52 protein-coding genes and 1 pseudogene (1 of these 53 only partly in view) are annotated in these 56595 nt (G+C 73.1%); 39 read left to right on the top strand and 14 right to left on the bottom strand.

Features of this window, described 5'->3' with window-relative positions; all coding sequences use genetic code 11:
* Positions 1-388 (top strand): annotated as a pseudogene (locus tag AB0H64_RS32210) (hypothetical protein); its annotated part reaches 104 nt to the left of the window's first position; the annotation flags it as partial.
* A 225-nt stretch (positions 389-613) separates the two neighbouring features.
* Positions 614-907 (top strand): chorismate mutase, encoded by a 294-nt coding sequence (locus AB0H64_RS32205; RefSeq protein ID WP_357632217.1) that lies wholly within the window; start codon positions 614-616, stop codon positions 905-907.
* A gap of 47 nt (positions 908-954) precedes the next feature.
* On the opposite strand, the gene AB0H64_RS32200 is transcribed toward AB0H64_RS32205, so the two are convergent.
* Positions 955-2100 (bottom strand): SGNH/GDSL hydrolase family protein, encoded by a 1146-nt coding sequence (locus AB0H64_RS32200; RefSeq protein WP_357632167.1) that lies wholly within the window; start codon positions 2098-2100, stop codon positions 955-957.
* A gap of 159 nt (positions 2101-2259) precedes the next feature.
* Here AB0H64_RS32200 and dnaE point away from each other — a divergent pair, with 159 nt between their 5' ends.
* Positions 2260-5784 (top strand): DNA polymerase III subunit alpha, encoded by a 3525-nt coding sequence (gene dnaE / locus AB0H64_RS32195; protein ID WP_357632165.1) that lies wholly within the window; start codon positions 2260-2262, stop codon positions 5782-5784.
* A 114-nt stretch (positions 5785-5898) separates the two neighbouring features.
* A complete protein-coding gene (locus AB0H64_RS32190; protein WP_357632163.1) occupies positions 5899-7269 on the top strand; it encodes an amidase in 1371 nt (456 codons plus the stop codon).
* 18 nt (positions 7270-7287) lie between these two features.
* On the opposite strand, the gene AB0H64_RS32185 is transcribed toward AB0H64_RS32190, so the two are convergent.
* The gene (locus tag AB0H64_RS32185; protein WP_357632162.1) at positions 7288-7800 is read right to left on the bottom strand and encodes a hypothetical protein; all 513 of its coding nucleotides are present in this window, start codon (positions 7798-7800) and stop codon (positions 7288-7290) included.
* A gap of 74 nt (positions 7801-7874) precedes the next feature.
* Between AB0H64_RS32185 and murA the strand changes: the two genes are divergently transcribed.
* Both murA and AB0H64_RS32175 read left to right on the top strand, forming a co-directional pair.
* Positions 7875-9185, top strand: a complete 1311-nt coding sequence (murA, locus tag AB0H64_RS32180) for a UDP-N-acetylglucosamine 1-carboxyvinyltransferase (protein WP_357632160.1) — start codon at positions 7875-7877, stop codon at positions 9183-9185.
* A 70-nt stretch (positions 9186-9255) separates the two neighbouring features.
* Positions 9256-11592: a transglycosylase domain-containing protein gene (locus tag AB0H64_RS32175; RefSeq protein WP_357632158.1), complete on the top strand. Its 2337-nt coding sequence runs from the start codon at positions 9256-9258 to the stop codon at positions 11590-11592.
* Positions 11593-11598: 6 nt separating this feature from the next.
* On the opposite strand, the gene ybaK is transcribed toward AB0H64_RS32175, so the two are convergent.
* Together ybaK and AB0H64_RS32165 are read right to left on the bottom strand one after the other, a co-directional pair.
* Positions 11599-12090, bottom strand: coding sequence for a Cys-tRNA(Pro) deacylase (ybaK, locus tag AB0H64_RS32170; RefSeq protein ID WP_357632156.1), 492 nt, complete (start codon positions 12088-12090; stop codon positions 11599-11601).
* Between the two features lie 36 nt (positions 12091-12126).
* Complete coding sequence (locus AB0H64_RS32165) at positions 12127-12606, bottom strand: nucleoside deaminase (protein ID WP_357632154.1); 480 nt, start codon at positions 12604-12606, stop codon at positions 12127-12129.
* A 155-nt stretch (positions 12607-12761) separates the two neighbouring features.
* On the opposite strand from AB0H64_RS32165, the gene hisD reads away from it, so the two are divergent.
* From hisD to hisF, 9 genes are all read left to right on the top strand, one after another.
* Positions 12762-14069 (top strand): histidinol dehydrogenase, encoded by a 1308-nt coding sequence (gene hisD, locus AB0H64_RS32160; RefSeq protein WP_357632152.1) that lies wholly within the window; start codon positions 12762-12764, stop codon positions 14067-14069.
* 56 nt (positions 14070-14125) lie between these two features.
* Complete coding sequence (locus AB0H64_RS32155) at positions 14126-15196, top strand: histidinol-phosphate transaminase (protein WP_357632215.1); 1071 nt, start codon at positions 14126-14128, stop codon at positions 15194-15196.
* On the top strand, positions 15193-15786 hold the full coding sequence (gene hisB, locus AB0H64_RS32150; RefSeq protein ID WP_310709297.1) for an imidazoleglycerol-phosphate dehydratase HisB: 594 nt from the start codon (positions 15193-15195) through the stop codon (positions 15784-15786). The genes AB0H64_RS32155 and hisB overlap by 4 nt, the downstream gene beginning before the upstream one ends.
* The gene (locus tag AB0H64_RS32145; RefSeq protein WP_357632150.1) at positions 15783-15938 is read left to right on the top strand and encodes a hypothetical protein; all 156 of its coding nucleotides are present in this window, start codon (positions 15783-15785) and stop codon (positions 15936-15938) included. Before hisB ends, AB0H64_RS32145 begins: the two co-directional genes overlap by 4 nt.
* Positions 15932-16564: an imidazole glycerol phosphate synthase subunit HisH gene (gene hisH, locus AB0H64_RS32140; RefSeq protein ID WP_310709295.1), complete on the top strand. Its 633-nt coding sequence runs from the start codon at positions 15932-15934 to the stop codon at positions 16562-16564. The genes AB0H64_RS32145 and hisH overlap by 7 nt, the downstream gene beginning before the upstream one ends.
* A 112-nt stretch (positions 16565-16676) precedes the next feature.
* The gene (locus tag AB0H64_RS32135; RefSeq protein ID WP_357632147.1) at positions 16677-17006 is read left to right on the top strand and encodes a hypothetical protein; all 330 of its coding nucleotides are present in this window, start codon (positions 16677-16679) and stop codon (positions 17004-17006) included.
* Positions 17006-17728, top strand: a complete 723-nt coding sequence (gene priA / locus AB0H64_RS32130) for a bifunctional 1-(5-phosphoribosyl)-5-((5-phosphoribosylamino)methylideneamino)imidazole-4-carboxamide isomerase/phosphoribosylanthranilate isomerase PriA (RefSeq protein ID WP_357632145.1) — start codon at positions 17006-17008, stop codon at positions 17726-17728. Before AB0H64_RS32135 ends, priA begins: the two co-directional genes overlap by 1 nt.
* Positions 17729-17755: 27 nt before the next feature.
* Complete coding sequence (locus AB0H64_RS32125; RefSeq protein WP_357632213.1) at positions 17756-18151, top strand: Rid family hydrolase; 396 nt, start codon at positions 17756-17758, stop codon at positions 18149-18151.
* Complete coding sequence (gene hisF / locus AB0H64_RS32120) at positions 18148-18909, top strand: imidazole glycerol phosphate synthase subunit HisF (RefSeq protein ID WP_357632143.1); 762 nt, start codon at positions 18148-18150, stop codon at positions 18907-18909. Before AB0H64_RS32125 ends, hisF begins: the two co-directional genes overlap by 4 nt.
* Positions 18910-19078: 169 nt before the next feature.
* Here hisF and AB0H64_RS32115 read toward each other — a convergent pair whose 3' ends face one another.
* The 4 genes from AB0H64_RS32115 to AB0H64_RS32100 all read right to left on the bottom strand — a co-directional run bounded on the left by AB0H64_RS32115 (position 19079) and on the right by AB0H64_RS32100 (position 22172).
* Positions 19079-20440 (bottom strand): glutamine synthetase family protein, encoded by a 1362-nt coding sequence (locus tag AB0H64_RS32115; RefSeq protein WP_357632141.1) that lies wholly within the window; start codon positions 20438-20440, stop codon positions 19079-19081.
* A gap of 61 nt (positions 20441-20501) precedes the next feature.
* Complete coding sequence (locus tag AB0H64_RS32110) at positions 20502-20663, bottom strand: hypothetical protein (RefSeq protein ID WP_175588658.1); 162 nt, start codon at positions 20661-20663, stop codon at positions 20502-20504.
* 103 nt (positions 20664-20766) lie between these two features.
* Positions 20767-21234 (bottom strand): ABA4-like family protein, encoded by a 468-nt coding sequence (locus tag AB0H64_RS32105; protein ID WP_357632139.1) that lies wholly within the window; start codon positions 21232-21234, stop codon positions 20767-20769.
* Positions 21231-22172 carry a hypothetical protein gene (locus AB0H64_RS32100; protein ID WP_357632138.1) on the bottom strand — a complete coding sequence of 314 codons (942 nt, stop codon included), beginning with the start codon at positions 22170-22172 and terminating at the stop codon, positions 21231-21233. Before AB0H64_RS32100 ends, AB0H64_RS32105 begins: the two co-directional genes overlap by 4 nt.
* A gap of 93 nt (positions 22173-22265) precedes the next feature.
* Here AB0H64_RS32100 and AB0H64_RS32095 point away from each other — a divergent pair, with 93 nt between their 5' ends.
* The gene (locus AB0H64_RS32095; RefSeq protein WP_357632211.1) at positions 22266-22889 is read left to right on the top strand and encodes a MerR family transcriptional regulator; all 624 of its coding nucleotides are present in this window, start codon (positions 22266-22268) and stop codon (positions 22887-22889) included.
* A 10-nt stretch (positions 22890-22899) separates the two neighbouring features.
* Here AB0H64_RS32095 and AB0H64_RS32090 read toward each other — a convergent pair whose 3' ends face one another.
* The gene (locus AB0H64_RS32090) at positions 22900-23529 is read right to left on the bottom strand and encodes a TIGR03085 family metal-binding protein (protein WP_357632136.1); all 630 of its coding nucleotides are present in this window, start codon (positions 23527-23529) and stop codon (positions 22900-22902) included.
* A gap of 117 nt (positions 23530-23646) precedes the next feature.
* On the opposite strand from AB0H64_RS32090, the gene AB0H64_RS32085 reads away from it, so the two are divergent.
* From AB0H64_RS32085 to AB0H64_RS32005, 17 genes are all read left to right on the top strand, one after another.
* Positions 23647-25503, top strand: coding sequence for an ABC transporter ATP-binding protein (locus AB0H64_RS32085; protein WP_357632209.1), 1857 nt, complete (start codon positions 23647-23649; stop codon positions 25501-25503).
* Positions 25500-27287, top strand: a complete 1788-nt coding sequence (locus AB0H64_RS32080) for an ABC transporter ATP-binding protein (protein ID WP_357632134.1) — start codon at positions 25500-25502, stop codon at positions 27285-27287. The genes AB0H64_RS32085 and AB0H64_RS32080 overlap by 4 nt, the downstream gene beginning before the upstream one ends.
* Before the next feature lie 75 nt (positions 27288-27362).
* Positions 27363-27713: a phosphoribosyl-AMP cyclohydrolase gene (hisI, locus tag AB0H64_RS32075; protein ID WP_310709286.1), complete on the top strand. Its 351-nt coding sequence runs from the start codon at positions 27363-27365 to the stop codon at positions 27711-27713.
* Entirely contained in the window at positions 27710-28492 is a 783-nt protein-coding gene (locus tag AB0H64_RS32070; RefSeq protein ID WP_357632131.1) for a Trp biosynthesis-associated membrane protein, read from the top strand. Before hisI ends, AB0H64_RS32070 begins: the two co-directional genes overlap by 4 nt.
* A 181-nt stretch (positions 28493-28673) precedes the next feature.
* Positions 28674-29399, top strand: a complete 726-nt coding sequence (locus AB0H64_RS32065) for a DUF4190 domain-containing protein (protein ID WP_357632130.1) — start codon at positions 28674-28676, stop codon at positions 29397-29399.
* Between the two features lie 159 nt (positions 29400-29558).
* Positions 29559-30083 (top strand): CD225/dispanin family protein, encoded by a 525-nt coding sequence (locus AB0H64_RS32060; protein WP_357632128.1) that lies wholly within the window; start codon positions 29559-29561, stop codon positions 30081-30083.
* Positions 30084-30088: 5 nt separating this feature from the next.
* Entirely contained in the window at positions 30089-30514 is a 426-nt protein-coding gene (locus tag AB0H64_RS32055; RefSeq protein WP_357632126.1) for a DUF2752 domain-containing protein, read from the top strand.
* Between the two features lie 119 nt (positions 30515-30633).
* Positions 30634-31479: an indole-3-glycerol phosphate synthase TrpC gene (gene trpC, locus AB0H64_RS32050; RefSeq protein ID WP_357632124.1), complete on the top strand. Its 846-nt coding sequence runs from the start codon at positions 30634-30636 to the stop codon at positions 31477-31479.
* A 32-nt stretch (positions 31480-31511) separates the two neighbouring features.
* A complete protein-coding gene (gene trpB / locus AB0H64_RS32045; protein WP_357632207.1) occupies positions 31512-32717 on the top strand; it encodes a tryptophan synthase subunit beta in 1206 nt (401 codons plus the stop codon).
* Positions 32718-32908: 191 nt separating this feature from the next.
* On the top strand, positions 32909-33709 hold the full coding sequence (gene trpA, locus AB0H64_RS32040; RefSeq protein ID WP_357632122.1) for a tryptophan synthase subunit alpha: 801 nt from the start codon (positions 32909-32911) through the stop codon (positions 33707-33709).
* A gap of 154 nt (positions 33710-33863) precedes the next feature.
* Entirely contained in the window at positions 33864-37082 is a 3219-nt protein-coding gene (locus AB0H64_RS32035) for an endo-alpha-N-acetylgalactosaminidase family protein (RefSeq protein WP_357632120.1), read from the top strand.
* A 299-nt stretch (positions 37083-37381) separates the two neighbouring features.
* On the top strand, positions 37382-37876 hold the full coding sequence (locus tag AB0H64_RS32030; RefSeq protein ID WP_357632118.1) for a MauE/DoxX family redox-associated membrane protein: 495 nt from the start codon (positions 37382-37384) through the stop codon (positions 37874-37876).
* Complete coding sequence (locus AB0H64_RS32025; protein WP_357632116.1) at positions 37873-38631, top strand: thioredoxin domain-containing protein; 759 nt, start codon at positions 37873-37875, stop codon at positions 38629-38631. Before AB0H64_RS32030 ends, AB0H64_RS32025 begins: the two co-directional genes overlap by 4 nt.
* 25 nt (positions 38632-38656) lie before the next feature.
* Complete coding sequence (gene lgt / locus AB0H64_RS32020) at positions 38657-39802, top strand: prolipoprotein diacylglyceryl transferase (protein ID WP_357632114.1); 1146 nt, start codon at positions 38657-38659, stop codon at positions 39800-39802.
* Positions 39799-40503 carry a VIT1/CCC1 transporter family protein gene (locus AB0H64_RS32015; protein WP_357632112.1) on the top strand — a complete coding sequence of 235 codons (705 nt, stop codon included), beginning with the start codon at positions 39799-39801 and terminating at the stop codon, positions 40501-40503. The genes lgt and AB0H64_RS32015 overlap by 4 nt, the downstream gene beginning before the upstream one ends.
* A complete protein-coding gene (locus tag AB0H64_RS32010) occupies positions 40500-41318 on the top strand; it encodes a hypothetical protein (RefSeq protein ID WP_357632110.1) in 819 nt (272 codons plus the stop codon). The genes AB0H64_RS32015 and AB0H64_RS32010 overlap by 4 nt, the downstream gene beginning before the upstream one ends.
* Positions 41318-41917 (top strand): hypothetical protein, encoded by a 600-nt coding sequence (locus AB0H64_RS32005; RefSeq protein WP_357632108.1) that lies wholly within the window; start codon positions 41318-41320, stop codon positions 41915-41917. Before AB0H64_RS32010 ends, AB0H64_RS32005 begins: the two co-directional genes overlap by 1 nt.
* Before the next feature lie 31 nt (positions 41918-41948).
* Here AB0H64_RS32005 and AB0H64_RS32000 read toward each other — a convergent pair whose 3' ends face one another.
* Complete coding sequence (locus tag AB0H64_RS32000; RefSeq protein ID WP_357632106.1) at positions 41949-42782, bottom strand: MurR/RpiR family transcriptional regulator; 834 nt, start codon at positions 42780-42782, stop codon at positions 41949-41951.
* Between the two features lie 65 nt (positions 42783-42847).
* Between AB0H64_RS32000 and thrC the strand changes: the two genes are divergently transcribed.
* The gene (gene thrC, locus AB0H64_RS31995; RefSeq protein WP_357632104.1) at positions 42848-43912 is read left to right on the top strand and encodes a threonine synthase; all 1065 of its coding nucleotides are present in this window, start codon (positions 42848-42850) and stop codon (positions 43910-43912) included.
* A gap of 118 nt (positions 43913-44030) precedes the next feature.
* Here the strand turns inward: thrC and AB0H64_RS31990 are convergent, their stop codons facing one another.
* Complete coding sequence (locus AB0H64_RS31990) at positions 44031-44723, bottom strand: MBL fold metallo-hydrolase (protein WP_357632102.1); 693 nt, start codon at positions 44721-44723, stop codon at positions 44031-44033.
* Between the two features lie 112 nt (positions 44724-44835).
* Between AB0H64_RS31990 and AB0H64_RS31985 the strand changes: the two genes are divergently transcribed.
* Positions 44836-45783, top strand: coding sequence for a LysR family transcriptional regulator (locus tag AB0H64_RS31985; protein WP_357632100.1), 948 nt, complete (start codon positions 44836-44838; stop codon positions 45781-45783).
* Between the two features lie 47 nt (positions 45784-45830).
* Here AB0H64_RS31985 and AB0H64_RS31980 read toward each other — a convergent pair whose 3' ends face one another.
* Positions 45831-46448 carry a TetR family transcriptional regulator gene (locus AB0H64_RS31980; RefSeq protein WP_357632099.1) on the bottom strand — a complete coding sequence of 206 codons (618 nt, stop codon included), beginning with the start codon at positions 46446-46448 and terminating at the stop codon, positions 45831-45833.
* 90 nt (positions 46449-46538) lie between these two features.
* Here AB0H64_RS31980 and AB0H64_RS31975 point away from each other — a divergent pair, with 90 nt between their 5' ends.
* A complete protein-coding gene (locus tag AB0H64_RS31975; RefSeq protein ID WP_357632098.1) occupies positions 46539-47411 on the top strand; it encodes an SDR family oxidoreductase in 873 nt (290 codons plus the stop codon).
* A 22-nt stretch (positions 47412-47433) separates the two neighbouring features.
* Here AB0H64_RS31975 and AB0H64_RS31970 read toward each other — a convergent pair whose 3' ends face one another.
* Positions 47434-47919, bottom strand: a complete 486-nt coding sequence (locus AB0H64_RS31970) for an inorganic diphosphatase (protein WP_357632096.1) — start codon at positions 47917-47919, stop codon at positions 47434-47436.
* Positions 47920-48008: 89 nt separating this feature from the next.
* Between AB0H64_RS31970 and AB0H64_RS31965 the strand changes: the two genes are divergently transcribed.
* Positions 48009-48677, top strand: coding sequence for a DUF1045 domain-containing protein (locus tag AB0H64_RS31965; RefSeq protein WP_357632094.1), 669 nt, complete (start codon positions 48009-48011; stop codon positions 48675-48677).
* A gap of 62 nt (positions 48678-48739) precedes the next feature.
* On the opposite strand, the gene AB0H64_RS31960 is transcribed toward AB0H64_RS31965, so the two are convergent.
* Complete coding sequence (locus AB0H64_RS31960; protein ID WP_357632092.1) at positions 48740-50290, bottom strand: bis-aminopropyl spermidine synthase family protein; 1551 nt, start codon at positions 50288-50290, stop codon at positions 48740-48742.
* 224 nt (positions 50291-50514) lie between these two features.
* On the opposite strand from AB0H64_RS31960, the gene gltB reads away from it, so the two are divergent.
* Both gltB and AB0H64_RS31950 read left to right on the top strand, forming a co-directional pair.
* Positions 50515-55023, top strand: coding sequence for a glutamate synthase large subunit (gene gltB, locus AB0H64_RS31955; RefSeq protein WP_357632090.1), 4509 nt, complete (start codon positions 50515-50517; stop codon positions 55021-55023).
* A 14-nt stretch (positions 55024-55037) separates the two neighbouring features.
* Entirely contained in the window at positions 55038-56516 is a 1479-nt protein-coding gene (locus AB0H64_RS31950; RefSeq protein ID WP_357632088.1) for a glutamate synthase subunit beta, read from the top strand.
* Positions 56517-56595 lie beyond the last annotated feature (79 nt).

Here is a 56595-nt window from a genome sequence, read left to right as displayed (position 1 = left end):
CGCCGCCTCCGGCGGCCCGGCGTCGTCCTCCCAGGAGGCGGTCGCGGCGGCCCGGTGGCGGGGCGGACCGCAGGGTGAGCGGCGGGGCGACCATAGGGGTGACCAGTGGGGTGAACGGCCGGGGAGCCGTGGGGGAGAGGCGCCGCCGGGGCGGGAGGCGCGGGTTCCCCTGGTCGAGCCGGCGGACGCCGGCGACCTGCCGGCCATCGCGGAGCGCGCGGACGGCGTGGTGGTCGGCGCCTCCTGGACCCGCGACATCCCCCTCGTGCGCGCGGCGGCGGCCCTCGGCATGCCCGTCGTGGTGGAGCGGCGGCCCTCGGCGTCGCTGGAGGAGTGGCTCGGGCTGGCCGACTACTGCGCCCTGGAGGGCAGCGGCGAGGTGATCCTCTGCGAGGGGGGCCGGCTGGACCTGGGGCTGCTGCGGGCGGCCAAGGAGGCGTCGGGGCGTCCGGTGCTGGCCGACGTGACGGGCGCGCCGGGCCTGTCGGCGGCGGCGGTCGCGGCAGGGGCGGACGGGCTCGTGCTGGGCGGTCTCCCCGCGGCGCCGGACCCGTCCGCGCCGGGTGTCGTGGACGCGGAGGAGTTGCGGGCCGCGCGGGAGGCGGTGACGCTCGTGGGGGCGCTCCTGCGGCCCGAGGCGCCCGCCACGCTGCCGGAGTGCCGGGAGGCGATCGACCGGGTGGACGCGGCCCTGGCGACGCTCCTGGAGCGGCGTGCCGCGCTGGCCGGCGTCGTGCAGACGCTCAAGCCGGTCGGCGGCTTCGCGGGTCGCGACCCGGAGCGCGAGCGGTCGCTGGTCGCGCGGATGGCCCGCCGCGCCCCCCGGCTGGGCGAGGAGCGGCTGGCCGCCGTGATGAACGCGGTCATCGAGGCGGGCCTCCACCTGGCCGAGGAACGCCGTCCCTGACGGCCCGCCCCTGACGGCCCGCCCGCGAGGAGGCCGGGGCGGCGGGGTCAGGGGTGGGTGAGGACGAGGTTGTTCATCGGGCGGCCCGGGCCCGTGACGATCTGGCGGTCGACCAGCTCGGCGAGGCGCCGGTAGCCCTCGCTCGTCGGGTGGAAGCTGCGGCTGTCCACCCGCAGCTCCTTCACGTGCACGATGAGCCGGTTGAGGTACGGCCGGGCGGTGCCCGCCTCGTGGCCGTCGAACGCGTCGTAGGCGTCCACGAACTCCACGCTCCCCGGCCCGCCGAACGCGGCGACGGCCCGGTCGAGACCCACCGCAGTCTCCCGCATGACGTCGTTCAGGCGGCGGGTGACGCCGTTGAGCCAGAGCTGGTCCCCGGGGCTGAGGTTGTCCACCCGGTCGGCCGGGCGGGCCGGGAACGGCCTCGGGTAGCCGACCACGACGATCCGGGCCCGCGGCGCCCTGACGCGCAGCTCCCGCAGCACCCCGAGCAGGCTCTCCCGCAGCCCGCCGACCCGCCGGGCCACCTCGCCGTCCTGGTCCACGCACGCCGACGACCAGGGCAGCTTGACGATGCACGCGGTCAGCACGCGGGCGAACCCGGCGTCGTTGCCGCCGATGGTCACCGTCACCAGGCTGGTCGAGGGGTCCACCCGGGCGACCTGGGGGCGCTGCCCGTACTGGCCTCGGAGGAGCTGGCCGGTGGTGGCGCCGCTGCACGCCCAGAACCCCGCGCCGCCGCCGAAGCGGTGGGCGCCCGCGACCAGCGGCACGTACGATCCCTGCGCGCGGTGGCAGCGGGCCGCGCCTTCCCCGGCCGGCCGCCCGCCCGGGTCCCCGGCGCTCCCGCCGGGCCCGGCCGGGGCGTACACGCCCTCGCCGGAGGAGTACGAGTCGCCCAGGCCCGCGTAGGAGCCGCTCAGCGCCACCTGCACGGCCGTCAGCCGGGTCGCCCGCGGCAGGCTGCCCGCCGGTGGCGCCGTGGCGGGACAGCCCGCCTGGAGCGCCGCGCAGGCGAGCCGCTCGTACACCCCGAGCGGCAGCCCCGCGACGGCCAGCAGCGCGCCGAGAACGGCGGCCGTGACCATGAGGACGACGGGAACAGCGGGGACCATGCGAACGGTGCGGACGTTCCTGCGCCTCTCCAGCCCTGCCTCCCCGAACGCGACGACCCCACGCCGGTCCGGACGCATCGGTCGGAACACCCCGTTTCGCCGGCCCGCACGAGCAGCGTAACCGGCGCCGGGCGCCGCGGCACGCCCGCGAACGGAAGCCTGACGCAGGGGTAGGCGGACTGTCGGTGGGGAGCACTAAAGTCGGGGCGCGGAACATCAGACGGGAGGCGCCGCTCCATGTCGTCCAGCGACTCGTTCGTCCATCTGCACGTGCACACCGAGTACTCCATGCTCGACGGGGCCGCGCGGCTGAAGCAGATGTTCAAGCAGGTCGGCGAGCTGGGCATGCCCGCGATCGCGATCACCGACCACGGCAACATGCACGGCGCCCACGACTTCTACAGGCAGGCGACCGCGGCGGGCGTCAAGCCGGTCATCGGCATCGAGGCCTACGTCGCGCCGGAGCTGCGCCACAACAAGAAGCCGGTCCTGTGGGGCGAGCCGCACCAGAAGAAGGACGACGTCTCCGCGGGCGGCTACTACACCCACATGACGATCTGGGCGCGCGACAAGACCGGCCTGCACAACCTCATGAAGCTCAGCTCGCGCGCCTACACCGAGGGCTTCGTCCGCAAGTGGCCGCGGATGGACGCGGAGATCCTCGCCGAGCACGCCGAGGGTCTGATGGCCACCACCGGCTGCCCGTCGGGCGAGGTCCAGACGCGGCTGCGGCTCGGCCAGTACGACGAGGCGCTGAAGGCGGCGGCGAGATACCAGGAGATCTTCGGCAAGGACGACTACTTCCTGGAGATCATGGACCACGGCCTCGAGATCGAGCGCCGGGTCCGCGACGGGCTGATCCGCATCAGCCGCGACCTGGGCATCCCGCCGCTGGTCACCAACGACTCCCACTACACCTACGAGTCCGACGCCGCGTCCCACGACGCGCTCCTGTGCGTCCAGACGGGCAAGCGCCTGTCCGACCCCGACCGGTTCCGCTTCGACGGCAGCGGCTACTCCATCAAGTCCGCCGACGAGATGCGCGCCGTCGACTCCTCCGACCTGTGGGCCGAGGGCTGCCGCAACACGCTGCTGGTGGCCGAGAAGGTCGATCCGACCGGGTTCTTCGCGTTCAAGAACCTGATGCCGACCTTCCCCGTCCCCGACGGGATGACGGAGGAGGCGTACTTCCGGCAGGAGGTCTGGAAGGGCCTGGAGCGCCGCTTCCCCGGCGGCGTGGACGAGGAGCACCGCGCCCGGGCGGAGAAGGAGCTCGGCGTCATCCTCCAGATGGGCTTCCCGAGCTACTTCCTCGTGGTCGCCGACTTCGTCATGTGGGCCAAGAACAACGGCATCCGCGTCGGCCCCGGCCGAGGCTCGGCGGCCGGCTCGCTGGTGGCCTACGCGCTGGGCATCACCGACCTCGACCCCATCCCGCACGGCCTGATCTTCGAGCGCTTCCTCAACCCCGAGCGCGTCTCCATGCCCGACGTCGACATCGACTTCGACGAGCGCCGGCGGGCCGACGTGATCCGCTACGTGACCGAGAAGTGGGGCGCCGACAAGGTCGCCATGATCGCCACGTTCGGCACCATCAAGGCGAAGGCCGCCGTCAAGGACGCCGGTCGGGTCCTCGGCCACCCCTACGCGCTCGGCGACCGCGTGTCCAAGGCGTTCCCGCCGGCGGTGATGGGCAAGGACATCCCGCTGTCGGGCATCTTCGACAAGGACCACCCGCGTCACGCCGAGGCCGGCGAGCTGCGCAGGCTCTACGAGGAGGACCCCGACGTCAGGGCGACGATCGACCTCGGCAGGGGCCTCGAAGGCCTGATCCGGCAGACCGGTGTGCACGCCGCCGGCGTCATCATGTCGGCCGAGACGCTGACCGACCACATCCCGATCATGCGCCGCGACTCCGACGGCGCGATCATCACGCAGTTCGACTATCCGACCTGCGAGGCGCTCGGCCTGCTGAAGATGGACTTCCTGGGCCTGCGCAACCTCACGATCATCGACGACTGCCTCAAGGCCGTCCAGGCCACCACCGGGGAGCGGATCGAGCTGCTCGACCTGCCGCTCGACGACGCGAAGACGTACGAGCTGCTGGCGCGCGGCGACACGCTCGGCATCTTCCAGCTCGACGGCGGCGGCATGCGCTCGCTCATGCGGATGATGCGCCCCGACGACTTCGAGGACATCTCCGCCGCCCTCGCGCTCTACCGCCCCGGCCCGATGGGCGCCGACTCGCACACCAACTACGCGCTGCGCAAGAACGGCCTGCAGGAGATCGCCCCGATCCACCCGGAGCTGGAGGAGCCGCTCAGGGACATCCTCGACACGACCTACGGCCTGATCGTCTATCAGGAGCAGGTCATGGCCATCGCCCAGAAGGTCGCCGGCTACTCACTCGGCGGCGCCGACCTGCTGCGCCGCGCCATGGGCAAGAAGAAGAAGTCGGAGCTGGACCAGCAGTACGAGTTCTTCGAGAAGGGCATGCGGGACAACGGCTTCTCGGCCGCCGCCGTCAAGGCCCTGTGGGACATCCTGCTGCCGTTCTCCGACTACGCCTTCAACAAGGCGCACACCGCCGGCTACGGCCTCGTCGCCTACTGGACCGCCTACCTGAAGGCCAACCACCCGGCCGCGTACATGGCGGCGCTGCTGACCAGCGTCAAGGACGACAAGGACAAGTCGGCCCTCTACCTCAACGAGTGCCGCCGCATGGGCATCAAGGTGTTCCCGCCGGACGTCAACGACTCCGACTTCGACTTCACCCCGCGCGGCGCCGACATCCGCTTCGGCCTGTCGGCGGTGCGCAACGTCGGCGGCAACGTCGTGGACGGCATCATCGCGGCGCGCAAGGAGAAGGGTCGCTTCACCGGCTTCAAGGACTTCCTGCGCAAGGTGCCCGCGATCGTCTGCAACAAGCGGGTGATCGAGTCGCTGATCAAGGCGGGCGCGTTCGACTCGCTCGGGCATGTGCGCAAGGGCCTGGTCATGGTGCACGAGCAGGCCGTCGACGCGATCATCGACATCAAGCGGAACGAGGCCGTAGGGCAGGACTCCCTGTTCGGCGCGGTCGACGGCGAGGACCAGGCCTTCGACGTGCAGATCCCGGTGGGCGAGTGGGACAAGAGCACGCTCCTGCAGTTCGAGCGGGAGATGCTCGGCCTGTACGTGTCGGACCACCCGCTGTTCGGCGTGGAGCACGTCCTGGCCTCCGGCGCCGACTGCACGATAGCCGCCCTGCAGGACGAGAGCCGCCCCGACGGGCAGATCGTCACCGTGGGCGGCATCCTCAGCGGCGTCCAGCGGAAGATCGCCAAGAAGGGCGACACCTGGGTGCTGACCCAGTTGGAGGACCTCGAAGGCTCGATCGAGGTCATGATCTTCCCGTCGGCCTACCAGCTCTGCTCGACGATCCTGGCCGAGGACGCGATCGTCTTCGTCAAGGGCCGCATCGACAGACGCGAGGACGTCGCCAAGCTCATCGCCATGGAGGTGACGGCGCCCGACCTCACCCTGGAGGCGGGCGGCCCGCTGCTGGTCAGCCTGCCGCTCAACCGGTGCACGCCGCCGGTCGTGGGCCGGTTGAAGGAGATCCTCGCCACCCACCCCGGCACCTCCGAGGTGCACCTCCAGGTGCACGACGGTCCGAGGACGACGGTCATGCGGGTGGAGGACCGGCTGCGGGTGACGCGGTCGCCGGCCCTGATGGGCGACCTCAAGGAGCTGCTGGGCCCGGCCTGCCTCGGCGGCTGACCGCCTGCGCCCCGAGCCGAGGGCCGCACGAGGGCAGGAGCTGACGGAACGGCGGCGGCGAGTCGGTGAGGCTCGCCGTGGTCCGCCGGCGGCGGGGTGGGGCAGGATCGGAGGGTGACCGAGCTGCACTACCTCACCGCCGCCGAGATGGCCCGGCTGGTCCGCGCCCGGCAGGTGAGCGCCGTCGAGCTGCTCCAGGCGTGCCTCGACCGGATCGCGCAGGTCAACCCCCGGGTGAACGCCGTCGTCACCCTGGCCGCCGAGCAGGCCATGGACGCCGCCAAGGCGGCCGACGCGGCCGAGCCCGAGGGTCCGCTGCACGGCGTCCCGGTGGCGCACAAGGACCTGGTCGACACGGCCGGCATCCGCACCACGTACGGCTCGCCCCAGTACGCCGGCCACGTGCCCGGCGCCGACGACCTGATCGTGCGCCGGCTCCGGCACGCCGGCGCGATCACCGTGGGCAAGACCAACACCCCCGAGTTCGGCACCGGCTCCCACACGGTCAACGAGGTGTTCGGCGCCACCCGCAACCCGTACGACCTGTCCCGGTCGGCGGGTGGCAGCAGCGGCGGCGCGGCGGCGGCGCTGGCCGCCGGGATGGTGCCGCTCGCCGACGGCTCCGACATGGGTGGCTCTCTCCGCAACCCGGCCTCGTTCTGCAACGTCGTGGGGCTGCGGCCCACCCCCGGCCGGGTGCCCGACCCCTCCGACGTGGCGGCCTGGTACACCCTGGCGGTCCAGGGACCGATGGCGCGCACGGTCGGCGACGTGACGCTGATGATGTCGGCCATCGCCGGGTTCGACCCGCGCTCGCCGTTCTCGATCATGGAGAGGTTCGCCCCGGACCCGGAGGAGGGCGTCGCCGGGCTGCGGGTGGCCTGGAGCCCTGACCTGGGGGGCCTGCCGGTGGACCCGGCGACGGCGGCGGTCACGGCGACCGCGCCTGCCGTGTTCGAGCGGCTGGGGGCGCGGGTGGAGCGGGTGGAGCTGGACCTGTCCGACGCCGAGGACGCCTTCCGCGTGTACCGGGCCTGGTACTACGCCCTGGCGTTCGGCGACCTGACCGGGCTCGGCCCGAACACGAGCTGGAACGTCGAGCGGGGACGGCAGGTCACCGGCGCCGACCTGGCCCGCGCCGAGCGGCTGCGCAGCGGCCTCTACCAGCGCATGGCGGGCTTCTTCGACACCTACGACGTGCTCATCGCGCCGGTCAGCCAGGTGCCGCCGTTCCCGGTCGAGGAGCCGTATGTCAGGCGGATCGACGGCGTGGAGATGCCCGACTACCTGGCCTGGATGCGCTCGGCGTACTGGATCAGCGTGCTGCACGCGCCGGCCGCGTCGGTCCCGGCGGGGTTCACCGAGGACGGGCTGCCGGTGGGTGTGCAGATCGTCGGGCGGCCGTTCGCCGACGCCAAGGTGCTGCGCGTGGCCGCCGCGTTCGAGCGGGCGACCGGGCACGGCCTGCGCCGCCCGCCGCTGTGAACGCCGCCGGCGGCCACCTCAGTTGCCGAGCCCGTACGGGGTGCGCAGGGGAGACTCGCGGTAGCCGTGCATGCCCTCCATCAGGCCGAAGATCGCCACCGCGCACAGCGGCCAGGCCACCAGCACGCCCCTGGCGGTCAGCCGGAGCGACCCCGCGACCACCTGCGCCCCCGGCACGGCGGCGGCCTCCACGGTCACCGCTCCGAGCGTGAAGGTCGAGCCCACCCACAACGTCACGAACGCCGCCAGGACCCCGCCGGCGCACAGCGCGAGCAGCACGGGAAGCTGGACGCGGCGGCTGAGGAACCAGCCGGCCGCGCCGCACACCACTCCCAGCCCGCCCGTGATGACCGCGAACCAGCCGTCGGCGGCGATCAGCGCCTGCGTGGTCGGGTCGGCCAGGATCGGCCCCTGCCCCGTCACCTCGTACGGGGCGCGCGGGGAGAGCGCGGACCACAGCAGCCCGGCGAGCACGGCGAGCCCGGCCAGGGCGAGGACGGTGACCGCGAAAGCCCGCACTTGCCTCGCCACGCGTCCCCCTCGAATGTGCCACTGAACCGGATCACCGGAACAGGTTGATGGTATCTCCCGGTTAGGCTCGCTTCGTGAATCATGACGAGGTCTGGCTGATCGACCCTTCCGGCCCGCTGCGCGGGGACGTGGAGGTGCGCGGCTCCAAGAACGCGGTCTCCAAGCACATGGTCGCCGCCATGCTGGGCGACGGTGAGAGCACGATCCAGAACGCCCCGGAGGTGGGCGAGGTCGGCATCACCGCGGCCATGCTGGAGTCCCTCGGCATCCATGTGGAGATCACCGAGAAGGAGATCCGCGTCGCGCCGGGCGCCGAGATCCGGCCGCGCGTGCCGGACGCGTTCACCGGGCTGAACCGCATCCCGATCCTCATGCTCGGCCCGCTGCTGCACCTGGCCGGCGAGGCGTTCGTGCCGCTGGTCGGCGGCGACCCCATCGGGCGGCGGCCGGTCAACTTCCACGTCGAGGCGCTGCGCGCGATGGGCGCCGAGGTCGAGGTGGGCGACGGCGGCATCTTCGCCAAGGCCAAGCGGCTGCGCGGCGCCCGCCTGGAGCTGCCGTACCCGAGCGTGGGCGCCACCGAGACGATCCTCATGTCGGCCGTGCTGGCCGAGGGCAAGACCGTGGTGAAGAACGCCGCCATGGAGCCCGAGGTCGTGGAGCTGGCCCTGTTCCTGCAGCGGATGGGCGCCCGGATCGAGCTCTCGCCGGACCGCCGGATCGTCATCGAGGGCGTCGAGCGGCTGCGCGGCGCGTCGATCTGGCTGGCCGGCGACCGCATCGAGGCGTTCTCGTACCTGGCGGCGGGGCTGATCACCGGGGGAGAGGTGCGGGTGCACGGCTGCCCGCAGGACCGGCTGGTCACGGCCATCACCACGCTCGCCCGGATGGGCGCCCGCTTCGACATCAACGACGAGTACCTGTGCGCCACCGCGCCGCCCGAGGGGCTGCGCTCGGCGGCCGTGCAGACCGACACCCATCCGGGTTTCATGACCGACTGGCAGACGCCGCTCATGGTGCTGTTCACGCAGAGTCAGGGCATGTCGGTGCTGCACGAGACGGTCTTCGAGAACCGCCTGGTGTACGTGCCCGCCCTGCAGCGGATGGGCTGCGAGATCGAGGTGTTCGACCAGTGCCTCGGCGGCCCCGCCTGCCGCTACCACGACACCAACGCCCGGCACTCGGCGGTCGTGCGCGGCGTGTCCAAGCTCACGGGCGCCGACGTGACGCTGCCCGACATCCGGGCGGGCTTCTCCGCGGTGCTGGCCGCGGCCGTGGCCGACGGGACGTCCACGTTGCGCGGCGTGCACCACATCGTGCGCGGTTACCACAAGCCGTTCGAGCAGTTCGTGTCGCTGGGTCTGAACATCCGCCGCGAACAGTAAAGGTGTCGGCTCCCCGGGTTTGCCGAGGGGCCGGTCGCCGCAGATCGTGTGCGTGAGAGTGTTGCGATGCGTGAGCGCGCTGGGGCTCGTGGGAGCGCTGTGCGGGGTGCTGGCCGCCTCCATGGTCGCCCCCGCCGTCAGCGGCGCGGGGCTCGCCGCCAAGAGCGTCGCGCACACGTTCGTGGACCTGCCGCCGGCGCCGCGCGAGGAGCCGCTGTCGCAGGTGACCCGGCTGCTGGACCGCAACGGCAAGCCGTTCGCGCAGTTCTACCAGGCCAACCGGCGGGCGGTGCCGCTCGCCCGGGTGGCCCCCGTGATGCGCCAGGCCATCGTCGCGATCGAGGACTCCCGCTTCTACGAGCACGGCGGCCTGGACGTGCGCGGCACGCTCCGGGCGCTGCTCACCAACACCCAGGCGGGCGGCATCCGGCAGGGCGGCTCGTCGCTCACCCAGCAGCTCGTGAAGAACATCCTGGTCGAGAGCGCCAGGACGGACGACGAGCGCGACCGGGCGCGGGCCCCCAACCTCAGCCGCAAGATCACCGAGCTGCGCCTGGCGCTGGCGATGGAGCAGAAGTACAGCAAGGACCAGATCCTGGAGAGGTACCTCAACATCGCCTACTTCGGCGCCGGCGCGCACGGCGTGGAGGCGGCGGCCAGGCGGTTCTTCTCCACCACGGCCGCGGACCTCACCCTGACGCAGGCGGCCACGCTGGCCGGCGCGGTCCGCATGCCGTACTCCACGGACCCGTCGATCGGCGCGGCGCAGCGGGCGCGGCTGAAGGAGCGGCGCAACCTCGTGCTCGACCGGATGGCCGAGCTGCGCATGGTCGACGCGCGGGCGGCCGCCGCCGCCAAGGCATCCCCGCTCGACATCCAGCTACGGCCCGAGCCCGGCGGCTGCGCGCAGAGCGCGTACCCGTTCTACTGCCTGTACGTCCAGCGGGAGCTGCTCACCAACGTGGCCTTCGGCGCCACCGCGGGGGAGCGGCGCTCCCGGCTCGCCACCGGCGGGCTGGTGATCAGGACGGCCCTGGACCCGGTGGCGCAGAAGGCGGCCGAGCGGGCGATCCGCGCGCGGGTGAGCCCGAGGGACACCGAGGTGGCCGCCGAGGCCATGGTCGAGCCGGGCACGGGGCGGATCCGGGCGATGGCGGCCAGCAAGGACTTCGGCCGCAACCCCGGTGACCACAAGAACGGGTCCCGGACGACGTTCAACCTGGTGGCCGACATGGCGCACGGCGGGGGAATGGGGCTCCAGGCCGGCTCCACGTTCAAGGCCTTCACGCTGGCGACCGCGCTCCAGCAGGGATGGCGCTTCGACCAGGGCTACGAGACGCCGGGCGTGCTCGTGCCCTCGCAGGGCTACCGCGACTGCCGCGGCCGGCCGGTGAACGCGCCCGGCGTGCGGGTGCACAACGCCAGCGGGGAGGGCGAGGGCGGCCCGTACAGCCTGTCCACCGGCACGTGGAAGTCGGTCAACATCTTCTACATGATGCTGGAGCGCAAGGTCGGCCTGTGCAACGTGGTGCGGACCGCCAAGGCCCTCGGCATCACCCGGGCCGACGGCCGGCCGCTGCGCGAGGTGCCGACGTTCACGCTCGGCGTCAACGAGATGGACCCCGTGACGGTGGCAACGGCGTTCGCGGCGTTCGGGGCGCGCGGCAGGTACTGCCGGCCGCAGGCCATCGTGGAGATCGCCGGCCGTGACGGGCGGACCACCCGCGTGCGGCCCACCTGCGAGCAGGCGCTGGACCGCAAGGTCGCCGACGCCGTCAACCACGTGCTCCAGGGCGTGTTCGACAAGGGCACGATGACCGGGCAGGGCATCGGCCGCCCGGCCGCCGGCAAGACGGGCACGAACAACGGCTACACCTCGGCCTGGTTCGCCGGCTACACCCCGGACCTGGCGGCGGCGGTCAGCGTGGGGGACATCCGGGGCTCCTACCGGTTCCCGCTGCAGAACGTGGAGATCGGCGGCCAGTACTACGGGTCGGTCCAGGGGGCGTCGCTGCCGGGGCCGATCTGGGTGGACTCGATGGAGTCGGCCCTGCGCGACACTCCCTCCGGCGACTTCCACGGTCCTGACATGTCACGCTTCGGCGGTGGTTTCACGCCGGGGCTGAAGGAGGCCGAGGAGGCGGAGCAGATGCGGGCCATGGTCCGCAGGCAGCGCCAGTGGCTGCGGTGGGCGCGCCGCAACGGCCACCTGCTGTGGCCGCCCGGCACGAACATGCTCGGCGAGCAGCGGCCGGACGGCCGCCCGCGCCGGCCGGGCCGGACGGGAACCGTCCCCGTGCGTCCGGGTCGGACGGGAATCGTGCCCGTCAGGCCGGGGGCCGCCGTTCCGGGGGCGCCGGTGCCCGCGCCCGCCCCCGGCTCCGGGGCGGGGACCGTACAGAGGTAGGCGGGGTCAGCGCTTGGCGATCGGGGAGGTCACGGCGCGGGTGAGCGCGATGAGGTTGGCCGGGGCGGTCTCGATCTGCAGCCCCCGCCTGCCCGCCGAGAAGTAGATCGTCCCGAAGTCCAGCGCGGAGGAGTCCACCACCGTCGGCAGCTGCTTGCGCTGCCCGAGCGGGCTGATGCCGCCCACGACGTAGCCGGTCACCCGCTCCACCTTCGCCGCGTCGGCCATGGCGGCGCGCTTGCCGCCGAGGGCGGAGGCCAGCGCCTTGAGGTCGAGCCTGCCCGCGACCGGTACCACCGCCACCGCGAGGCCGCTCTCCACCTCGGCCACCAGCGTCTTGAAGATCCGCTCGTACGGCATGCCGAGCGCGTCGGCGGCCTCCTCGCCGTACGCCTGGGCGGCGGGGTCGTGGTCGTACGGATGGAGGCTGAAGTCGGCCTTGGCCTTGGTCAGCGCCACCGTGGCCGGGGTTCCCCCCGGCGCCTTCGCCTTGCCCACGTCTTCCCCTTCTCGCGATCTACTTTGTAAAGGCGCTCAGCCGGCGCGGTGGAACCTGCGGTGCAACTCGCGTACCTCCTCGTCGAGCCCGGGGACCGGCCCCTCGACCACGACCCGCGGCGCGACCTCGGACACCGGCAGGGGACGCACCGGAGGCTCCGGCACGCCCAGCTCGGTCAGCCAGCCCACGAGCTGCGCCGACGAGGCGACGTACACGATGCGGCCGAGCCCGACCCAGCCGTGCGCGGCGGCGCACATGGGGCAGTGCTCGCCGGAGGTGTAGACGGTCGCGGCGGCCCGCTCCTCCGGCGTCAGGTGGGCGGCCGACCAGCGCGCCAGCTCGAACTCCGGATGCCTCGTGTGGTCGCCCCCGGCCACCCGGTTGTGGTCCTCGGCGAGCACCTCGCCGTCGCCGGACACGAGCACGGAGCCGAACGGCTCGTCGCCCACGGCCAGGGCCTCGGCGGCCAGCTCCACACAGCGGCGCAGGTGCCGCAGCTCGTTCTCCATCACCATGACGGCTCCATCACCATGACGGTCACCCTTACCGGTGTCGCGGGTCTGCGAAATCCGGGGCCATGGTATCGGCCGGTCCGAGGCTTGACGGGATCCGGATGTCCGGATGGTGGACGGAAGAGGATCCACGGGTGGGACTCCGTAGACTGGGGTGCGTGATTTCCCGTATCGACTTGCGCGGTTCCCTGCCGGGGGACCTGCGCGACGTGCTGCCCCGCGCCGAGCTCGACGTCGAGGCCGCCCTGGACAAGGTGCGGCCCATCTGCGACGAGGTCCGCCATCGCGGGGCCGCGGCCGTGCGGGAGCTGACCGCCAGGTTCGACGGCGTGGAGATCGAGCACGCGCGGGTTCCGCGTGCGGCGCTGCGTGAGGCGCTCGCCGGGCTGCGGCCCGAGGTGCGGGCGGCGCTGGAGGAGTCGATCCGCCGCGCCCGGCTGGTCCACCGCGACCAGCGCCGCGCCGACGTGACGACGCAGGTGGTGCCGGGCGGCACGGTCACCGAGCGGTGGGTGCCGGTCGAGCGCGTGGGCCTGTACGTGCCGGGCGGCCGGGCGGTCTACCCGTCCAGCGTGGTGATGAACGTCGTGCCCGCGCAGGAGGCCGGGGTGCCGTCGCTGGCGGTGACGAGCCCGGCGCAGAAGGACTTCGGCGGGCTGCCGCACCCGACGATCCTGGCGGCGTGCGAGCTGCTGGGCGTGGACGAGGTGTACGCGGTGGGCGGCGCCCAGGCGGTGGCCATGTTCGCCTACGGCACGGAGGAGTGCCCGGCGGCCACCCTGGTGACCGGGCCGGGCAACATCTGGGTGGCGGCGGCCAAGCGGCTGCTCAAGGGCCGCATCGGCATCGACTCCGAGGCCGGGCCGACGGAGATCGCGATCCTGGCCGACGAGACGGCCGATCCGGTGCACGTGGCGGCCGACCTGATCAGCCAGGCCGAGCACGACGTGATCGCGGCCGCGGTGCTGGTGACCGACAGCGTGGAGCTGGCCGAGGCGGTCGAGAGGGAGCTGCCGGGCCAGGTGGAGGCGACCAAGCACTCCGAGCGGATCGCCGAGGCGCTGCGCGGCCGGCAGTCCGGGATCGTGCTGGTGGACGGCCTCGACGAGGGCGTGGAGGTGGTCAACGCCTACGCGGCCGAGCACCTGGAGATCCACACGGCCGACGCGGCGGCGGTCGCGGCCCGCATCCGCAACGCCGGCGCGATCTTCGTGGGCACGTACGCGCCGGTGTCGCTGGGCGACTACCTGGCGGGGTCCAACCACGTGCTGCCGACCGGCGGCTGCGCCTGTCACTCCAGCGGGCTGTCGGTGCAGACGTTCCTGCGCGGCATCCACGTGGTCGACTACACCCGCGAGGCGCTGGCCGGCGCGGCCGCGCACGTGTCGGTGCTGGCCGACGCCGAGGACCTGCCGGCGCACGGCGCGGCCGTGCGGGCGCGCTTCGATTGGCGGATCCCCTCATGACGCCGGACGACCCGACCCCGAACGCCATGACCTCGAACGACATGACCCCGAACGACATGACCTTGAACGACCTGCCGATCAGGGACGACCTGCGGGGCAGGACGCCGTACGGCGCGCCCCAGATCGACGTGCCGGTGCGGCTCAACACCAACGAGAATCCCTATCCCCCCTCCCCGGAGCTGGTCGAGGATCTGGCGGGGGAGGTGCGCGGCGGTGCGGGCGCGCTCAACCGCTACCCCGACCGTGACGCGCTGGAGCTGCGCGCCGACCTGGCGGGCTATCTGGGGCACGGGCTCGACGCGAGCCGGGTGTGGGCGGCCAACGGCTCCAACGAGGTGCTCCAGCAGATCCTGCAGGCGTTCGGCGGTTACGGCCGGACGGCGCTGGGGTTCGAGCCGTCGTACTCGATGCACCCGATCATCACGACGGGCACGAGCACGGAGTGGATCGGGGGCGCGCGGGAGGACGACTTCTCGCTCGACCCGGCCAAGGCGGCGGCCGCGGTGGAGGAGCACCGGCCGGACATCGTGTTCCTGACCTCGCCGAACAACCCGACCGGCACCGCCCTGCCGCTGGAGACGATCGCCAGGGTGCTGGAGGCGGCTCCGGGCATGGTGGTGGTGGACGAGGCGTACGCGGAGTTCGCGCGGGAGGGCACGCCGTCGGCGCTGAGCCTGCTGCCGGCGCACCCGCGGCTGATCGTGACCCGGACCATGTCGAAGGCGTTCGCGATGGCGGGCACCCGGCTCGGTTATCTGGCGGCCCACCCGGCGGTGGTGGAGGCGCTGCTGCTGGTGCGGCTGCCGTACCACCTGTCGACGCTGACGCAGGCGGCGGCGCGGGTGGCGCTGCGGCATCGCGCGGAGCTGCTGGGCACGGTCGACGCGCTGCGCCGCGAGCGTGACGCCACGGTGGAGTGGCTGCGCGGCAAGGGCTTGACGGTGGCCGACTCCGACGCCAACTTCGTGTTGTTCGGGAGATTTCCCGAGCGCCGTGCGGTCTGGGAGGGCCTGCTGGCGAGGGGCGTGCTCATCCGTGAGGTGGGGCCGCCCGAGTGGCTTCGCGTGTCGATCGGCACCGGCGAGGAGATGGCGGCGTTCCGTGCCGCTCTGGAGGGGGTTCTGTGAGTCGGGTCGGCCGCGTGGAGCGTGTGACGAAGGAGACGTCGGTCCTGGTCGAGGTGGGTCTCGACGGCACCGGGCGGGTGGACGTGGCGACCGGGGTGGGGTTCTTCGACCACATGCTGGCGCAGCTCGGCAAGCACGGGCTGTTCGACCTGACGGTCAAGACCGAGGGTGACCTGCACATCGACGCGCACCACACCATCGAGGACACGGCGCTGGCGCTGGGCGCGGCGTTCCGCGAGGCGCTGGGCGACAAGTCGGGCATCAGGCGGTTCGGTAGTGCGTCGTGCCCGCTGGACGAGTCGCTCGCCCAGGTGACGGTCGACCTGTCCGGCCGGCCGTACCTCGTGCACTCCGAGCCCGAGGGCATGGCGCCGATGATCGGCCCCGAGTACGACACGACGATGACCCGCCACATCCTGGAGTCCCTGGTCGCGCAGGCGGCGATCTGCCTGCACGTCCACGTCCCGTACGGGCGCAACGCCCATCACATCGTGGAGGCCCAGTTCAAGGCCCTGGCCAGGGCGCTGCGCGAGGCGTCCGAGCTGGACCCGCGCGCGACAGGGGTGCCGAGCACCAAGGGCGTCCTGTGAGTGAGAACATGCTGGCCGTCGTGATGGTGTTCATCGGGCTGTTCCTGGCCGGCGGTGTGTTCTCGCTGTTCAAGCAGGGGCTCAAGGTGGGCGCGGCCGTCTGCGCGGTCGGTGCGGCGCTGGCGATCACGGCGGGGGTGATGTGGTGGTGAAGCGCGTGGTGGTGCTCGACTACGGGTCGGGCAACCTGCGCTCGGCCGAGCGGGCGCTGGCCCGGGTCGGCGCGGACGTGACCGTGACGTCCGACCTGGACGCGGCCATGGAGGCCGACGGCCTCGTCGTGCCCGGGGTCGGGGCGTTCGCGGCGTGCATGGCGGGGCTGCGGGGGGTGCGCGGCGAGCGCGCCGTCGGCCGTCGCCTGGCCGGCGGGCGGCCGGTGCTGGGCATCTGCGTGGGCATGCAGATCCTGTTCGCCAAGGGGGTCGAGCACGGCGTCGAGACCGAGGGCTGCGGCGAGTGGCCGGGCACGGTCGAGCCGCTGGAGGCCCCGGTGCTGCCGCACATGGGGTGGAACACGGTCAAGGCCCCCGAGGGCAGCGTGCTGTTCCGCGGCCTGGACGCCGACACGCGGTTCTACTTCGTCCACTCCTACGGCGTGCGCGAGTGGGAGCTGCGGCCCGGCGACGGGTTCGCCGAGCCGCTGGTGACGTGGGCCGAGCACGGAGTGCCGTTCGTGGCCGCCGCCGAGAACGGTCCGCTCATGGCCACCCAGTTCCACCCGGAGAAGTCCGGAGACGCGGGCGCCGCGTTGCTGACCAACTGGCTCGGCGTCCTGTGAGCGACGGCCGCGCACCGTCCCGGGTGAGAGGCCCCGGTCGTGAGTGCCGTCATTCATGACCGCTGTGGCATTCGTGACCGTTGTGGCATTCGTGAGTGTTGTGGCGTGAGTCGTGAGTAAGGAGCGGGCGCGGCGCCGCGCCGAGCGCGAGGCCCAGCGGGAGCGCGCCGCGCGGCGCAACGAGGAGCGCCAGTCCCGAGCCTCCCGCCGCCGCGCCCTCGTGGCCCGCCTCACACCCCGCCCGGTGCGGATCGCCCGTCAGGGCGGCCTGCTCGCCCGCCGCCGCCGCGTCCAGAACACTGTCGTGGCGATCGCGTTCGCGCTCGTCCAAGTGGTGGTATGGGTCGTGTGGGGGTCACCGGCCGTCAGCTTCGGCGCCCTCGTCCTGTCCCTGTTGCTCGTCCCTGTTGTCATGACCCTTGCCTTCGACCGGAGGATCTGATGTCGCTCGTACTCCTTCCCGCCGTGGACGTCGCGGACGGCCAGGCCGTACGCCTGGTCCAGGGTGAGGCCGGGACCGAGACCGGCTACGGCGAGCCGCTGGCCGCCGCGCTGGCCTGGCAGGAGGCCGGGGCGGAGTGGATCCACCTGGTCGACCTCGACGCCGCGTTCGGCCGCGGCTCCAACCGGGAGCTGATCACCGACCTGATCGGCCGGCTGGACGTGAACGTGGAGCTGTCCGGCGGCATCCGCGACGACGAGTCGCTGGCCGCCGCCCTGGCCACCGGGTGCCGCCGCGTGAACATCGGCACGGCCGCCCTGGAGAACCCCGAATGGTGCCGCAAGATCATCGGTGAGCACGGCGACCGGATCGCGGTCGGCCTGGACGTGCGCGGCACCACGCTCGCGGCGCGCGGCTGGACCGAGGAGGGCGGCGACCTGTGGGAGGTGCTGGACCGGCTGGAGGCCGACGGCTGCCCCCGCTACGTCGTCACCGACGTCACCAAGGACGGCACGCTGCGCGGACCCAACCTCGACCTGCTGCGCCAGGTGTGCGCCCGCACCGACAGGCCGGTCGTCGCCAGCGGAGGCGTCTCCTCCCTGGAGGACCTGGTCGCGCTGTCGGGCCTCGTGCCTGACGGCGTGGAAGGTGCCATCGTAGGCAGGGCGCTGTACGCCCAGGCGTTCACACTGGAGAACGCCTTGGCCGCGGTTCGCGGTTAGAGGGTAGGAGGGGCCGTGGTGAGCAGCATGAGCATGGAGAGCACCGGTTCGCGGGTGTTTTCGGGCGGCGTGTGGGAGGAGCGTTACGGCTATTCCCGGGCGGTGGTCGTCGGGGACCGGGTCATCGTGTCGGGCTGCACCGCCACGATCGACGGCGAGGTCCGGTACGTGGGCGACGCCTACCGGCAGAGCCTGACGGCCATCGGCATCGCGGTGGACGCGGTGGAGCTGGCCGGGCTGACCAGGGATGACGTGGTGATGGTGCGCTACTACGTGGTGGACCAGCGTCACTTCGACCTGGTCGGCCAGGCGATCGGGGAGGTGTTCGGCGAGGTCCGCCCCGCCTGCACGGGTGTGCGGGTCGCCGGGCTGGTGGACCCGCGGATGCTCGTCGAGGTCGAGATCGAGGCGGTGCGCGCATGACCGTGGCCGTCAGGGTGATCCCCTGCCTGGACGTCGACGCGGGCCGGGTGGTCAAGGGCGTCAACTTCGCCAACCTGCGTGACGCGGGCGACCCCGTCGAGCTGGCCAGGCGCTACGACGCCGAGGGCGCCGACGAGCTGACCTTCCTCGACATCACCGCCTCCTCCGGCGAGCGGGACACGATGCTGGACGTCGTCCGCAGGACGGCCGAGCAGGTGTTCATCCCGCTGACCGTGGGCGGCGGCATCCGCGCGGTCGAGGACGTCGACCGGCTGCTGCGGGCCGGGGCCGACAAGGTGTCGCTCAACACCGCGGCCATCGCCCGGCCGGAGCTGCTGACCGAGGCGTCGCGGCGCTTCGGCGCGCAGTGCGTGGTGCTGTCGGTCGACGCGCGCCGCGCGCCGGGCACGCCGAGCGGGTTCGAGGTGACCACGCACGGCGGGCGGCGCGGCACGGGCATCGACGCGGTGGAGTGGGCCGCGCGCGGCGAGGAGCTGGGCGTGGGCGAGATCCTGCTCAACTCGATGGACGGTGACGGCACCCGCGAGGGCTACGACCTGGAGATGCTGCGGGCGGTGCGGGCCGTGGTGCGCGTGCCGGTGATCGCCAGTGGCGGCGCGGGCCGGCTGGAGGACTTCCCGCCGGCGGTGGAGGCGGGCGCGGACGCGGTGCTGGCGGCGTCGGTCTTCCACTTCGGCACTCTCAAGATCGCGGATGTGAAGGAGACGCTCCGCGCGGCGGGCCACCCGGTGCGCTAGCCGCGGACCGTCCGGCCGGGCGTTCCGGGCAGAGTCCCCGGGGCTCCGGCCGGGCGTCGGCGTGCGGCGGGAGGCCACGACGCGTCAGAAAGGACGCCTCGGAAGGGACGCCTCGGAAGGGACGGAGGCGTCGCGACCCTTCAGAGGCGCGACGGCGGGCCGGGGCGCCTCAGAAGACCTTCATGTGCTGGAACAGCTCGTAGGCCTCGTCCATGGCCGCGAACGCGCGCGCCTCGGAGCGTTTGACCGCCAGGTAGGCGCTGCGCCGCAGCGGGCCGAGCGCCTCCATGAGGACCTCGTCAGCCTCCAGCGCGTTCAGCGCCTCGTCCAGCGATGCGGGCAGCCGCGGGTAGCGTCCCGGCCGGGTGTCGGGGTCCACGTCGACCGACTCGCCCGGGTCGAGCTTGCGGCGCAGCCCGTCGAGGCCGGCGTGGATGACGGCCCCGAGCGACAGGTAGGGGTTGGCCGAGGAGTCGGACGGCTTGAGCTCCAGGTTGGGCTCGCCGGTCTCGCCCAGGGGCGAGCAGATCCGTACGGCCGCCTCCCGGTTGTCGGGGCCGTGGACGGCGTACGCGCCGGCCCAGGAGCGCGGGGCCAGGCGGCGGAAGCCGTTGACGGTGCCGCAGGTGAGGGCGGTCAGGGCGGGCAGGTGGGCGAGCAGCCCGCCGACGAAGGACTCCAGCTCCCCGCCGTCGCCGGCGAACACGTTGGTGGCCCCCCGCCACAGGGACAGGTGCAGGTGGGCGCCGTTGCCCGCCTGCTCGGCGAGGGGCTTGGGGGCCAGTGTGGCCCACATCGACATGCGCAGCGCCACGCCGCGCACGGTCTCGCGGTAGAGGACGTGGTTGTCGGCGGCGCGCAGCGCGGGGGCGTGCCTGATCGACAGCTCCTGCTGGCCCGGGGCGAGCTCGGGGTGGTAGTGCTCGACCCGGAGGCCCTGCGTCTCCAGGGCGCGGATGAGCTTGATCGTGTAGTCGTGGGCCGTGTCGAACCCGGTGCCGGCGTAGCAGAGGGTGTCGTCGATCGGCACGATCCGGTCGGGGCCGCCGGTGGGGTCGGGCAGGCGCCGCCCGAGTGTGAACTCCGGCTCGAACGCGGCCATCAGCGTGTAGCCCTCGGCGGCCAGGGCGTCGATCGCGTTCTTGAGGAACGTGCGCGGGCAGGCGTCCCATGGGGAGCCGTCCCGCCGCCGCAGATCGGAGAGCATCGCGGCGGCGCCCGGTGCGTACGGGAGCGGGACGTACGTCGCGGGGTCGGGGACGATGCGCACCTCGCCCACCGGACCCATGTGCTCGACGTCCTGCAACTGGTCGAGCATGTTCATCGCCATCATGGCCACCGTGTGCCCGATGCCCGTGGTGAGGCGCTCGGCCAGCCGCGACCGGGACGCCGCCTTGCCGCGGATCACCCCGCCGTGGTCGGCGTACAGGAAGCGGACGAGCTCGACACCTTCGAGCTCGGCCCGCTCCAGGACGCGCCGCACGTGGGGATCAGACTGGATGATCTTGGTGGCGGTCGGGCGATCTCTCATCCTGCCTGCGTAACACGTTCCGCCGGTACGGGGAAGCGTCCAACGCAGACAGGTGTCCCACTCACGCTAGAACATTGGTAAAGAAGACGGCCAACTGGTTGGCACCATGGACAATTCCGTCGAACACGCCGTTGACCGCGGACGCGGCCTGGGCCGGCCGGGTGAACAGGTAGAAGATCACGAACGCTACGAGCACGTAAGTGGCTACCTTCTTGACCTGCATGGGGGCCTCCTGCAGTCCATTCCCAGCCGTATATACCCGGATCTGGGCGATCACTGGCATCTTCTATGAAGATGTTCTTGATCCTAACCGGGGGGCTTCCTTCTCACGCCATCGTACGGATCACGGGCCCTGTCGAGGGGGTCTCAGACCTGTTGCCTCTGAACGGCAGCCGCAGCAGGAGGTAGGCCGGCAGCCCGATCGGCGACAGCAGGATGGTCAGGATCATGACCGGGGCCATGAGCAGCGGGTGCACGCCCCGCTCCCGGCTGTCCAGGTAGATCCAGCGGCCGAGGAACAGGTCCCAGGCGATGATCTGGGCCCACAGCGCGGCCAGGGCCTCGGGGGTGGCGACGAGGGCCGTGAGGCCCGCCAGGGACGGCCTGGTCACGACCGGCCAGACGGCGCCGAGCACGGGTAGCACCAGGACCAGATTGACCGCCAGGGCGGGCAGCACGATGAGCGGGGAGGCGGCCACCTTCCGGGTGAGCGACCAGGCAGGGGCGAGGATCATCAGCGCCCAGAACGGCGCGGCGGCGTAGAAGCTGAGGTCGAACAGGGCCGCGGTGCTCATCGGGCGGCCTCCGCGGCGGCGGCGGCGGTTCTCGGCGTGGACCGGCTGGGGGCACGGGTCGAGGCCACCGCCCCGGTGAGTCCCAGCACGACCAGGACGCCCGCCGCGGCCAGGGTCGGCCCGTCGGGCCGCACCAGCGACTGGCCGCGCAGGGCTTGCCACAGGACGAGCGCGAACACGCCGGCGTACAGGCCGCCCGCCGTGAGCGTCAGGCCCTGCCGTACGCGCTCGGGGGCGAGGACGGGGAAGCGGCGGGACAGGGCCGCGAGGGCGAGGGGGAGCAGCGGGAGGAGCTGGAGGGCGTGCATGCCGACGAAGTGCGGCACGCGCAGGTCGCCGGCGACGGTGCTCCAGCCGAGGAGGGGCAGGCCGGGCCCGCCGTCGGGCGCGCTGACGGTGTGGGCGCCGATGACGCCGCCGGCGAGGCTCTGGCCGGGACGGGGGCCGAGCATGAGGCCGCCGCTCGCGAGGCCCAGCGTGGAGATCACCAGTCCGAGGCGCACGGCCCAGGTGGAGGGCCCGTCGGCCTGGCGGTCGAGGAGCACGGCGACGGCGGCGACGATGTTGGCCACCATGAGGCCGATGATCATGACGCCCATGACGCCGAACAGCGCGGAATCGAAGGGGGTGGCGGCGTTGAAGTGGCTGCGGTGCGCGCGGGCCGCCTGGAAGGTGATGGCCGCGACCTCGGCGACGCCGGCCACCGCGAGGACGGTGCCGGCCAGGCGCCCCCAGCGGCGGTCGCGGCGCTGGAGGGAGAGCAGCCAGGCCCAGGTGAAGGAGTAGACGGCGACGGACATGGCGAACTTCAGCGGCTTGGCCCAGACGGGCATGCCGTCGAGCGTGCGGTCGTCCAGGACGAGCGCGACCGCGGTCGCCACGGCCAGGACGGACATGAGCCCTGCCGAGACCATCAGCGGGCGATGCCGGCGTAACACGGCGCCTCCTTGATATAGATAGCGGATAGTGTCACTAACCACTATCTATAGCTAAACTCTCCACTGTCCACAAGAGGGGAGTCGCACGTGCGCATGGCGGAGCTGAGCGCGGACACCGGAGTGCCCGTCCCGACGATCAAGTACTACCTGCGGGAGGGGCTGCTGCCTCCTGGACGGCCGGTGGGCCGCAACCAGGCCGAGTACGGCACCGCGCACGTCCGGCGGCTCAAGCTCGTCCGCACGCTGGCCGAGTACGGCGGCCTGAGCATCGCCGCGATCCGCGAGCTGGTCCGGCACCTGGACGACCCGGACACCAGCGGCAACGACCTGCTGGGGCTGGGCCAGCTCACGGTCACCGCCCGGCAGGAGCCCCAGCCGGGGCCGCACCTGGAGGAGGCCCGCCGGGTCCTCGACGACATCTGCGCCCGCCACGGGTGGAAGGACATGCGCGAGCACCCCGCGTACGCCACGGTGGTGGGAGTGATCGCCAGCCTGGAGGATCTCGGCCACGAGGACATGCTCGGCGTGCTGCCCGAGTACGCCGCCGCCGCCGAGCGGATCGCCGAGGCCGACATGACCGTCGTCGGCGACCTGGGCGACCGGGAGCGGGCGCTGGAGGTGGTGGTGCTAGGCACGCTCGTGGGCGACACCCTGCTCACCGGGCTGCGCCGGCTCGCCCAGGCGCACGTCGCGCTGCGCGTCTACGGGGAGGATTGAGACAGCGGCCTCAGATGCCGAGGCGGGCGCTCCTGAGTCGGGAGATCGCCTCGGGGTCGCCCGTCATCTCCACCCGCGTGTGCTCCTGCCGGCCGAAGCAGAACAGCAGCAGCTCCGCCGCCGGCCCGGTGACCTCCACCTTGGGGCCGATCCTCGGGCCGCCGAGCGCCACGCCGCCGCCCCTGCGGTGCAGCACCACGCCCACCGGCGAGCGGCGCAGCATCAGCTTCCCGCCGGCCGAGACCCGCTTCCACATGAGACGTTCGAGGTCCTCGGGCATCTGGCGCGGCTCCCAGGCGGGCTGGGCGCGGCGCACGTCCTCGTGGTGGACGAACATCTCCAGCGTGTTGACCGCGTCGTCCAGGAACGGCACGAGCCCGTAGACGCCGCCCGGCCTGCGCACCAGGCCGACCAGCTCCGGGTACGGGTGGCGGGCCTTCAGGGCCGACTGGACGGCTGCGGTGTGGCCCGCCAGCGGCTTGAGCGCGATGCCCGCCGCCGCGTCGAGCCGGCGCTCCCGCAGCACCAGATGGGCGGCCAGGTCATAGGTCGTCCAGCCGCCGCACAGGGTCGGGGCGTCCGGGCCGAGCCGGTCCAGCAGGTCGCACAGGGCCGCGCGTTCGCCGCGAGCGTGAGTCACGCTCTCAACCTTACCCGCGGGAATAACGGGATGATCGGGCGTGATTGGGTCTTAAGGACAAAGCAGCCGCGACGGAAGGAAACCCAGCGAGTGGCGAGCAAGGTGACCTCGGCCGTCATGCGTCAGGGACTGCGGGTCCTCGGCGTGGCCATCAGCGCGGAGAGAACGGTCTTCACCGCCGCCGTCCTGTCCAGCGCGGTGTACGGGGGCATGACGGTCGGCTCCGCCTGGGCCTTCGGCTGGGCCACCGAGAACGTCGTGCTGCCCGCCTTCTCCACCGGCTCCGTCACCGCGGGCGTCCTGTGGACGGGCGTGCTGCTCATCATGGGCGCGGCGCTGCTCAAGGCGATCGGCGTCGCGGGCCGGCGCATCCTGGCCGGGCTCATGCAGTACCGCATGCAGGCCCGCTCCCGCCGCGAGGTGACCAAGCAGTACCTGCGGCTGCCGCTCGCCTGGCACCACCGCCATCCGACCGGCCAGCTGCTGTCCAACGCCAGCTCCGACGCCGAGGCCGCCTGGGCGCCGCTCGCGCCGCTGCCCATGGCCGTGGGCGTCGTCGTCATGCTGGTCACCGCGGCCGTCGCGATGGTCCTCACCGACCCGGCGCTCGCCGCCGTGGGCTTCCTGATCTTCCCGGCCATCGCCGTGCTCAACCTCGTCTACCAGCGCCGGCTCAGCCCGCTCGCGACCCGCGCCCAGCAGTTGCGCGCCGAGGTCAGCGAGATCGCGCACGAGAGCTTCGACGGCGCCCTCGTCGTCAAGACCCTCGGCAGGGAGGCGCTGGAGACCGAGCGCTTCCGCCGCCGCGCCGAGGAGCTGCGCGACGCCAACATCGCCGTCGGCCGGGTCCGTGGCCTGTTCGACCCGATGCTGGAGGCGCTGCCCACGCTGGGCGTGCTCGCGGTGCTGGCCGTCGGCGCCGCGCGGCTGGCGTCCGGCTCCATCGGCGCGGGCGACCTCGTGCAGGTCGCCTACCTGTTCACGCTGCTCGCCTTCCCCATCAGGGCGCTCGGCTGGGTGCTCGCCGAGCTGCCGCGCAGCGTGGTCGGCTGGGAGCGGGTGCGGGCCGTGCTGGAGGCGCGCGGCTCCATGGAGTACGGCGCCACCGCGCCGCCCGCGGCCTCCGGCCCCGCCCGGCTGGAGGCGTCCGGCCTGTCCTACTCCTACGGCGCCGGCGAGGTGCTGCGCGACGTCGCCTTCGAGGTGGCGCCGGGACGCACCGTCGCGCTGGTCGGCCCGACCGGCTCCGGCAAGTCGACGCTGGTGCAGCTCCTCGTCCGGCTCGTCGATCCGGCGCGCGGGCGGGTGCTGCTCGACGGCGTGGACCTGCGCGAGCTGCCGTACGGCGCGGTCGCCGAGTCGGTGGCGCTGGTGCCGCAGCAGACGTTCCTGTTCGACGACACCGTGCGCGGCAACATCACGCTCGGCCTGCCCATCCCTGACGAGGACGTGTGGGCCGCGCTGCGCCTGGCGCAGGCCGACGGGTTCGTGGCGCGGCTGGAGGCCGGTCTGGACACCCGCGTGGGGGAGCGGGGCGCCACCCTGTCGGGCGGGCAGCGGCAGCGGCTCGCGCTGGCCCGCGCGGTCGCCCGGCGGCCGCGCCTGCTCATCCTCGACGACGCCACCTCCAGCGTGGACCCGCAGGTCGAGGCCCGCATCCTGTACGGCCTGCGCGACGCCGCCTCCTCCTCCAGCGTCGTGGTCGTCGCCTATCGGATGGCCACGATCGCGCTGGCCGACGAGGTCGTCTACCTCGACCGGGGCCGCGTCGTGGACCACGGGACGCACGAGGAGCTGATCGGGCGCTGCGAGGGCTACCGCAACCTGGTCACCGCCTACGAGCGCGAGGACGCCGAGCGCGCCGCCCTCTCGGCCGAGGAGGAGGAAGCCGCCGCCGCCCGGAGCGCGGCCGTGCGGGAGGAAGCCGAGCAGGCCGCCGTCGCGGCCGCCGAGGAAGAGGGGATCATCGCGTGAGCGACGCCCGGGGCATCGGCGCCGGCGCCGAGCGGTCGGCGCTGGCCACCATCCGTCATGGGCTGTCCCTCACGCCCGAGTTCCGCAAGGGGCTCGCCGGGACGCTCGCCCTGGCGGTCGTGGCCACGGCCGGCAAGGTCATCGTGCCGGTCGCGGTGCAGCAGACGATCGACACCGGCCTGAAGAACTCCTCGCCCGACGTCTCGTACGTGACGCGCGCCGTGCTGCTGTGCGCGGCGGCCGTCGTGCTGACCGCGCTGGCCGGCTACGTCATGAACGTCCGCCTCTACAAGGCGACCGAGTCGTCCCTGGCCACCCTGCGCGTGCGCGGCTTCCGCCACGTCCACGACCTGTCGGTGCTCACCCAGAACACCGAGCGGCGCGGCGCGCTGGTCTCCCGCGTCACCAACGACGTGGACCAGATCAGCACGTTCATGCAGTGGGGCGGGCTGATGATCATCGTGTCGCTCGGCCAGGTCCTCGTGGCCAGCGTCCTCATGCTGGTCTACTCCTGGCAGCTCACGCTCGTCGTGTGGGCGTGCTTCCTGCCGCTGATGGTCGCCCTGCCGCGCTTCCAGCGGTGGCTGTCGGGCGCGTACACGACGGTCCGCGAGCGCACCGGCGACATGCTCGCCGCCGTCAGCGAGTCCGTCGTCGGCGCCGCCGTCATCCGCGCGTACGCGGCGGAGGGGCGCACCGCCGAGCGGGTCGACACGGCGGTGGACGCCAACAAGGCGGCCCAGACCAGGGCGCAGACCATCGTCGGCTTCGTCTTCCCGCTGACCGAGATCGTGGCCGCGCTTGCCATCTCCGGGATCGTGCTGCTCGGCGTCCGGCTCGGGCTGTCCGGCGACATCACGGCCGGGCGGCTGGTGGCGTTCCTGTTCCTCGTGACGCTGTTCGTCTCCCCGATGCAGACCGCCACCGAGGTGCTCAACGAGGCCCAGAACGCGGTCGCCGGCTGGCGGCGCGTCCTCGGGGTGCTGGACACGCCGCCCGACGTCGCCGACCCCGGCCCCGGCGGCGTGGAGCTGCCGCGCGGCCCCATCTCCGTCGCCTTCGAGAGCGTCGGCTTCGCCTACCCCGGCGGGCCGCCCGTGCTGCGCGACGTGACGGCGCAGATCCCGCCGCGCTCCCGCGTCGCCGTCGTGGGGGAGACCGGGTCGGGCAAGACGACGTTCGCCAAGCTGCTCACCCGGCTCATGGACCCCGTCTCCGGGCGCGTCACCGTCGACGGCCACGACCTGCGGGAGGTGCGCTTCTCCTCGCTGCGCGAGCGCATCGTGATGGTGCCGCAGGACGGGTTCCTGTTCGACGGCACGCTGGAGGACAACGTCCGGTACGGCCGGCCGGGCGCCACCCGCGAGGAGATCGAGCTGGCCATGACCGAGCTGGGCCTGGCAGACTGGGTGGACGGCCTGCCGGCCGGGCTCGGCACGCCCGTGGGGCAGCGCGGCGAGTCTCTGTCGGCCGGTGAGCGGCAGCTCGTCGCCCTGGCCCGCGCCTACCTCGCCGACCCCGACCTGCTGCTGCTCGACGAGGCCACCTCCGCCGTCGACCCGGCCACCGAGGTGCGCCTGGCCCGGGCACTGGAAGGGGTCACCCGTGGCCGTACGGCCGTCTCCATCGCCCACCGGTTGTCCACGGCGGAGAACGCCGACGAGGTGCTGGTGTTCGACGGCGGCCGGCTGGTGCAGCGCGGGCCGCACGCCGAGCTCGTCCGGCAGGAGGACGGCGTCTACGCGGCCCTGCACGCCTCCTGGGTCTCCGCCGCCCGCTCCTGACCGCCGGGCCGCCGCCGGGAGGTCACGCCTCCCGCCGGTGCGGCGAGCGGTCATGACGGCTGGTTGAATGGCGGCATGTCCCTCGACCCGAAGGTCGCCGAGCGGCTCAAGCGCAACGGCGACGGGCTGGTGCCCGCGATCGTCCAGCAGTACGACACGGGCGAGGTCCTCATGCTCGCCTGGATGGACGACGAGGCGCTGCACCGCACCCTCACCACCGGCAGGGCCACCTACTGGTCGCGCAGCCGCGCGGAGTACTGGGTGAAGGGCGCCACCTCCGGTCACGCGCAGCACGTCAAGGCGGTGTCGCTCGACTGCGACGGCGACACGCTGCTGGTCCAGGTCGACCAGGTGGGCGCCGCCTGCCACACGGGCGACCGCACCTGCTTCGACGCTGACCCGCTGGAGGTGTCGGCCACGCCATGACCGGTCCGCACGACCCCGGCCACCGGGCCGACGACCGGGCCGCCTCGGAAGCCGCCCGCACCTCCGCGACCCCGGCGGCCGCCGGGGACCCCACGACCGCGAGCGCCGCACGGGCCTCCGAGCCTCCGGAGGCCACCCGCGCCTCCGATTCTCAGGACGCGGCAGAGGCCCCGCCGGCCTCCGCCGCCCCGAAGGCGGGGGGGCGGGGCCGTGAGCTGTGGCGGTGGGTGGCCCTGACGGCCGCCGGTTGCGCGCTGGTGCTGTTCGCGGCCACCCGCGCCTGGGTCACGGTGCGGGCCGGGCACACCACCGGCGTCCCGGGCGGAGCGGGAGCCGATCCCCTGGCGCCCTCCGGCGGCGACCTGGCCCCGGTCCTGACGCCCCTGGCGCTGGCCGGGCTCGCGGGCGTGGTGGCGGCGCTGGCCTCGAAGGGGCTCACGCGCCGCGTGGTGGGAGCGCTGCTGACGCTGTGCGGGCTGGGCGCCGGGCTCGCCACGTGGCTGGCGGTGGCGGGCGACGCCCCGCAGGCGTGGCTGCGCGAGCACGACGCGCTGCGCGGCCTCGGCTCTTTCACGTGGGACGTCGTGGCGGCCTGGCCGGCGCTGTCCGGGATCGGGTCGGCGCTGATGGTCGCGGGCGGGGTGCTCGCCGCCGTGCGCGGCCCCCGCTGGGCGGGCATGTCCGACCGCTACGAGCGGACCCCGGCGGCCGGGCGCCCCCGGGTGTCCGACGACCGCGCCCTGTGGGACGCCCTCGACCGGGGCGACGACCCCACCTGAGGCTCCAGCACCTGCCAGGCGACGCCGGTTTCGTCCCGGAACGACCTCTTTGAGGCGTCTGCCGTAGTCGCGGCTGTCGCGCCGAGGTTACAACTCGCCTTCGGTGTCCCCGCCCGGCGGACCGCCGTTCCCTTTGTCAATAGGCTGCCCCTGAAACGGGCCACGACGACGGAGGACGGACATGGGGTACGGGGACCAGAGCGGCAGCGGAGGATACGGTTCCCAGCCGCCTGGTGGAGGGTACGGTCAGCAGCCCCCGAGCACGGGCGGCCCCGGGCAGCAGCCGCCCAGCGGGGGCTACGGCCAGCCGCCGAGCGGCGGCCAGGGCTACGGCCAGCAGTCCGGCGGCGGCTACGGCGGGGGGTACGGCGGCCAGCCCGCGAGCGGTGGCTACGGCGGGCAGCCGTCCGGCGGCCACGGCCAGCAGGGCTATGGCCAGCAGGGCTACAGCCAGCCGGGTTACGGCCAGCAGGGCTCCGGGCCCCAGTACGGACAGCCGGGGTACGGCCAGCAGGGCTACGGGCAGCAGGGTTACAGCCAGCCGGGGTACGACCAGCAGGTGTACGGCCAGCAGGGCTACGGCCAGCAGCCGTACGGGCAGGCCCCCTACGGGGCGTACGGCGCGCCCCAGCCCCGCACCACCAACGGCCTGGCGGTCACCTCGCTCGTCCTCGGCATCGTGGGCCTGGTGTTCTGCGGTCTGACCAGCATCCCCGGCGCGATCGTCGGCCACATGGCGCTCAGCCGCATCAAGCGGACGGGTGAGGAGGGGCACGGCATGGCCATGGGCGGCCTGGTCACGTCGTACATCACGATCGTGCTCTGGGTGGTCCTGTGGCTGCTGTTCGGCAGCATGTGGCTGGCGCTCATGGGCTTGGCCACGGCCGGCGCGGCAGGTTCGTCCTGATTTTTCCCTCACCTCCGGTGAGGCCGGTGGACCGGTCACAGATACTTCCGGTCTGATCACAAATTGTCCGCAAAGTGGACGTATACCCACGTCCCAGATGGTTTGCCGCTAGGCTGCCGCGCGCAACTGGCCTGAGATGGACACATGAGGAGTCACAGCATGAGCTACGGGAACCAGGGCGACGGCGGCTACGGCGCCCAGCCTCCGGGCGGCGGTTACGGCCAGCAGCCTCCGAGTGGCGGCGGCGGTTACGGTCAGCAGCCTCCGAGTGGTGGCGGTGGTTACGGTCAGCAGCCTCCGAGCGGCGGCGGTTACGGTCAGCAGCCCCCGAGTGGCGGCGGTTACGGCGGTGGCTACGGCCAGCAGCCCCCCGGCGGCGGCTACGGCCAGCCCGGCGGCTACGGCGCCCCGCAGACCCCGCCGGACAACCACCTGGTCGCCGCCATCCTGACCACGCTGTTCTGCTGCCTCCCCCTCGGCATCGTGTCGATCGTGAAGTCGTCGCAGGTCAACTCCAAGTGGCAGGTCGGCGACTACCAGGGCGCGGTGCAGGCGTCGGAGGAGGCCAAGACCTGGTGGAAGCGCTCGCTGATCGCCGGCATCATCTGGTGGGTCCTCGTGATCATCGGATACGTCGTCCTCTTCGTGATCGTCGCGGCGAACGCCCCGAGCACCACGTACTGATGGGTATGGCGAACATCGAGTGGCGCGGTCACGACCGGCTGCGGTCGGTGCTCGCGCCACTCGGCGTCGCCGCCGCCACGGGCGTGGTCTTCGCCGTGGTGGGCACGATCGACCCCAACGAGCCGGGTCACTACCCGACCTGCCCGTTCCTGTGGGCCACCGGCCTGTACTGTCCCGGCTGCGGCACGCTGCGCACCATCCACGCGCTGGCCCACCTCGACCCCGTCGCCGCCGCGGGGCTCAACCCGCTCGCCCTCGCGATGATCCCGTTCCTGGTGTTCTGGTGGGGACGCTGGCTGGTGCGCGCCTGGCAGGGCCGGCCGCGCAGGACGACGCTGGCCCATCCGGCATGGCTCTGGGCGTTCCTCGCCGTGGTGCTGCTCTACTGGCTGGTACGGAACCTGCCCTTCGGGGCATTCCTCGCGCCCTAGCCGGGGCCGGTGGCCGAGCGACGCCGCCGGGGCCGATACCATCGCAGGGACAGGCCGGGAGCGGACGCGACGCGAACTTCCTGCCATCCCCTACTGCCGACCGGAGGGATCCGAAGCGCGTGAGTGAGCGGACGGAAGGACCGAGCGTCCTCGACGACATCCTCGACGGGGTGCGTGCCGACCTCGCCGCACGCCAGCAGGCCGTGTCGCTCGACGAGCTCAAGCGGCAGGCCGAGCGGGCTCCCGCCCCCCGGGACGCGCTCGCGGCGCTGGGCGGCGACAGGGTCTCGGTGATCGCCGAGGTCAAGCGTTCCAGCCCGTCCAAGGGCGCGCTCGCCGCGATCGCCGACCCCGCGGCGCTGGCCGCCGACTACGAGGAGGGCGGCGCCCACGTCATCAGCGTGCTCACCGAGCGCCGCAAGTTCGGGGGCAGCCTCGACGACCTCGCCTCGGTCCGCGCCCGGGTCGACATCCCCATCCTGCGCAAGGACTTCGTCCTCACCTCCTATCAACTCTGGGAGGCTCGGGCCCACGGCGCCGACCTGGTGCTGCTCATGGTCGTGTGCCTGGAGCAGGAGGCGCTGGTCTCGCTGATCGAGCGGGCCACCTCCATCGGGCTGACGCCGCTGGTCGAGGTCCACACCGAGGAGGAGCTCGACCGCGCCGTCGCGGCGGGCGCCCGGGTCGTCGGCGTCAACGCGCGCAACCTGAAGACACTCGAGGTCGACCGCGACGTCTTCGCCAAGATCGCGCCCAAGATCCCGGACAATGTGATCAAGATCGCGGAGTCGGGCGTCCGCGGACCGCATGACCTGCTCGCCTACGCCCGCGCCGGCGCCGACGCCGTGCTGGTGGGCGAGAGCCTGGTCACCGGCAAGGATCCGCGCAAGGCGGTGGAGGCGCTGGTGACCGCCGGCGCCCATCCGGCGACGCGCCCCGACCACGGAGCAGAGGGACAGCAGTGACACACGAGCACTCCATCCTGACCGCCGCCGACCTGGCCGGCAACGGCGTCCACGGCGACGATCCCGACAGGAACGGCAAGTTCGGCGTCTTCGGCGGGCGCTACGTGCCGGAGGCGCTGATCCCGGCGCTCGACGAGGTGGCCTCCGTCTACGACAAGGCCAAGAACGACGAGCAGTTCCTGCGCGAGTTCGACCACCTGCTGCGCACGTACGCGGGCCGCCCCACCACGCTGACCGAGGTGCCGCGCTTCGGCGAGCAGGCCGGCGGCGCGCGCATCATCCTCAAGCGCGAGGACCTCACCCACACCGGCGCCCACAAGATCAACAACGTCCTCGGCCAGGCGCTGCTGACCAAGCGGCTCGGCAAGAAGCGCGTCATCGCCGAGACCGGCGCCGGCCAGCACGGCGTGGCCACGGCCACCGCGGCTGCCCTGCTCGGCCTGGAGTGCGTCATCTACATGGGCGCGGTCGACTGCGAGCGCCAGGCGCTCAACGTGGCCCGCATGAAGCTCCTCGGCGCCACCGTGGTCCCCGTCCACAACGGCTCCTGCACGCTGAAGGACGCGATCAACGAGGCGTTCCGCGACTGGGTGACCAACGTCGACACCACCCACTACCTGTTCGGCACCGTGGCCGGGCCGCACCCGTTCCCCGAGATCGTGCGCGACTTCGCGCGGATCATCGGCGTCGAGGCACGCCGCCAGATGCTGGAGCTGACCGGCGCGCTGCCCGACGCGATCTGCGCCGCCGTCGGCGGCGGCAGCAACGCGATCGGCATCTTCCACGCCTTCATCGGCGACAGCGACGTCCAGCTCCACGGCTACGAGGCCGCCGGCCACGGCCTGGACAGCGGCGAGCACGCGCTCACCCTCACCGCCGGCTCCGTCGGCGTGCTGCACGGCTCGCGCACCTACGTCCTGCAGGACGACGAGGGCCAGACGATCGAGTCCCACTCGATCTCGGCCGGCCTCGACTACCCGGGCGTCGGTCCCGAGCACGCCTGGCTGAAGGACACCGGCCGCGCCACCTACCACGGCGTCACCGACGACCAGGCGATGGCCGCCTTCTCGCTGCTGGCCAGGACCGAGGGCATCATCCCGGCCATCGAGTCGTCCCACGCCCTCGCCGGGGCGCTCGACCTCGGCCGGGAGCTCGGGCCCGAGGCCGCGATCCTGGTCAACCTGTCCGGGCGCGGCGACAAGGACATGGGCACGGCGATGAAGTACTTCAACCTCTGACACCAGCCCACTCCTCGCGGGGCCGCGAGCCCACGCGCGGCGCGGGCGAGGCCTCCTTCGCCCGGCGCGGAGGGGTCTCCTTCGCCCGGCTGGGGCGAGGTCTCCTTCGCCCGGCTCGGGCGGGGGCCCGGTGACGGCATGATGGGAAGGGCGGCGGCGAAGCGGCCTCCGACCACCGAGAACGGACGATCATGACTACTCTTCAGACGGTGTTCGCCAAGGCGAAGGCGGACAACCGGGCCGCGCTGGTCGGCTACCTTCCCGCGGGCTTCCCGACCAAGGACGGCGCCATCGCCGCCGCGGCCGCCCTCGTCGAGGCGGGCTGCGACGTCATCGAGATCGGCCTGCCCTACTCCGACCCGCTCATGGACGGGCCGACCATCCAGGACGCCGTGCACCGGTCGCTGGTCAACGGCACCCGCATCGCCGACGTCATGCGCACCGTCGAGGGCGTCGCCGCCACCGGCGCGGCGACGCTCGTCATGACGTACTGGAACCCGATCGACCGCTACGGCGCCGAGCGGTTCGCCCGCGACCTGGCGAGCGCGGGCGGAGTCGGCACCATCACGCCCGACCTGACGCCCGAGGAGGCGGCCCCGTGGCGCGAGGCCTCGGCCGCCGCGGGCATCGACACGGTGTTCCTGGTGGCGCCCAGCTCCACCGAGGAGCGCATCCAGGCGGTCGTCGACTGCTGCACCGGATTCGTGTACGCCGCGTCGCTGATGGGCGTCACCGGAGCCAGGGAGTCGGTCAACGTCGCGGCCGAGGGCCTGGTCAAGCGCACCCGCGCCCACACGGACCTGCCGGTGTGCGTCGGGCTCGGCGTCGGCACGGGCAAGCAGGCGGCCGAGGTCGCCGGCTACGCCGACGGCGTCATCGTGGGATCGGCGTTCATCCGCCGCATGCTCGAAGCGCCGGACGAGGCGGCCGGCCGCGCCTCGATCGGCGAGCTGGCCCGCGAGATGTCCCAGGGCGTCCGCTCCCGCGCCTGACCCGCCCGGCCTGTTGTGGCTGGCGACACGCCCGGGTCTCCGCCGATGAGGTGGAGCCCGGGCGTGTCCATTCCATGCCGATTGTGACGCGTATTGACACGCGCGAGTCGGGAGATGTCAGTATTTCGGCGAGAGTCTCCGACGAAGGACACGTATGCGCCGTCCCGCCGCGCTCGCAGCCGCCCTCGCGTTATCCACGGTGTTCTCCCCCCTCGCCTCCTTCCCCGCGCTCGCGTCCACGCCGGTGCCCCCACCCGCCCCGACGCCGCCGTCGTACGAACTGGCCTCCCCGGAACCGGAACCGGAACCGGAACCAGAGCTGGAAGCAGAGCCGGAAGCAGGGCCGGAGCGGGAGCCGGAGCCGGGCCATGAGTCGTCGGGCGGCCCCACGATCCAGGGCATCGCACCCCGGCCCACCGCCGTGGCCGCGCCCCTCACGATCTCCTCCGACCGGCTCACCGTCGATCTCGACCCGGCCTTCCCCCGCGTCCTCGGCTACACCGACCGCGCCACCGGGGCCACGCTCGGCGGCAGCACCGGCGTGCCCGCCGTCGTGCTGAACGGGCAGCCGTACGACGTCACCGTCCGGCGGACCGGCCGCGACGCCGCGAGCGCCCGCTACCGCCTGGCCTTTCCCGAGCTGCCGGGGGTGAGCCTGGCGGCGAGCGTCAGCGTCCGCGGCCGGGTGACGACGTTCGCCGTCGACGAGGTCGCCGACACCGCCGCGTTCCGCGTCAACACGATCGACCTGCCCGGCCACGACCTGGTCTCGGTGGCGAGCGACCAGCCGGGCGCGGCCACCGCGTTCACCCGCCTCGATCCCAACTCCACCCGCACCGCTGACGTGTTCGCCGCCGTGACCGGGGCGACCCCGGCCGACGCCGCGCCGGTCGGCGCCACGTACGCCATCGTGAACACCGGCCGCCTGGCCGCAGCCGTCGAGTCCGACTCCAGCTACGACCGGCCGGCCGGCCCCACCGACAAGGACGCCGCCCGCCTCTGGCACCAGGCGAGGAAGGACGCCGACGGCACGGTCAGGGTCGGCGTGTGGAGCGGCCAGTGGACCCACCGGGCCACCGGCGCCCCGTTCACCGAGGAGCGTCCCTGGGCCAAGGTCGTCGTCACCGGCGACGCCAACGGCGACGGCGCCCTCGACTGGCAGGACGGCGCCGTCGCGTTCCGCGAGATCGGCGTCAAGGCCCCGGGCGCGGACAGCACCAAGGACCGGGTCGTCACCCACATCCCGTTCAACTTCTCCAGCCAGGCCACCCACCCGTTCCTGCGCACCCTGGACGACGTCAAGCGTGTCTCCCTGGCCACCGACGGCCTCGGCCAGCTCGCCATCCTCAAGGGCTACCAGTCCGAGGGCCACGACTCGGCCCACCCCGACTACGGCGGCCACTACAACGAGCGCGCCGGCGGCCTGGACGACCTCAACACGCTGCTCAGAGCCGGCCGGCGGTGGAACGCCACGTTCGGCGCCCACATCAACGCCACCGAGGCCTACCCGGAGGCCCGCGCCTTCGGCGAGCCGCTCGCCGACCCGAAGGCCAAGGGCTGGGACTGGCTCGACCAGGCGTACCGGATCGACCAGCGCGGCGACCTGACCCGCGGCACACTCGCCGCGCGGCTCAGGCGGCTGCGTCAGGAGACCGACCCGAACCTCGCGCTGCTGTACGTGGACGTGTTCCGGCCGTTCGGCTGGGTCGCCGACCGCACCGGGCGCGAGCTGCGCGAGCAGGGCTTCCAGGTGGCCACCGAGTGGTCGGACAAGCTCGAACGCTCCTCCCTGTGGGCGCACTGGGCCAACGACCTCAACTACGGCGGCGCCACCAACAAGGGACTGAACTCGCAGATCATCAGGTTCATCCGCAACGGCGAGAAGGACGTCTGGAACGCCCATCCCATCCTGGGCAACGCCCGGATCGTCGAGTTCGAGGGATGGACAGCGGAGAACGACTACACCGCCTTCTCCCGCAACATCTGGGAGAACAACCTGCCCGCCAAGTTCCTGCAGCGCCACCAGATCCTCGACTGGAACGCCGACGAGATCGTCTTCTCCGGCGGTGTGCGCGGCACCACGGCCGCCGGCCGGCGGCAGCTGTACGCGGGCGGGCACCTGGTCCTCGACGGCGGCGCGTACCTGCTGCCGTGGGACGGGCGCCTCTACCACTACAACGTCGCCGGAGGCGAGACCACCTGGGACGCCGACCGGCCGCTGACCGTCTACCGGCTCACCGACCAGGGCCGGGTCCGGACCGGGACCGTCACCCCGGTGAACGGCCGGATCACGCTGCGCGCCGAGCCCGGCGTGCCCTACGTGCTCCACCCCGGCCGCGCGCCCGCCCTCCCGGACCCGGCGTGGGGCGAGGGGAGCGGCGTGCGCGACCCAGGCTTCGGCGACGACCGGCTCCGCGCGTGGACGACCGGTGGAGCCGTCGGCGTCGAGACGAACGCGCTCGGCCACCGCGTCGCCCTGCTCGGCGGCGACGCCCCGGCGAGCCTCCAACAGCGGCTGACGGGACTGCGCCCCGGCGTCCCCCACACCGTGTCGGCCGCCGTGGAGATCGAGCCCGGCCACACCCGCCCGGCCAAGCTGGAGGTCACCGCCCCCGGCCTGCGCCGGAGCGTGACGCTCACCCGCTCGACGGCCAGGAACTACATCGCCTCCGACGAGAAGCACGACACGTTCTTCCAGCGGGTGCCGCTGCGGTTCACGCCACGGGGGTCCTCCGTGACGCTCCGGATCGCCGCCGGCGACGGCTCCGGCCGGGTGCGGGTGGACGACGTGCGGCTCATGCGGACCGCCGCGCCGGGGCCGGTGGAGACGTTCGAGTCGCCCGAGCCGGGCTGGGGGCCGTTCGTCAAGGGCGACGCCGGAGGCGCTTTCGACGCGCGCACCCACCTGTCCGAACGGCACGAGCCGTACACGCAGGCCGGCTGGAACGGCAAGGGTGTCGACGACGTCATCGCCGGCCGGTTCTCGCTCAAGGCGCACGAGGAACGGCGTGGCCTGGTCTACCGCACGGTCCCGTGGACGGCGCGGTTCGAGCCGGGCCACGCCTACGAGGTGTCGTTCCGGTACCAGAGCGCGCTGGCCGGCGCCTACGCCTGGGTGACCGGCCACGACGAGGACGGCGAGTCCGTCGAGACGCGCGCCATGCCCCTCCCGGAGCGGCGCGTCACCACCCGGTTCGCCGAGCGGGTGGTCGCCGGCTGCGGCGACGTGTGGGTGGGGCTGCGCTCGCTCCAGGCGGAGCAGGAGGGGGCCGACCTCGTCCTGGACGACTTCGCCGTCACGGACCTGGGGGAGGACCCCGAGGCCCGGGCGTGCGCGCCGCCGACCGTCACGCCGGGATCGCCGGTGTCCTGACCGACCTCGGTGGTGCCCGTCATGTCCAGCTTGTCGTGGACGACGGCGGAGACGGCGTGGGAAACGACCACGCTGACCGAGGAGGCGCGCGTTTCCGCTGCTAGCCTGGATGAGGCCCGGGACGTCGCGAAACTCCAGGCGGAGCCACCTTTTCCGCCTTAACCGACGCTTATCGACTCCGTGATCGGATGGTCTCCGGGTAACTGTGCGCATCCCTGCGCGGCCGCAGCGTGGAGACAAGGAGAGGGCCCGTGATCGCGTCGTCTGCGTCACTGCCAGCGAGATCAGCGATACCCTTGGTGACGACCGTCGCCCGGCTCGTCCTGGGCGGGGTGCTGATCGCGGCCGGCTGGCTGAAGATCGGCAACCCGTCCGACAGCGTCGTGGCGGTCAAGGCGTACCAGCTGCTGCCCGACTCGGTCGCCACGACGGTGGGCTACGGGCTGCCGTTCCTCGAGATCGTGGTCGGCGTGCTGCTGGTGGTCGGCCTGATGACCAGGGTGGCCGGGGTGGTCGCCGCGCTGCTGATGCTGGCCTTCGTCTTCGGCATCGGCTGGGCGTGGGCCCACGGTCTGCGCATCGACTGCGGCTGCTTCGGCGGCGGCGGTCAGCTCGGCGTCGGGCAGGAGCCGTCCTACCTGCTCGACATCTTGCGCGACTTCGGCCTCGTGCTGCTGGGCGCCTGGATCGTCCGGTTCCCGCCGGGCGCCTTCGCGCTCGACGCGCCGCTCGGCCTGGCCGGTGACGCGGGGCAGGGCGGACGGGGCGACGGCGACGACACGGAGGAGGCATGACCATGAGCAAGGGGGAGCGGATGAAGTCGGCACGCGAGAAGATCAAGGAACAGCAGGCCGTGGAGCGGGTGCGCGAGCGGCGCAGGCGCACCATGACCTACCTCGCCGTGGGCGTCGCCGCGGTGGCCGCCATCGGGGCCGGCTGGCTGTACGCGGCCAGCAAGTCGCAGTCGGAGGAGGCCGCGAGCGGCACGCAGGCGCCGGTCACCGTGCAGTCCGACGGCTCGGTGGTGATGGCCAAGGAGGGCGTCGACAAGCCCGTCCTGGACGTCTACGAGGACTTCCAGTGCCCGGCCTGCAAGCAGCTGGAGGCGGTCAGCGGCCAGACGTTCAAGAACCTCGCCGCCGAGGGCAAGGTCAAGGTCGTCTACCACCCGATCTCGATCTTCCGGCAGGAGCCCACCCGGGGCAACTCCCTGCGGGCCGGCGCGGCCGCGCGCTGCGTCGCCGACGGCCGGCAGTGGCTGGCCTACCACGACCTGCTGTACAAGAACCAGCCGTCGGAGAGCGTCACGGGCTTCACCACCAGCGAGCTCGTGAGCTGGGGCAAGGAGGCCGGGGTCACCGCCTCCGGCTTCGAGCAGTGCGTCACCTCGCAGCAGCACGCCCAGGCCCAGAGCTCCTACAGCGACAAAATCATCAAGGAGATGAAGATCCAGGGCACGCCCACCGTGAAGCTCAACGGCACGGATCTGAACGATGTCGCGTTCGCGCCTCAGCAGCTACGCGATCAGGTCACGAAGGCGGCCAAGTAGCCCGGTGTCCGCTACCCTCACCGACATGCCCCTTGCCTCGATTCCCAGCCCTTCCCAAGGGGTCTGGTATCTCGGAATCATCCCGATCCGGGCCTACGCCCTGTGCATCGTCGCGGGTGTGGTCTTCGCCGTCTGGCTGAGCGAGCGCCGCTGGCGCGCCCGTGGCGGCCAGAAGGGCACGATCATCGACATCGCCGTGCCCGCGGTGATCTTCGGCCTCATCGGCGGCCGCCTCTACCACGTCATCACCGACTGGCAGACCTACTTCGGCGACCGCGCGATCAAGCCCGCCTACAAGGCGCTGTTCATCTGGGAGGGCGGCCTGGGCATCTGGGGCGCGATCGCCCTCGGCGGCGTCGGCGTGTGGATCGCCTGCCGCCGCCGCGGCCTGTCGCTGAGCGCCGTGGCCGACACGGTGGCGCCGGGCATCGCGTTCGCGCAGGCCATCGGCCGCTGGGGCAACTGGTTCAACCAGGAGCTGTACGGCAGCCCGACCACGCTGCCGTGGGGGCTGGAGATCGACCAGTACCACGGCGGGGCGCCGGGGGTGCTCTACCACCCGACGTTCCTGTACGAGTCACTGTGGGACCTGGCGCTGGGCTTCGCGCTGCTGCTGGTGGGCAGCCGGCTCACGCTGCGCCACGGGCGGCTGTTCGCGCTGTACGTGGCGGGCTACACCCTGGGGCGGTTCTGGATCGAGGGGCTGCGGATCGACCCCGTGGGCGGGGTCGACCACGCCGTGATGTTCCTGGGGCTGCGCATCAACCAGTGGACCGCGCTCGTGGTCTTCGTCGGCGCGCTGATCTACTTCTGGGCGGCCCGTGACAAGGACGCCGTGGAGCACGTGGTCCCGCCGCAGGCGCACTCACTCGAAAGAGCCGAAGGACTCGAAGGCGGGGACGGGCAGGCGGCGGACCCCGCCCACCCCGCCGACCAGGCGGACGAGAGCGAGGCTCCGGCGGCCTCCGCCGGCGCACCCTCCTCGGGGGACGACGAACCGGCCGGCGGGGAGGCGGGCGCCTCCGACGAGGGCGGCTCCGCCCGTACGGGTGCCGTGGACCCGGGGGAGCGCCCGGAGGGTAGCGTGGATCCCGAGGGCGAGCCGGAGGCGGAGGGGCCGGACCGGGCGCCCGGTGAGCACGCCAGGGCAGAGGAGAAGCACGCGCGATGACCGGACGCGCGGAGATCCACCACCAGCATCGCGACGTCACCGGCGGCTGGCTGCGGCCGTCGGTGTTCGGCGCCATGGACGGTTTGGTGTCCAACTTCGCGCTCATCGCCGGTGTCGCCGGCGGCACCTCCGAGCCCAAGGTCGTGCTGCTGGCCGGAGGCGCGGGCCTCGCGGCGGGCGCGTTCTCCATGGCCGGCGGCGAGTACGTGTCGGTGGCCAGCCAGCGCGAGCTGGCCCTGGCCGAGATCGCCGTCGAGCGCCGCGAGCTCCAGCGCAACCCCGAGGCCGAGCAGGCGGAGCTCGCCCAGGCCCTCGTCGACAAGGGCGTCCGGCCCGACACCGCCGCCGAGGTGGCCGCCCAGATCTCCCGCGACCCCGAGGTCGCCCTGGAGGTCCACTCGCAGAACGAGCTCGGCGTAGACCCCCACACCCTGCCCTCGCCCAGGGTGGCGGCCGTCTCGTCGTTCCTGTCGTTCGCGGTCGGCGCGATCCTGCCGCTCGTGCCCTACCTGTTCGGCGCCACGAGTCTGCTGCTGTCGGCCGTGGTGTCCTGCGTGTCCCTGTTCGCCGCGGGCGCGGTGGTGTCCACGGTGACGGCGCGCAGCTGGTGGTACACCGGCCTGCGTCAGCTCTTCGTCGGCGCGCTGGCCGCCGGGCTCACCTTCGCCCTGGGCAGTCTGATCGGAGCGTCGGGGCTGTGACCACCACCAAGCAGGCGCCGCGCAAGCGCCGCCGCCCGCCACGTTCGGACTGGCAGCTTCCGCTGCTCACCGACCTGGGCCTCGCCCCCAAGCAGCAGAAGATCATTGTGATCGTCGCCACGGTCATCGGTGTCGTCGCCGCCTCGTACGCGCTCGTCGTCGCCGTGACCTCGCTCGGCAGCGGCTACATCTCCAAGCGGGAGCCCGGCGGCACGGCCGGCGGCGACGCCCTGCTGCCGGCCACCTACCACGCCTGGGCCTCGCCCAAGCTGTTCGAGCCGGTCCTCGACCGGGCCAAGGACGCCAAGCCGCTCACCGACAAGGAGGTCTTCGCCCAGAAGACCCTCACCGGCGAGAAGAAGCTCACTCTCAAGCTCGCCGCGCACCGGCTCGACGCCGACTGCGCGGCCGCGGTGTGGGGGGAGGAGCTGCGCGAGCAGGTGGCCGACGCCGAGTGCAGCCAGGCCGCGCGCGGACTCTACACCAGCTCCGACGGCCGCTACATCGGCCAGTACACCCTGCTCAACCTGCGCGACGGGCAGGCCGCCGGGCAGCTCGTCGACGCGCTCAACCTCGGCTACCGGGGTGGCTGGGTCCAGCCGTTGGCCGCCGGCGCGACCGCGTTCCCCCAGGGCGGCCACTCCGAGGGCGCCGGCTACGCGCTCGGCCACTACGTCGGCCTGGTGTGGCTGGCCAAGACGGACGGGTCCGAGCCGACCGCCAAGGACGACTTCGTCTCGCTCGCGCTGGCGCTGCGCGGCGCCGAGAAGGCCGTCTACCGGCGGGTCGTCACGATCACGGGACCGAGGTCCTGATGCGGCGCCGTCTCACCGTCGCGCTGGCGGCCGTCGCCGGGCTCGCGGTGGCCGCCGCCGGGGCCTGGCTCTGGCTCGGCCGTGACCAGCCCCGGCCGGCCGCGCTCCGCAGCGAGCGCACCTCCGCTCTCTACTCCGTCATCGACTCCCGCCAGGCCGACGCGCGGCCGTTGACGGTGGACGAGGTCTTCAGCGCCGGCACCGCCACCCTCGGCACGCTGCGGCGCGTGTCGGCCGAGCAGCTCGACGACTGCGAGGACGCGCTGTGGGGGGCCTCCGCCGCCGGGTGCACCCAGGCGCTGCGGGCCACGTACGAGGGACCGCAGGGGGTGCGGGGCCAGTTCGTCATCTTCAACCTGGCCGACGGGCGGGCCGCCGACGCCCTGGTGGCGGCGCTCGGCAAGAACGGTTTCGTCCGCCCGGCGGTGTCCTTCGACGCCGCCCGCAGCCGGGCCGCGGCGCGGGCGATGGGCCACTACGTCACGGTGAGCTGGGTGGGCACGGCGGAGGGCGGGAAGGGCGCGGACCTGGTGACGACGCTCATCGCCCTCGACCGGCTGGGCCACGTCGTCCAGTCCCGCGTCGTCGCCGCAGCCTGACGCACCCCTGCCTTCCGGGGCTCTCACGCGGTCAGGGGGCCTCCGCGGACAGCTCCCGCGTGAGCGTGTCGAGGTCTGCGAGCCGGGAGGAGGCGTCGAGGCGGGTGGCCGTGGCGACGAGGATGAGCTCCGTGACCGCGATCTCGTGGGTGAGGGGCGCGATCGGCCCGGCCGTCTCGCGGGGCAGCCGTACCAGCACCTCTGCCTCGTCGGCCAGCGGCGACTCCCAGGCGTCCGTGACCAGGATCAGCCGCGCCCCGCGCCCCCGCGCCGCCCGGACGAACCGGGCCGTGTCGGGGGAGTAGCGGCGGAAGTCGTAGGCGACCACCACGTCGGAGGGCCCCAGGTCGAGCAGGGCCCGTGCGCGGCCCGGAGGCGTCTCGGGGACGCGGCGCGCTCCCGGGCGGAGGCCGGCGAGCTGGCGGACCAGGTAGTCGGCGGCCAGCTCGCTCAGCGGCCCGCCCAGCGCCCACACGCCGCCCGCCCCGGCCAGCCGGGTCGCGACCGCGTCCAGCAGCGGCCCGGTCACCGCCGTCAGGGCGCCCTCCAGGCCGGCCCGCAGCTCGTCGGCGGCGCGGGCGGGGTCGGGCGGCCGGGTGACGAACTCCCGCAGCCGTGACCGGTCCGCCTCCCGGGCGCCGGACCGTACCGCCGCCTGGAACTCGGCGAAGCCGGCGAAGCCCAGCCGGCCGACCAGGCGTGAGGCGGTCGGCGGGCTGACGCCGGCCCGCTCGGCGAGGGAGCGCAGCGAGCCGAGCGCCGCGAACGGGTAGTCGTCGAGGATCACCCGGGCGATCGCCCGCTCACCCGGAGGAAGCTCGGAATAGACCTCGCCGAGGCGGGCCGCCAGCGTGTCGGACTCCATATTGACATATGTTACATCAGCATCGATTTGACGTTGCTGATGAAACGAATGTTATGGTCCGGGGTATGAGCACCTGGCATGGTCTGATCGACAGCGCCTATCGGCGCTGGCTCCCGGTCACCGACGACACCCCCTCCGTCTCCCTCCACGAGGGCAACACCCCGCTGCTCCGCTCCGCCCACCTGTCGGCGCTGACCGGCTGCGACGTGTGGCTGAAGGTCGAGGGCGCCAACCCGACCGGGTCGTTCAAGGACCGCGGCATGACCATCGCGGTCAGCCGGGCCGCCGAGGCGGGCGCCGAGCTGGTCATCTGCGCCTCCACCGGCAACACCAGCGCCTCGGCCGCCGCCTACGCCGCCCGCGCCGGGCTCGCCGCCGCCGTCCTCATCCCGCGCGGCGCCATCGCGCTCGGCAAGCTCGGCCAGGCCGTCCGGTACGGAGCGCGCATCGTGGAGATCGACGGCACCTTCGACGACTGCCTGCGCGTCGCCCGCGACCTGGCCGCCCACCACCCCATAGCGCTGGTCAACTCCGTACGCAACGAGCTGCGGCTGGCCGGGCAGCGGACCGTGGCGTACGAGATCGTCGACGCCCTCGGCGACGCGCCCGACCTCCACTGCCTGCCGGTCGGCAACGGCGGCAACATCACCGCCACCTGGAACGGCTACCAGACCTACGCCGCCGAGGGCCCGGCCACGCGCACCCCTCGGATGTGGGGATTCCAGGCGGCCGGCGCCGCCCCCCTCGTCATGGGCGCGCCCGTCGCCGATCCCACCACGGCGGCCAGCGCCATCCGCGTCGGCAACCCGGCCACCTGGGACGGCGCCGTCACGGCCCGCGACGAGTCCGGCGGCCTGATCGCCGCGGTGACCGACGAGCAGATCTTCGACGCGTACCGCATGATCGCCCGCCACGACGGCGTCTTCGCCGAGCCCGCCTCGGCCGCGGGCGTCGCCGGCCTCCTCGACCAGCACGAGCGCGGCAACCTGCCCGCGGGGCGGCGCGTCGTCATCACCCTCAGCGGCGACGGCCTCAAGGACCCGGACGCCTCCCTGCGGGACGGCTACACCTCCACGCGGACCGGGGCAGCGACGGGCGAAGTGGCCCGCGCCCTGAACCTGGCCGCCTGAACCGGTGCCCGGAGAAAACCGCTTGCCTGCCGGAGACCGGCGCGCCGACCCCGGTGGCCTGGACGCGCCTGCGCGCCCCTCGGACGCTCATGGCACCGTCCAGCCCGGACGTGCCGGGTCAGAGGGCGGCCGCGGCGGCGGTCAGGGCGGCGCCCGCGTCGGGGATCGGCTCGCCGTGGCCGACGCAGGCCACCTCCACGTCCAGGCGCGCCAGCCGGGCGAACGAGCGGAGCATCTGGGCTCGGTCCAGGTTGAACACCCCGGGCGTCACCCGCCCGCCGACGTGGGCCACCGTGTCACCCGTGAACAGCACCTTCGGTCCCGGCAGGTGGACGGCGATGCTTCCGTCGGTGTGCCCCGGCGTGGCGATCACCCGGGCCCCGCCGCCGAAGGCGATCACGTCCCCGTCCTCCAGCTCGCGGTCCACGCGGCAGGGCGGCGCGGGCGGCAGCAGGTGGGCGCCCAGCCGACGGTGCAGGGCGCGTTCCTCGTCGGTGAAGGCCGGCGGCGGGCCGGGCACGTCCCCGCGGATCACCGGCGCCTCCCGCCGGTGCGCCATCACGCTCACCTCGCCCCAGCCGGCGATCTCGGCCGCCGCGCCGCAGTGGTCCTCGTGGAAGTGGGTGAGCACGACCTGCCGCACGTCATCCGTACGGCGGCCGAGCCGGCTGAGCGCCTCGGCGATGTCCGGGCCGGAGGTGGCGATGCCCGTGTCGACGAGGGTCAGCGCGCCCTCGTCGTCCCACACGTACATCTGCCCGAACTCCAGCAGCACCAGGTGCAGCTCGGGACGGATTCTCACGATGTCCACAGCGATGTCCCCTCTCGTCGGAGTCCCAGCGAAGCGGCCGGCCGGTCCGGGTGTCCAACAGCGGTTCGCGCCGCATTGACAACCGGTGGTTGTCGGTCCAGGCTCGTCCGGCATGGAGGCGGACATCCACGGCCTGCGGGCGTTCGCCGCCGCCGCCGAGGAGCTGCACTTCGGGCGGGCGGCGGCGCGGCTGTACATCAGCCAGCAGGCGCTGTCCAAACGCGTCCGCCGGCTGGAGGACGCCCTGGGGGCGCGGCTGTTCGAGCGGACCACACGCAGTGTGGAGCTGACCGCGGCCGGGCGGCGGTTGCTTCCGGCGGCGATGGAGGCCGTGGCGGCGTTCGACCGGGCCGTGCGGGCCGCCCGCGCGGACGACGAACCGCTGCGCGTCGACGTCTACGACGAGCGGTTCACCCCGTTGCGGATGCTGCGCGAGGCGAGCGAGCCGGACCCGCCCCTGCGGATCGAGCTGAGCATGAGGCAAGGGCTGTCCGTGGCGCTGCCCGCCCTGCGGCGCGGGGAGATCGACGCGGCCTTCGGCCGGGTGCACGACACTCCAGGGCCGTGGCCGGCCGAGCTGGCGTGCCGCCTCGTACGGCTGGAGCCGTTGCACGCGTTCCTGCCCGAGGACCACCTCCTGGCCGGCAGGGCGGTGCTGAGCCCAGCGGACCTGCGGGAGCATGGCATCGCCATGCCCGACCCGGCGGGGGCCGCGGAGTGGCGCGGCTACCTGAGGCGGCTGTGCGAGCGGTTCGGTGTCCCGCTCCGCTTCACCGAGCCGGCCATCGGGCAGCGGCACCTGGTGGAGGGGTTCCTCCGGGAGAAGGCCGCCGTCGGGCTGGGGGAGAGCAGCATCGACGCGTCCGGCAGCGGGCTGCGCCGGGTCCCGATCGCCGATCCGGAGATCCTGCTGCCGTGGTCGATCGTCTGGCGCCGGCACGGCCCGCGCCCGCCGCTGCGGACGCTGCTCCGGCGCCTGGGCCGCGGCCCCGCGCTCCCCGCGCCGGGCGACCCGCGGCGGTGGGTGCCGGACACCGACCGCCGGCCCGTGGACGCCTGACCGGCCCGTGCGGGTCCGATCGTGACCCCTCGCAGAATCCTGGAGCCTCAGCTCGGACGGCTCGCCTCCATCGGGCGCTGCGCGGCGAGGGCGCGGGCGGCGGCGACCACGGCCGTGCGGCGGCGGGCGAGGGCGGCCACCTCGTCGTCCTCGTCCAGCACGAGGCGGCAGAGCTGCGGCACCGCGAAGCTCCACGCCACCAGGCCGAGCAGCGTGAACATCCAGTCCTGCGCCGCGCGGGTGCGCGCCGGCTCGTCGAGGTCCGCGGCGACGCCCGAGCCGATCAGGTCGCGCACGTTGTCCCGGTACGCGGCGCGTCGCTCGTCCTCACCCTGGAGCGGGCCGGCGCCGTTCTCCAGCGCCTCCCACAGCAGCAGCCGGATCAGCTCCGGGTGCTCCTGGTACCAGTCGAAGAGCTGCCCGACGGACTCGCCCAGCGCGTTCGGGTCGATCGAGCCGGTGTGGCACACCTCGTCCACCTTGGCGCGCACGACCGCGCCGAACAGCTTCTCCTTGCCGCCGAAGTACAGGTAGATGGCCTGCTTGTTGGCCCTGGCGGCGGCGGCGATCCGCTCGACCCGCGCCCCGGCCAGGCCGCAGGTGGCGAACTCGGCGGTGGCGGCCTCGAAGATGCGCTGCCGGGTGGCCTCCGCGTCGTAGCTCATGCCCTGAATTAAACCATCCAGTTGACACTGGTGGCGGAGTGCGGGCAGGATCTAAACCAACCGGATGGTTTACTTCAGGAGGACGACATCATGACCGCCATCGCCACCGCCACCGCGCCCGCTCCCTCTCCCATTCCCCTGCGCTCACCGCTGCCCACGGGCCTCGGCGGCTCGACCACCGTCGTCGTGGGCGGCAGCTCGGGGATCGGCCTGGCCGCGGCGACCCTGCTGCGCGGCCTCGGCGGCCGGGTGGTGCTGGTCGGCCGTGACCCCGCACGGCTGGCCGCGGCGGTCGCCCGCGTCCGCGATGCGGCGCGGACCGGGCGCGAAGCGGCGGGCGCGCCCGCCGCCGGCCAGGCCCGGAGAGACGACCAGGCCCGGGAAGACGACGGGGTGCTCGGTGTGGCGGCCGACGGGGCCGACGAGGAGGCGCTGGCCCGTGCCTTCGACGGGGCCGGCTCCGTCGACCACGTGCTCGTCACGAGCGGCGGCCTGGCGGCCTTCGGGCCCGTCACCGAGCTCTCGGCCGGCGACGTCCGCGCGGTCTTCGAGGAGCGGGTCTGGGGCGCCTTCACCGCCGCCCGCCTGGCCGCCGGCCGGCTCCCCGCGGGCGGCTCGATCACGTTCAGCTCGGGTACGTACGCGCTGCGCCCGAACCCCGGGATGACCGGCGCGCTTGCGGCCATCGGGGCCGTCGAGACCTTCACCCGCGGGCTCGCCGTCGAGCTCGCGGCCCGCCGGGTGCGGGTGAACGCCGTCCGCTACGGCGTCGTCGACACGCCGCTGATGCGCGGCGCCTCGGGGCTGGACACCGACGCCGCCATCGCCGCCGCGGGCTCGGGCACCCTGCTCGGCAGGTACGGCACCGCGGAGGAGGCCGCCGCGTCGGCCCTGTTCCTCATGGCCAACCCGTACGTCACCGGGCAGGTGATCACCGTCGACGGCGGCCAGAGCCTCGTGTGACGGAGGGGCGCGAGGCGGGACGTCAGCGGCCCTCGCCGGCCCGGCGCACCGCCTCGCCGATGATCTCCTCGGCGCACTCCCGGGGCTCCCAGCCCCGGGTGCTGCTGCTCTTGCCGGGCTCCAGGTCCTTGTACACGTCGAAGAAGTGGCCGATCTCGTTGAGCACGTACCACTGCACGTCCTCCAGGTCGCGCACGTGGTCGGCGCGCGGGTCGCCGGCCGGGACGCAGAGGATCTTGGCGTCCGGCCCGTGCTCGTCGGTCATCCAGAACGCCGCGATCGGCCGCGCGCAGATCACGCACCCGGGGAACGTGGGCGTGTCCAGGAGCACCATGGCGTCCAGCGGGTCGCCGTCCTCGGCCAGGGTCTCCGTGACGTACCCGTAGTCGTAGGGGTAGGCGGTCGAGGTGAACAGCAGCCGGTCCAGCCGGATCCGCTGGATCGCCTGATCCATCTCGTACTTGTTGCGCGACCCCCCGGGTGTCTCCACGACCACGTCGACCCGCATGCGGCACCCCCCCTACGGCGCTCCTCTCATGATAGGACGGCGCCTCGCGGGGGGAGCGGATCGCGCCTGGAGTCCCTACCATGAGCGGTATGGACGATCTCCCGGTCTACGATGTGGCGCTCCTGCCGCCGCCGGACGTCAACGCCCGCTCGGCCGAGCTGAGCCGGAGATGCGCCGAGCCGGCCCCCACCGAGTTCGTCCTGCGTGAGGACGGGCCGTACCCGCACATCTCGCTCTACATGGCCAACTTCACGGCGGCCCAGTGCGCCGCCGCGATCGAGCGGCTGCGCGACATCAGCGCGCGCACGCCCGCGCTCCACCTGGCGGCCGACCGGTTCGCGGGCAACGAGCACGGCATGTTCGAGCTGTTCTACGTCAAGACCGGCGCCCTCACACGGCTGCAGGAGGACGTCATCGCCGCGCTCGCCCCGCTGCGCACGGGCCTGCGCCGCCTCGACCCGGTCGGCCGCGTGCTCGCCGACCACCGGCTCACCGCCCCGCCGCCCGCCCGCGACCACCTCGACAGGTACGGCTACGACGAGGTGGGCGAGCTGTTCCGCCCGCACGTCACGATCACCCGGTTCCGGGAACGGGCGCGGCGGCCCGAGGACGGGGCGCTGCCGCCGGCCGCGGAGTTCACCGCGGCCTACGACACGCTGGCGCTGTGCGTCATGGGCGAGCACGGGACGTGCGTGGAGCTGGTCGAGACGTTCGCCCTGACCGCCGACCCGGTCCAGCGGTCCGCCGTCGCCTCGTAGCCCGGTCCAGCCGTCCCCCCGTCGCCTCGCAGGAGGTCACGCGGCCGGCCCGCGCGCGCCCGTCAGCCGGGAAGGGTGCCGGACAGGGCCCTGACCGTGGCGGCCACCTGGGTGGGGAGGCTCGCCAGGCGGTGCAGGGGCGCCTCCAGCGGCGTCAGGCCCTCCGCCCACGGGGCCGTCTGCCGGATCAGGGCGCGGGCCTCGTTCTTGGTGAGCGTGGCGCCCTGCTCGCGGGCCAGGGCGATGAGCGCCTCGCGCCAGGTGTTGGCCAGCCGCCCGTGGGCGTTGTCGAGGATGCGCCGCAGCGCCGCCCCCGCCGCGTCCGCGGGCTGCGGCTGCCGCACCGCCTCCACGACGTCGCCGGCGGCGGTCGTCGCGTACACCGCGGACAGGAACTCCGGCAGCGGCCCGGCCGGCTCCGCGAGGCGGGCCCGCACGTGCTCGGCCCGGGTGGCCAGGAGCAGGCGCGGCAGCGCCGCCTCCAGGCCGGGCGGCACCGCGACGGCCACCCGGCGGACGGCGGCGGCGTAGGGCTTGGCGAGCCACGTGGTGAGCCTGACCCGCGGCTGCGGCAGCTCCTTGGGCCAGTCGCCGACCAGCAGGTCCGCCCCCTCGGCGGTCTCGGCCGGGACCGGGGATACCGGCGCGGCGGACTCGACCGACTGCGGGCCCTGTGTGTAGATGGCGGTCGAGAGCCGCTCGACGCGGGCGGCGACCGCGGGACGCGTGCGGGAGGTGGGCCGCAGCACGTACAGGTCGGCGGCCGAGCCGATGGCCTCCGCGCCGTCGTAGCGGTTGAAGTCCGGATAGATCGCCTCGTAGGAGAGGTTGAGCGCCGACAGAGCCCCCTGCACCTTCAGGGCCAGCGCCGGCGTGCGCTCGCTCGCCCCGTACGCCAGCAGCACCCGCCCGTCAGGCTTGAGGCCCTCCAGGGCGCGCGCCACGAACAGCCCGACCCCCTCCGGCGTGTACGGCGGGTCGGTGACGGCCAGGTCGTGGTCCGTCGCGGACGGCGGCAGGCCGAGCCGTAGGTCGGCCCAGCGGGTGCGGACCCCGAGGTCCTGGGCGTCGATGTGGCGCAGGATGCGCTCGTCGATGTCGACGACGGTGACGTCGGTCTCGGGGTGGACGAGCTTGACGGCCAGCGAGGTCAGGTCATGGTCGCCCACGCACAGCAGCCGCGCGCCGGGCAGCCAGAACCGGGCGCCCAGCAGCAGCGCCCGCCGCAGCACGGTCTCGGGGGTGGCGGCCACGTGGTCGAGCGCGTGCCGTGAGCGCGGGCCGGAGGCGACGAGCTCCGTCAGGCGCTCCAGCACGTGCCGGTAGTGGGGCAGCAGGTGGGCGACCGGGTCCTCGGGCGGCGGGGCCATGGCCAGCAGGTCCTGGTAGCCGGGGGAGTCGGCGGGCGGCACCCGGAAGCGGTCGTCGCCGGAGTGCTCCAGCCGCACCTCGCGCAGCAGCGCCTCGATCGTCCGCCGCGAGGTGGCCGTCTCCCGGACCAGGTCTGCCAGGGTCCACCACTGGCCGTCGCACAGGAGCGTGAGGGCGTGCCTGAGCCGCCTGCTGTCCACCCCGGCCTCGGTGAGCAGCCGCTCCACCCCGTCACGATCCATGCCTCAAACCCTATCGGCCCCGTGCAAGGGAATTCAGGGCATGGTTTACGGTGTTGCCCGAGTGGATATGCCCAGCTCCAGATAGGTGCAATGTTCGCAATGCGGACAGAGCGGGCACCATGTGAGATGGGTGCGGTAACCTCTACGCACAACACACAGCAGGGCCAACGTCGTCCCCGCCTGTTGAGCAGTTCCGGACAGACGATGACGACGGGAGGGATTCAATGCCTGCTGCCCACCTCGGGTTTCCTGAGCCCCAGGGCCTCTACCACCCCGCCAACGAGCATGACGCCTGCGGCGTGGCCATGGTGGCCGACGTCGCCGGCCGCCGCGGGCACGGGATCGTGGTCAAGGCACTGACGGCGCTCCTCAATCTCGACCACCGGGGGGCGAAGGGTAGCGAGCCGGACACCGGCGACGGAGCCGGCATCCTCACGCAGATCCCCGATGCCTTCCTGCGCGGGAGCGTGGACTTCGCGCTGCCCGAGGCCGGGCGCTACGCCGCCGGCATGGCGTTCCTGCCGGCCGGCGAGGACGAGCGCGCCGCCGCCGTGCGGCTGATCGAGGAGCTCGCCGCCGAGGAGAGCCTGACCGTGCTCGGCTGGCGCGAGGTGCCGGTCGACCGGGCCCTTCCCGGGCCGAGCGCGCGGGCGGCCATGCCGCACTTCGCGCACCTGTTCGTCGCCGGCCCGGCCGGCGAGTCGGGCATCGAGCTCGACCGGCTGGCCTTCTGCCTGCGCAAGCGCGCCGAGCACGAGGCCGGCGTGTACTTCCCCTCCCTGAGCTCCCGGACGATCGTCTACAAGGGCATGCTCACCCCCGAGCAGGTCGAGCCGTTCTTCCCCGACCTGGCCGACGAGCGCTACGAGACGGCCATCGCGCTGGTCCACTCGCGCTTCTCCACCAACACGTTCCCGAGCTGGCCGCTGGCCCACCCGTACCGCTACATCGCGCACAACGGCGAGATCAACACGGTCAAGGGCAACCGCAACTGGATGCGCGCCCGCGAGGCGATGCTGGCCTCCGCCCACATCCCGGGCGACATCTCGCGGCTCTTCCCGATCTGCGACCCCGACGGCAGCGACACCGCCAGCTTCGACGAGGCGCTGGAGCTGCTGCACATCGGCGGCCGGAGCCTCCCGCACGCCGTGCTCATGATGATCCCGGAGGCGTGGGAGAACCACACCGAGATGGACCCGGCCCGCCGGGCCTTCTACGAGTTCCACTCCTCGATGATGGAGGCGTGGGACGGCCCCGCCTCGATCACCTTCACCGACGGCACGCTCGCCGGCGCCGTCCTCGACCGCAACGGCCTGCGCCCCGGCCGCTTCTGGGTGACCGCCGACGGCCTGGTCGTGCTGGCCTCCGAGGCCGGCGTGCTCGACTTCGCCCCCGGCGACGTGGTCCGCAAGGGCCGCCTGCAGCCCGGCCGGATGTTCCTCATCGACACCGCCCAGGGCAAGATCATCGAGGACGACGAGATCAAGGCCGAGCTCGCCGCCGAGCTGCCGTACGAGGACTGGCTGCACGCCGGCCTGGTGCGCTTCGAGGAGCTGCCCGCCCGCCAGCGGGAGGTCCCCACCCACGAGGCGCTGGTCAAGCGGCAGCAGACCTTCGGCTACACCGAGGAAGAGCTGCGGATCATCCTGTCGCCGATGGCGAAGACGGGCGCCGAGCCGCTCGGCTCGATGGGCACCGACACGCCCGTCGCGGTGCTCAGCGAGAAGCCGCGGCTGCTGTTCGACTACTTCACGCAGCTGTTCGCGCAGGTCACCAACCCGCCACTGGACGCCATCCGCGAGGAGCTGGTCACCTCGCTGGCCAGCGTGCTCGGCCCCGAGGGCAACCTGCTCGACCCCGGCCCCACCTCCTGCCGCCAGCTCGTCCTGCCGTACCCGGTGATCGACAACGACGAGCTCGCGAAGATCATCCACATCAACGACGAGGGCGACCTGCCCGGCTTCCACCCGCACGTCGTCTCCGGCCTCTACCAGGTGTCGGGCGGCGGCGAGGCGCTGCTGCACCGCCTGGAGGAGATCCGCGCCGAGGTGTCCCAGGCGATCGCGGAGGGCGCGCGCATCATCGTGCTTTCCGACCGCGGCTCCTCGGCCGAGCTGGCGCCCATCCCGGCGCTCCTGCTGACCGGCGCGGTGCACCACCACCTGATCCAGGAGAAGACCCGCACCAAGATCGGCCTGGTCATCGAGACCGGCGAGGCCCGCGAGTGCCACCACATGGCGCTGCTCATCGGCTACGGCGCCGGCGCGGTCAACCCGTACCTCGCGATCGAGACCGTCGAGGACCTCGTCGAGACCGGCGTCATCCCGGGCGACAAGCGCAAGGCCGCGCGCAACCTCATCAAGGCGTACGGCAAGGGCGTCATCAAGGTCATGTCCAAGATGGGCGTCTCGACCGTGGCCTCCTACACCGGCGCGCAGATCTTCGAGGCGCTCGGCCTGAGCCAGGAGGTCATCGACTCCTGCTTCACCGGCACCACCTCCCGGCTCGGCGGCGTCGGCTTCGACGTGCTGGCCCGCGAGGTCGCCGAGCGGCACCGCCACGCCTACCCGCGCGTGCCCAACGCGCACCGCAGGCTCCAGGTCGGCGGCGAGTACCAGTGGCGGCGCGAGGGCGAGCCGCACCTGTTCAACCCCGAGACGGTCTTCAAGCTCCAGCACGCCACCAGGACGCGCCGCTACGAGATCTTCAAGGAGTACACCGAGATGGTGGACTCCCAGGCCGAGCGGCTCATGACCCTGCGCGGACTGTTCAAGCTCAAGACCGGCCGGACGCCGATCCCCATCGAGGAGGTCGAGCCGGTCTCCGAGATCGTCAAGCGGTTCTCCACCGGCGCGATGTCGTACGGCTCGATCTCGATGGAGGCGCACGAGACGCTCGCCATCGCGATGAACCGGCTCGGCGGCAAGTCCAACACCGGCGAGGGCGGCGAGGACCCCGAGCGCCTCTACGACCCCGAGCGCAGGTCGGCCATCAAGCAGGTGGCCTCCGGCCGGTTCGGCGTCACCAGCGAATACCTCGTCAACGCCGCCGACCTGCAGATCAAGATGGCCCAGGGCGCCAAGCCCGGTGAGGGTGGCCAGCTGCCCGGCCACAAGGTCTACCCGTGGGTCGCCAAGACGCGGCACTCCACGCCCGGCGTCGGCCTCATCTCGCCGCCGCCGCACCACGACATCTACTCCATCGAGGACCTCGCCCAGCTCATCCACGACCTGAAGAACTCCAACCCCGCGGCGCGCGTGCACGTCAAGCTCGTCGCCGAGGTCGGGGTCGGCACGGTCGCGGCGGGTGTGTCCAAGGCGCACGCCGACGTGGTGCTCATCTCCGGGCACGACGGCGGCACCGGCGCCTCCCCGCTCACCTCGCTCAAGCACGCGGGCGCGCCCTGGGAGCTCGGCCTGGCCGAGACCCAGCAGACGCTGCTGCTCAACGGGCTGCGCGACCGCATCGTCGTGCAGGTCGACGGCCAGCTCAAGACCGGCCGTGACGTCGTCATCGCCGCCCTGCTCGGCGCCGAGGAGTACGGCTTCGCCACCGCTCCGCTCGTCGTGTCCGGCTGCGTCATGATGCGGGTCTGCCACCTCGACACCTGCCCCGTGGGCGTCGCCACGCAGAACCCCGAGCTGCGCAAGCGCTTCAGCGGCAAGCCCGAGTTCGTGGTGAACTTCTTCGAGTTCATCGCCGAGGAGATCCGCGAGTACCTCGCCGAGCTCGGCTTCCGCTCGCTGGACGAGGCCATCGGCCACGTCGAGCTGCTCGACGTCTCGGCGGCCGAGAACCACTGGAAGGCCAGCGGCCTGGACCTGTCGCCGATCCTGCACCGGCCGGAGCTGCCCGAGGGCACCCCGCTGCGGCGCACGGTCGAGCAGGACCACGGCCTCCAGCACGCCCTCGACAACACGCTCATCCAGCTCGCCGAGGGAGCGCTCAACGACGGCACCCCCGTCACGCTGGAGCTGCCCATCCGCAACGTCAACCGCACGGTCGGCACCATGCTCGGCCACCAGGTGACCAAGCGGTACGGCGGAGCCGGTCTGCCCGACAACACGATCGACATCTCCTTCACCGGCTCGGCGGGCAACTCGCTCGGCGCGTTCCTGCCGCGCGGCGTCACGCTGCGGCTGACCGGCGACGCCAACGACTACCTCGGCAAGGGCCTGTCCGGCGGGCGCATCACGGTCCGCCCGCACGACGAGGCGCCGCTCGACGGCCACATCATCGCCGGCAACGTCGCCCTGTACGGCGCGACCTCCGGCGAGGTGTTCGTCCGCGGCGTCGTCGGCGAGCGGTTCTGCGTGCGTAACTCGGGCGCCACCGCCGTCGTCGAGGGCGTCGGCGACCACGGCTGCGAGTACATGACCGGCGGCAAGGTCGTCGTCCTCGGCCCGACCGGCCGCAACTTCGCGGCCGGCATGTCCGGCGGCGTCGCCTACCTGCTCGACCTGCGGACCGAGCGGGTCAACCGCGAGATGGTCGCCATCGAGGAGCTCACCGAGGAGGACGCCGAGTTCCTGCGCGAGACGGTCGAGAAGCACTTCGCCGAGACCGGCTCGCCGGCGGCCAAGGAGCTGCTCGCCGACTGGCAGTCCGCGCTCGGCCGGTTCGGCAAGATCATGCCGACCGACTACAAGAGGGTCCTGCTGGCGGCCGAGGCCGCCCGCGTCGAGGGCCGCGACGTCGACGAAGCGGTCATGTCCGCTGCGGTTCAGGGTTAAGGGAGGCGTAACCGATGGCCGACCCCAAGGGGTTTCTCACGTACGACCGCGAGCTGCCGGCGCGCCGCCCCGTGGACGTCCGCATCAGCGACTGGCAGGAGGTCTACCAGGACTTCCCGCAGGAGAAGCTGACCAAGCAGGCGGCCCGCTGCATGGACTGCGGCATCCCGTTCTGCCACAACGGCTGCCCGCTCGGCAACCTCATCCCCGAGTGGAACGACCTGGTCTTCCGCACCGACTGGCGGGAGGCGATCGAGCGGCTGCACGCCACCAACAACTTCCCGGAGTTCACCGGCAGGCTCTGCCCGGCTCCGTGTGAGGCGGCGTGCGTGCTCGGCATCAACTCCGACCCGGTGGCGATCAAGCGGGTCGAGGTCGAGATCATCGATCGGGCGTTCGCCGAGGGCTGGGTGACGCCGCAGCCGCCGGCCCGCAGGACCGGCAAGCGCGTCGCCGTGGTCGGCTCCGGCCCCGCCGGGCTGGCCGCCGCCCAGCAGCTCACCCGCGCCGGGCACGACGTGGTGGTGTTCGAGCGGGCCGACCGCGTCGGCGGCCTGCTGCGCTACGGAATCCCCGAGTTCAAGATGGAGAAGCGGCACATCGACCGCAGGCTCGCCCAGATGCGCGCCGAGGGCACCGAGTTCCGCACCGGCGTCAACGTCGGTGTGGACGTCACGGCCGCCGAGCTGCGCGAGCAGTTCGACGCGGTCGTGCTGTCGGGCGGCGCCACCCAGTGGCGCGACCTGCCGGTCCCGGGCCGCGAGCTGAACGGCGTCCACCAGGCGATGGAGTACCTGCCGCTGTCCAACAAGGTCCAGGAGGGCGACCTCGCCGAGGCGCCCATCACGGCCAAGGACAAGCACGTCGTGGTGATCGGCGGCGGCGACACCGGCGCCGACTGCATCGGCACGGCCATCCGCCAGGGCGCCCGCTCGGTCACCCAGCTGGAGATCATGCCGAGGCCGCCGGCGTCGCGGCCCGGCAGCCAGCCGTGGCCGACGTTCCCCATCCTGTTCAAGATGGAGAGCGCGCACGAGGAGCTGGAGAGCGGCGCCGGAGACCGCGTCTACGCGGTCTCCACCACCGCGTTCGTCGGCGACGAGGCCGGCAACGTCCGCGCGCTGCGCCTGGTCGAGGTCGAGGGGCCGCAGAACGGCTTCCAGCCCGTCCCGGGCAGCGAGCGGGAGATCCCGGCCGAGCTGGTCACGCTGTCCATGGGCTTCCTCGGCCCGGAGAAGGGCGCCCTGCTGGAGGACCTCGCCGAGGTCGCCGGCGACGGCTTCTACGACCCCCGGGGCAACGTGGCGCGCGACAAGACGTACATGTCCAAGGTGGACGGCGTCTTCGTGGCGGGCGACATGGGCCGCGGCCAGTCGCTGATCGTCTGGGCCATCGCCGAGGGCCGCGCCGCCGCCTCCGGCGTGGACCGGTACCTCACCGGCGAGACGGCCCTGCCGTACCCGATCCTGCCCACGGCGCGCCCGCTCGTCTGACGCGCCCCCGCTTCACGGCGGCGCCCGCCCCCCACCGCGCCGGGGGGGGGGCCCCCCCGGCGCCCCCCCCCCCGGGGCG

Origin of the sequence: Nonomuraea sp. NPDC050733 (assembly GCF_040654215.1) — a bacterium.
GTDB lineage: Bacteria > Actinomycetota > Actinomycetes > Streptosporangiales > Streptosporangiaceae > Nonomuraea.
Note: the sequence above shows the minus strand (reverse complement) of the source record. Positions and strands in the feature narration are given on the sequence as shown.

Excerpts from the sequence above, each read along its gene's own strand:
- hisI (WP_310709286.1), top strand. The coding sequence starts at position 27,363 with ATGTCCCTCGACCCGAAGGTCGCCGAGCGGCTCAAGCGCAACGGCGAC.
- trpA (WP_357632122.1), top strand. The coding sequence starts at position 32,909 with ATGACTACTCTTCAGACGGTGTTCGCCAAGGCGAAGGCGGACAACCGG.
- AB0H64_RS32070 (WP_357632131.1), top strand. The coding sequence starts at position 27,710 with ATGACCGGTCCGCACGACCCCGGCCACCGGGCCGACGACCGGGCCGCC.
- AB0H64_RS32015 (WP_357632112.1), top strand. The coding sequence starts at position 39,799 with ATGACCGGACGCGCGGAGATCCACCACCAGCATCGCGACGTCACCGGC.
- AB0H64_RS31960 (WP_357632092.1), bottom strand. The coding sequence starts at position 50,290 with ATGGATCGTGACGGGGTGGAGCGGCTGCTCACCGAGGCCGGGGTGGAC.
- AB0H64_RS31980 (WP_357632099.1), bottom strand. The coding sequence starts at position 46,448 with ATGAGCTACGACGCGGAGGCCACCCGGCAGCGCATCTTCGAGGCCGCC.
- AB0H64_RS32115 (WP_357632141.1), bottom strand. The coding sequence starts at position 20,440 with ATGAGAGATCGCCCGACCGCCACCAAGATCATCCAGTCTGATCCCCAC.
- AB0H64_RS32025 (WP_357632116.1), top strand. The coding sequence starts at position 37,873 with ATGACCATGAGCAAGGGGGAGCGGATGAAGTCGGCACGCGAGAAGATC.
- AB0H64_RS32105 (WP_357632139.1), bottom strand. The coding sequence starts at position 21,234 with ATGAGCACCGCGGCCCTGTTCGACCTCAGCTTCTACGCCGCCGCGCCG.
- AB0H64_RS32035 (WP_357632120.1), top strand. The coding sequence starts at position 33,864 with ATGCGCCGTCCCGCCGCGCTCGCAGCCGCCCTCGCGTTATCCACGGTG.
- dnaE (WP_357632165.1), top strand. The coding sequence starts at position 2,260 with ATGTCGTCCAGCGACTCGTTCGTCCATCTGCACGTGCACACCGAGTAC.
- lgt (WP_357632114.1), top strand. The coding sequence starts at position 38,657 with ATGCCCCTTGCCTCGATTCCCAGCCCTTCCCAAGGGGTCTGGTATCTC.
- AB0H64_RS32200 (WP_357632167.1), bottom strand. The coding sequence starts at position 2,100 with ATGCGTCCGGACCGGCGTGGGGTCGTCGCGTTCGGGGAGGCAGGGCTG.
- AB0H64_RS32055 (WP_357632126.1), top strand. The coding sequence starts at position 30,089 with ATGGCGAACATCGAGTGGCGCGGTCACGACCGGCTGCGGTCGGTGCTC.
- AB0H64_RS32005 (WP_357632108.1), top strand. The coding sequence starts at position 41,318 with ATGCGGCGCCGTCTCACCGTCGCGCTGGCGGCCGTCGCCGGGCTCGCG.
- AB0H64_RS32095 (WP_357632211.1), top strand. The coding sequence starts at position 22,266 with ATGGCGGAGCTGAGCGCGGACACCGGAGTGCCCGTCCCGACGATCAAG.
- AB0H64_RS32125 (WP_357632213.1), top strand. The coding sequence starts at position 17,756 with ATGAGCATGGAGAGCACCGGTTCGCGGGTGTTTTCGGGCGGCGTGTGG.
- AB0H64_RS32165 (WP_357632154.1), bottom strand. The coding sequence starts at position 12,606 with ATGGTGATGGAGAACGAGCTGCGGCACCTGCGCCGCTGTGTGGAGCTG.
- AB0H64_RS32155 (WP_357632215.1), top strand. The coding sequence starts at position 14,126 with ATGACCTTGAACGACCTGCCGATCAGGGACGACCTGCGGGGCAGGACG.
- AB0H64_RS31975 (WP_357632098.1), top strand. The coding sequence starts at position 46,539 with ATGACCGCCATCGCCACCGCCACCGCGCCCGCTCCCTCTCCCATTCCC.
- AB0H64_RS32085 (WP_357632209.1), top strand. The coding sequence starts at position 23,647 with ATGCGTCAGGGACTGCGGGTCCTCGGCGTGGCCATCAGCGCGGAGAGA.
- AB0H64_RS31950 (WP_357632088.1), top strand. The coding sequence starts at position 55,038 with ATGGCCGACCCCAAGGGGTTTCTCACGTACGACCGCGAGCTGCCGGCG.
- priA (WP_357632145.1), top strand. The coding sequence starts at position 17,006 with ATGTCGCTCGTACTCCTTCCCGCCGTGGACGTCGCGGACGGCCAGGCC.
- AB0H64_RS31985 (WP_357632100.1), top strand. The coding sequence starts at position 44,836 with ATGGAGGCGGACATCCACGGCCTGCGGGCGTTCGCCGCCGCCGCCGAG.
- AB0H64_RS32060 (WP_357632128.1), top strand. The coding sequence starts at position 29,559 with ATGAGCTACGGGAACCAGGGCGACGGCGGCTACGGCGCCCAGCCTCCG.
- AB0H64_RS31970 (WP_357632096.1), bottom strand. The coding sequence starts at position 47,919 with ATGCGGGTCGACGTGGTCGTGGAGACACCCGGGGGGTCGCGCAACAAG.
- AB0H64_RS31965 (WP_357632094.1), top strand. The coding sequence starts at position 48,009 with ATGGACGATCTCCCGGTCTACGATGTGGCGCTCCTGCCGCCGCCGGAC.
- gltB (WP_357632090.1), top strand. The coding sequence starts at position 50,515 with ATGCCTGCTGCCCACCTCGGGTTTCCTGAGCCCCAGGGCCTCTACCAC.
- AB0H64_RS32065 (WP_357632130.1), top strand. The coding sequence starts at position 28,674 with ATGGGGTACGGGGACCAGAGCGGCAGCGGAGGATACGGTTCCCAGCCG.
- AB0H64_RS32110 (WP_175588658.1), bottom strand. The coding sequence starts at position 20,663 with ATGCAGGTCAAGAAGGTAGCCACTTACGTGCTCGTAGCGTTCGTGATC.
- AB0H64_RS32000 (WP_357632106.1), bottom strand. The coding sequence starts at position 42,782 with ATGGAGTCCGACACGCTGGCGGCCCGCCTCGGCGAGGTCTATTCCGAG.
- hisF (WP_357632143.1), top strand. The coding sequence starts at position 18,148 with ATGACCGTGGCCGTCAGGGTGATCCCCTGCCTGGACGTCGACGCGGGC.
- thrC (WP_357632104.1), top strand. The coding sequence starts at position 42,848 with ATGAGCACCTGGCATGGTCTGATCGACAGCGCCTATCGGCGCTGGCTC.